The following is a 57,671-nucleotide window of genomic DNA, read 5'->3' on the forward strand; positions in this document are numbered from 1 at the left end:
TCGTAGTAATAAAATGGCAGAAATCCTGGAAGACACCAACGGAAGAAACGATTTTTTACTAGCCCCCTGCAGTCCTGAAACTTTTAAAGTTATGTATAATTATGATGCTTACCATCCAAGCTGTTTTGAAAATCTCTATACCAGCCTGGAAAAATTTGAAATTGAGCCAGATGATATTCCCACAGCCTTTAATATTTTTATGAACGTACAATTTGATAAAAATGGCAAAATTAGTGTTGAACCCCCATTAAGTAAAGCCGGCGACCACGTACTATTTGAAGCTAAAATAGATCTCATTGTAGGCTTAACCGCTTGCTCGGCAGAAGACAGCAATAATGGTAGTTTTAAACCTATTCACTACGAAATTTTAGATTAATTATTTCTAAAAAAAGCTGTCTGAAAAAAGATTATAAAATTCTTTTTTCAGACAGCTTTTTAATCAAATTACACTTAAAGGTTTTTTATGAAACGGCTTTAAGCTTATTTATAGTAGATTTATTTAATTTTTCTTCAGCATAATCCCGAGACACCTTAAGCTTGCTCTTTCCACTTTCGGGCATTTCAAACATGGCATCGGTAAGAATTGCCTCACACAAAGACCTTAGTCCTCTTGCCCCCAGCTTATATTCAACCGCTTTTTCAACGATATAATCTAAAGCATCGTCAGTTATTTCAAACTCGATATCGTCCATTTCAAACAACTTCTTATACTGCTTGATAATAGCGTTTTTAGGCTCGGTTAAAATAGAACGAAGCGTAGTTTCATCTAACGGGTTCATATAAGTAAGTGCCGGCAACCTTCCAATTATTTCAGGGATAAGTCCGAAATCTTTTAGGTCTTTTGGAATGATATACTTAAGCAGATTGGTTCTTTCTATACTGTCTTCACTTTTTGAAGCACTAAAACCAACCGCCTGCATATTTAAACGCTTACTAATATTACGTTCAATACCATCGAAAGCTCCTCCTGCAATAAACAGGATATTTTCGGTTTTTACCTCAACAAACTTCTGATCTGGGTGCTTACGCCCTCCTTTTGGAGGCACGTTCACAGTAGTTCCTTCCAGTAATTTCAGCAAGGCCTGCTGCACTCCTTCACCCGAGACATCCCTTGTAATAGACGGGTTGTCACTTTTACGCGCAATTTTATCTATTTCATCTATAAAAACGATTCCACGCTGCGCTTTTTCAACATTATAATCGGCTGCCTGAAGCAATCTTGTTAAAATTCCTTCTACATCTTCCCCAACATAACCTGCTTCGGTTAGCACCGTAGCATCTACAATAGCCAGGGGAACATTAAGCATTTTCGCTATGGTTTTAGCAATTAGGGTTTTTCCTGTCCCGGTTTCCCCAACCATTACGATATTGGATTTTTGAATTTCAACATCATCACCTGTGGCGGGTTGCAAAAGCCTTTTGTAATGGTTATAAACCGCTACAGACATTACTTTCTTGGTTGTTTCCTGCCCAATTACGTATTGGTCTAAAAACTCTTTGATCACCTTTGGTTTGCTCAACATTAAATCTGAGGACAACTCTTTGGTCTCCCCTTGCTTGAGTTCTTCCAAAACAATACCATGTGCCTGCTCTATACATTTATCACATATATGGGCATCAAGGCCTGCTATAAGCAAATTGGTTTCAGGTTTTTTTCTACCGCAAAACGAGCATTCTAATTCTTCTTTCGCCATTTCTTCAAATTTCAATTTTCAATCTATAAAATAATTAGATGAAAATTAATTCTTATCCTTCTCTCGTTAAAATTTCATCTATCATACCGTACTCTTTGGCTTTATCGGCCTTCATCCAGTAATCACGATCACTATCTTCCTCTATCTTTTCATAAGTTTGCCCGGAATGTTTAGCAATAATTTCGTACAGTTCTTTTTTAAGTGTTAAGATTTCCCTTGCGGTGATTTCTATATCACTGGCCTGTCCCTGGGCACCACCCAAAGGCTGGTGAATCATTACCCTTGAATGTGGCAAACCACTTCTTTTGCCCTTCTCCCCGGCACAAAGAAGCACTGCACCCATAGAAGCTGCCATTCCTGTACAAATTGTTGCTACATCTGGCTTTATAAACTGCATAGTATCATAAATTCCAAGACCGGCATAAACGCTACCCCCGGGGGAGTTGATGTATATTTGGATATCTTTAGAAGCATCTGTACTTTCCAAAAACAACATTTGCGCCTGAATAATATTCGCAACCTGGTCGTTAATTGCGGTACCCATAAAGATAATCCTATCCATCATTAACCTGGAGAAAACATCCATTGCCACCGCATTCATTTGGCGCTCTTCAATAATATTAGGGGTCATCCCTGTAGGAGTCATACTGCTCACTATTTTTTGGTAATAATTGCTATTTATACCGTGATGTTGAGTGGCGTATTTTTCAAATTCTTTTCCGTAATCCATCAATCTTCTTTTTTAAGCTTTTTTCTTAGCTGTCTTTTAAGTGAAAAGGCGTTAACCCAACTGGTTTAACGCCTTAAATATAAGTATAAATTTATAGAAAAAGCTTACTCGTAAATCTCTTTCACAAATTCATCATAAGTAACTTCTTTTTCCTCAAAAGACATTTTCTCTTTATAAAAACCAAGCAACTTCTCATTCATTAACTGCTCTGACATTCTCTTAACCTCATCCTGGTTAGAAAGAATTCTTGCTGCAATATCGTCAAGTTCTTTATCTTCAGGATTCATTTGGCCAAATTGCGCCATTTGTTCTTTAATCTTTTCTTTTGCAAAAGTTTTAAGATCTTCAAACTCTACTGTAAGCTTGTTTTCGTTTACAATTTTACCTTCAATTAATTGGTAGCGTAAACCTTCTTCGCTCTTTTCGTATTCTTCTTTGGCCTCCTCTTCTGTCATTGGTTTTTCACCAACTGTTTGAATCCACTTTTGAAGAAACTCTTTAGGAAGTTCAAATTTAGTTTGCTCAATAAGCTGCTTGGTCACATCGTTCATTAACTGTTGGTCACTTTGCTGCTTAAATTGCTTTGCTGCATCTTCCTTTATCTTTTCTTTAAGCTCGTCTTCGCTGGTAACCTTACCTTCTCCAAAAAGCTTATCGAATAACTCCTGGTTAAGTTCAGCCAATTCCCTATGATTGATTTCACTTACCGTAAATTCTACTTCTATATCCAGCTCCTGGGCTTTATCGTGATCAACTCCTAAATGCTGAATTAACTCGTGATCGTCTTCAAAAAGGTTTTTGGTTTTTACACTAAAGGTATCGCCAACTTTAGCACCAACAAACTTATTAAGGTTTCTTTTTCCTTTAAGTTTCTCTAACTCTACTGAAGTTTCCTTCTCTATTCCTTCTTCCTCATTTTTAAAAGTACCGGCAACAATATCACCTTCTTCAGCTTCGTCTTTAGAAATCAGTTTCCCATATTGTTTTCTAATAGACTCGATTTGGTTATTCACCATTTTCTCATCTGCCACAATATTATAATGGGTTACCGACTTTTCAAGTTCAAGGTTTACGTCAAATTCTGGAGCTAAACCAAGTTCGAACTCAAAAGTATATGCATCTTCATTCCAATCGAAGTTTTCCTGTTCTTTAGGAAGTGGATTTCCAAGAACATCCAGTTTTTCTTCGGTAAGATATTTATTTAGTGAATCTTGTAAAAGTTTATTTACCTCATCTACCAAAACAGCCTGACCGTATTGTTTCTTTACCATTCCCATAGGCACGTGCCCTTTTCTAAAGCCGGGAATATTGGCATTTTTACGGTAATCTTTTAAGATTTTTTCAACTTTACCGGCATAGTCTTCTTTGGCGATATCTACTTTTACCACCGCATTCAATTCATCAATATTCTCTCTGGTAATATTCATCTTGACTTTTTATAAAAATTGGAGTGCAAAATTACACTTTTTTCCTAAGCCAACAAAGTTTCAAATTATTGAATTCCAGTATAGTTCCTAATCTTTTCCCAATATCGAAAATAAAAGAGATTGAAACAGGGATAAAAGCAAACTAAAAATGAGTGCAATAAAAAAACCGCTCACTCCAAAACCTGTCACAAAAGCATCGGCCAGCAGTATAATTACAGCATTAATAACCAGCAAGAACAAGCCCAATGTTAAAATAGTTACCGGTAAGGTAAAAATCACCAAAATAGGCTTCACCAAAAGGTTTAGTATAGCAAGAACAAATGCTACAATAACAGCCGTTAAATAATCTTCTACAACAACACCCGGCAGAAGTTTAGCCAGGATCACTACTGCTAATGCAGTAAGTAAAATTCGTAATATAAAATTCATACTATTATAATTAGATAGTTTCTGAAAAATACAAAAACGCCGGAAATTTTCCGGCGTTTTTATTTTTGTATTTGTAAAAAGCTAATTTTATTGCACTTCGTTACTTGCTGTAACGGTAGCATAAGAACCTGGATTTACTTTAGGGACATCAGCATTATACAAATCATTAATAACGTTAATAATTTCATTCGCCATAACAGCATTACCACGAGGAGTTAAATGAATCCCATCAAGAGAAAAAGCACCTCCTGTTACAAAATCAGAAGTTATGGTTCCACCGTCAAAAGAAATCCCTCCTTCTGCCAATTGATTAAGCAAGCTTTGGGCATCTACATAACCTAATCCATTAGCTTTTGCAACTTGCGAAATTATTACATTATACGAATCTACTGTATTTTCAATTATAGTCTGCTCTTCTGGAATCAAGACAAATTCATCTTGCAACGGATAAGTTATGCCATTTATTGACAACCTTCCTGCGGTCCCTTGATCTAAACCAGCCTCCATCAGCTCCTGCATTCTTTCTTCATTTACCCCCCCTATTCTACTTGAAGCAGTAAGCAAAATTCTATCTGAGGTATTAGCCGGTCTCATTTGACCGAATTGCATACCATAAAGAGTGGCAGTTGCCTGATCTAAACCACCTCCCATTAAAACCTGAGTCAATTCTGCTGATAAATCTGGAAGACTCTCGTCGTGTACTAAAACCGCACTTTTTGCAGTTTCTGAAAATTCAACACTCCTATCTTCTGCTGAAAGAAAAGTAAAAGCCTGATTTAGTGGAGCAAAAGTAGAATTAAGCAAATCTATTTGTGCAGCATAATCTGCTTGATCAGGATCTTCAGGGTCTAACGGGTTAAATGGAACCGTATTAAAAAATGGCACTGAAGTTACATCTGGGATATTAATTAAAACACCTCCACTGGAAGAAGCCGACAAAGCCTGAACCATTTGCTGATAAATAGTATTAAATACTATTGGATTTGTAATATCGTCCGGCCCATACTCAGCAGGATTCATCCCGGTTTGAGTCTCCCCGGTTCCACCCGAAGTCGCATAGCCTAACACATCATTATTCCCTATCCATAAAGAGAAAAAAGTTGGGTTTTGAGCAAGTGCATCTTCTAACACTGTAGCTTCGGGAGAAGAAGCAAAACGCACAAAATATGGGTTAGCAGATTGTGTCGCTAAATTTTGAACATTACCATAGCCTGAAAATCCAAGATGATAAGATTTAGCTCCCGGCACTCCCATATTACTAAATGGACCCTGCAACACATTACCTACCTCGGTAGTAGGTTGCATTCCTGTATAAACACGAGGGAGTGTATCGCCATCTACTAAAGATAAAACTAATCTGTTGTTGAAACCTGGAATTTGGTTTCCTCCTAATAAAAGTCCGCCGGCATTATCATTCATAAAAGGAATGGTAAAATCCTCAACATCCTGAGTTTTTTCGAATTGTTGTGAGAGAATGTTCGGATAAGCGTTTTCCTGCCCGGTAATATAAAGGGCATTGTCTGCGTAACCGGCCGTAAGTGAATTCCCTAATGCAACATATCTTGAAAAATCGGCTTCTCCATTAGTATACGCATCTTTTTCATCTACCGGATTGTCAAATTCTGGCTCGCAGGAAACAATTCCCAGCGCCAATATTGCTATATATTTAAAATAATGTTTCATCTTCTAATTTTATAATTTGTAGGTTACACCAAGTCCAGGAATAAATGCTGAAGTCTTATACGTTCCTTCAAAAGGAGCTCCCTCATAGCCTGGAAAATCATTAGTATCTGGAGCGTAAGATTCGTTGACTTCTTCATACCTGTTGTAAAGGAAAGCCGCATCTATAGAGAATTTGTCACTTACATTTACAGAAAGACCACCAGTGAATCCGTGAGCATCATTTCTTGGCGTTTCTGGAGCAAAATAACCAGACTGTACCGGAGACTCATCAAAGTAGTAACCCACTCTTAAAGTAATAGTTTCATTTGCCAAATACTGCATACCAAATCTATAGGTAGATGAGTTCTTGTAATTACGTGGGTTTTTAGAATCAGGAATTTGTGGATTTGCAAAATCAAGATCTAATGATTTATAGGCGTCCCAGTAAGTCATATTATAGTCGAAAGCAAGAAGCCATTTATCTAAAAGCTTATATGAAACCCCTACAGACAGCTCAGCCGGCATTGGCAGGGAGGCATCAAAATTAGTATCCTGAAACGGTGTTAATGGCGAATTTGGGATATTTTTAAAAGCCGCATCTCCACCTTCGGCTTCAACAATAGTTTCACTTCGGTAATTAACACCAAAACGCAAGTCTTCAGTCGCATTGTACATAGCACTGGCAGACCATCCAAAAGCACTTACACCACTGGCATCTACAGTTACGTTAGAGCGATTTCCGTCAATATCGGTCAAAGTACGATCCAGGTTTCGGTTAAAATTCACCGATCCATTTACATAAATTGGTCCACCCCCCACACTTATTTTATCTGAAATTTTCACCGAAGCTAAAGCCTGTATATATATAGCCTGAAGATCTATATTATTAACCAAGTGGGATCCTGCCCAATCTGTTGGCCATTCTACACTACTTCCGTAAGGAGTATAAGCCGCCAAACCTAAGCTTAGCCAATCGTTTACTCGATAAGAACCATATACATAAAAAGGGGTACCCACAGGGCTATCGGTTTCAGAACTGAGCCCAAATTCTGAGTTTTGGTATTTTACATTAGAAAATACTGCACTGACACCTGCAGCTACATTTATCTTATTTTCAAGATACACAAGCCCTGCAGGGTTAAAAAAAGCAAGTTCAGCGTTGTTAACCACTGCAACTCCTGTGTGCCCCATAGCAAGCGATCTTTGCCCCTGAAGGCTTACCCTATACCCACCGGCATAAGTTACCGCCGCCATTAGGCCAAAAAGACCCAGGAAAAGTAATTTTTTCATAATTGATTTGGATTTTATAAAATTCTAATAATTTCTAGCCTCAAATTTAGCATAAATTACATATTACTAAAGAAAATTGCGATATTTATTATGCACACATAATAAATTCAGAAAGATTTTAAAGAAAGTCTACCAAAACCTTATAGAAGTCGTTCATTTTCTCAGCGTGAACCCAATGACCTGCCCCTTTAATCTCTTTAATTTCTGCTGCCGGAAATTGACTCTTTATTTTTTCTTCGTCTTCTTCTTTAATATAATTTGATTCCCCACCTTTTATAAAAAGGCTGGGATTCTTAAAAGCTTTATCCTGCGGAAACGCCCTGCCAATCTCTTCAATATTGTTTTTTAGGGTCTCTAAATTAACTTTAAGGCAATAGGAACCCTCAGATTTACGCTTTAAATTTTTTAGCAGGAAAAGTCGTACCGGTTTTTCTGAAATATATTCTGAAAGTTTTTTATCGGCTTCCTGCCTGGATTGCAAATTAGCCTCTTCCAAAGCTGTTAAACCAGCCAATATTTGCTGATGATGCGGCTCGTAGTATTTTGGGGCAATATCTACCACTACGAGCTTTTTCACTAGCTCAGGATAATTTGCTGCAGCAAGCATTGCTGTTTTACCTCCCATAGAATGTCCTAAAAGTATAACATTAGACAGGGCATGTTGTTCGCAATACATCGATACATCTTCGGCCATCAACTCATAACTATGAGCATCTGTATGCGGGCTTTTACCATGGTTACGTTGATCTATAAGATGAACCTGGATTTTCTTTTTCTCAGCAAGTTTATTGCCAATGGTTTTCCAGTTATCACTCATGCCCAAGAATCCGTGAAGAATTAAGAGCGGTTGCCCCTCTCCTATTATTATAGAGTTTAATTTCATGTTTATGTCTATTTCTAAAACAAATTATTTAAGCAGCTCCAGATACTTCTTCACTGTAGTTTCAAGCCCCATATAAAGTGCTTCAGCAATTAATGCGTGCCCAATTGAAACTTCATCCAGGTGCGGCACATTATCATTAAAGAATTTTATATTTTCTAAAGACAGGTCGTGGCCAGCGTTTATTCCCAAACCTAATTTATGCGCTAATTCAGCACAGTTTTTATAAGGTGCTACGGCAGTTTTATCCCCTTTCGCAAATTTAACCGCAAAATCTTCGGTATACAATTCAATGCGGTCTGTACCTGTTTCCACAGCTCCTTCAATCATTTTCTCGTCGGGATCTACAAAAATGGAAGTTCTAATCCCATTATTCTTGAATTCCTGAATCACTTCCTGAAGAAACCCTTTGTTTTTTAGGGTATCCCAACCCGCATTTGAAGTAATTGCATCTTCAGCATCTGGAACTAAAGTTACCTGCGCCGGTTTTGCCTGCATTACCAGGTTAATAAATTTAGCCACCGGGTTTCCTTCAATATTAAATTCAGTTTTTACAAGCGGCGAAAGATCTCTAACGTCTTTATAAGTAATATGCCTTTCATCTGGCCTTGGATGCACCGTAATACCTTGTGCTCCATAAGATTCTATATTTTTAGCAGCTTCAACCACATTGGGAATATTTCCTCCACGGGCATTCCTTAAAGTCGCTATTTTGTTGATGTTTACACTTAATTTCGTCATTTTATAAGCTTTTGTTTAACAAAAATACAAACTTGGGAATGCTCTAATGAATTTTATTTTAATTAATTTGCATCATAAAGGAAACGACATCATGAAGATGGATAATTTTATAATAAACGATGTCTCCATAAGGCATTTTTCTGATAAGATTGGGGAAGTTCAAGACTTGTTCAACCAGCTAACCTATTCGCATTTGCCGGTAGAAAACCACGGTATTTATATGGGTTGTATCTCAGAAAATGATATTCGCTGTTTTGAAGCAGAAAAATCTTTAGAAGATTACCAGTATGCCTTAGAAGGCTTTTTTGTTAGAAACACCGATTTTTGGTTGGATATTTTAGAACGTTTTGCGCAAAATAACACGAATATTTTACCCGTTTTGGACGAAGAAAATCACTATTTAGGTTATGTAGAGCTTAACGAGATTATCGCATTATTTAACGAAACACCATTTTTAAGCGAAGCCGGAAATATTATTGTAATTCAAAAAGGGAGCAAGGATTATTCTTTTAGTGAAATTGCTCAAATAATAGAATCGAACAGCGCCAATATTTTGGGGTCTTTTATTTCAAAAATTGAAAATGATGTGGTTCAAATCACCATCAAATTAAGTCCGTCGGGAATAAATGAAATCATCCAGTCTTTCCGTAGGTATGGTTATAAAATAATTTCAGAGCACAGGGAAGATAATTTCAACAAAAATCTTAGAGACCGCTCTAAATATCTGGATAAATACCTGAATATATGAAAGTAGGTATCTACGGTCAGTTTTACCATACTAATGCCGGAACTTATATTGGAGAGCTTCTGGAATTACTAAAGCGCAAAAACATCAATGTAATTATTGAAAAGAATTTCCTGGAACTTATTCATTTAAACAAAACAATTACTGAAGACTATTCGCATTTTAGTACATTCGAAGAACTAAATAACAGCTTCGACCTATTCTTTTGCATTGGTGGAGACGGCACTATTTTAAAATCTATCAACTACATTAGAAACTTAGATATTCCTATTGTAGGCATCAATACGGGAAGATTAGGCTTTTTGGCTACCATGCAAAAAGAGGAAATTAAAAGTAGCTTAGAGACCATACTGCAAAAGAATTTTAGTATTTCCTCACGTACGGTATTAAATATAAGCACAAATCCTCCCAACAATGATCCTGTTTTTAAGAATATCTCTTTAAATGAAATAGCCGTAAGCCGAAAGAACACCACATCTATGATTACAGTAGATACCTGGTTAAACGACCAGTATTTAAACTCTTACTGGGCAGATGGGTTAATTGTATCTACCCCAACTGGCTCTACTGGCTACTCACTTAGTTGCGGAGGGCCTGTAATTACGCCAGATGCAGGTTCTATAATTATCACCCCAATTGCACCACACAATTTAAATGCGCGACCCCTGGTTGTAAAAGACGATACCAAAATAACCCTTAGGGTAACTGGCCGCGAAGAATCTCATTTAGTCTCTATGGATTCCAGAATTGCCACTCTGGAAAATGATACTGAAATTATTATAGAAAAAGCACCCTACACCATAAACCTTGTTGAACTTAAAGGCGATAGTTTTCTCCAAACCCTGCGAAAAAAGCTTATGTGGGGAGAAGATAAGCGTAATTAAGCAATAAATGATTTTAAAAACTGTTTAAGAACATATACAAATTTGCTCAAATTATTGTAGAGCAAACATTATTGTTATATTTGCAAACTTTTGAAAACCTATGAGGTACCTATTAGTTGTAGTAATCTTGCTTATTTTTACTCCAAAAACGCAATCGCAAACATTTGAAGCGGGACCATATATTGGTGGCGCTAATTATATTGGCGATGTAGGCCGAACCAATTTTGTACTTCCCAACAATCTGGTTGGCGGTGCACTTATTAAATGGAATCGTAGCGCACGCCATGCGTTTAGATTTTCCCTTCTATATGCTGAAATAAGTGCCGATGATGCTAATTCTAATGACCCCAGAAGAGCAAAAAGAGGATATTCCTTTACCAATACAATCGCTGAAGCCTCTCTAGGCTTAGAATATAATTTCTGGAGTTTCGACCTTCACGAAGGCCACCCACAAAGCTCGCCTTATCTTTATACCGGTATCACTTATTTTAGAGCTGACCATTTATTATTAAATGCGAATTTCCCTAATGGCGAACTCGAAAATCAAGGTGCCAACTGGGATTTCTCAATTCCTGTAATTTTTGGTTACAAAGAAAGTATTACACAAGGCATAGTAGGCGCTTTGGAAATAGGAGTGCGTTACACCTTTACCGACAACCTGGATGGAAGCTGGCCCGAAGAAATTTTTGGGAATAGAATGCCTGAAAAAGAATTTGGAAATAGAAACACCAACGACTGGTATGTATTTACCGGTGTAAACTTCACCTTTTCGTGGGGAAGGAAACCTTGCTATAGCCGATTTTAATATGAATTACAAAGAGAATATAGACCTTAAAAAATTACCGAAACACATTGCTATTATTATGGATGGCAATGGTAGGTGGGCAAGGCAAAAAGGCTTTCTAAGAGCAGCAGGGCACGAAGAAGGCACCACAGCTGTACGTGACGTGGTAGAAGCTTCTGCCGAAATTGGGATTGAGTATTTAAGTCTGTATGCTTTTTCAACAGAAAACTGGAATCGACCAAAATTAGAAGTAGATACCCTAATGCGCCTTTTAGTTTCCTCATTAAAAAAGGAAATTAAAACACTTCAAAAGAATAATATCAGGTTAAATGCCATAGGTAACTTAAAAACATTGCCTAAAAAGGTATACAAAGAACTTCATGAGGTGATAGAGAAAACCAAAGCCAATAATCGCATGGTCCTTAACCTTGCGCTTAGTTATGGTTCTCGTGAAGAATTAAGCTCTGCTATAAGAGAAATTAGCCTGAAAGTTAAAAATAATGAAATAACTGCCGATGCTATTGATGAATCGGTTATAAATCAGCATCTTTACACCCGAAATTTTCCAGAGGTAGATTTATTGATCAGAACCAGCGGAGAACAACGTATAAGCAATTTCCTTTTATGGCAAATTGCTTATGCCGAATTATATTTTACAAAAATATTATGGCCAGATTTTAGGAAAGAAAATCTTTTTGAGGCCATTTACAATTATCAAAATAGAGAACGACGATTTGGAAAAACCAGTGAGCAACTTAGTTAGCGCATCCATGACGAAAAAAATAGTAAGCCTTCTGGCCGTAGCCTTTAGTTTAATTTTTAGTATTTCTTCCCAAGCCCAGGGCTTACCACTAGCAGATGGGAAGAAGTATGTAATTGGAGATATAAAAGTTACCGGTACCGTTAGTTTTAACGAGCAAACTGTAATTGCTTATACCGGCTTAAAAAAAGGTGAAGAAATCTATATTCCCGGTGATAAAATAAGTAGCGTTATCAATAAATTATGGGATATTGATCAATTTAGCGATATCAATTTCTATATCACCAACGTAAGCGATGGCAATGTAGCCGATTTGGAAATTGAAATCCAGGAAGTTCCTAAGCTTAATAAAGTAAAGGTTACCGGACTTAAGAAAAGGGAACAGGAAGAAATAATTAAGGAGAATAAGCTAAGAGCGGGCACTAAAGTTTCAGAAAACCTTATTACTACCACTAAAAACTATATTGAAAGCAAGTATCGAAAAGAAGGATATTTTAACGCTAAAGCCAAAATTAGCACTAGTGAGGTAAACGATACTACGGCCAACGTGAACCTGGTTAATATGCTAATAGATATAGACCAGGGAGATCGTATAAAGATTTCTGAAATTAGCTTTAGCGGAAATGAAAAGTTTTCTGACGCAAAGCTTAGAAGGTCTATGAAAAACACAAAACAGAAGAATATTATTCGCTTCTGGAAAAGATCTAAATTTGTAAGGGCAGACTATCAGGAAGATAAAGAAAGCCTTATAGATAAATACAAAGAAAGTGGTTACCGTGATGCCCGAATCGTAAAAGACTCTTTGGTTGAAATAGATGACGAAACCATTGCTTTAAATCTTAAAATTGAAGAGGGGGATCAATATTATATTGGAAACATCGATTTTCTAGGAAATTCGGTTTATTCAGATGTCCAGTTAGCTAGTGTTTTGGGTATAAAAAAAGGAGATGTTTACAACGGGGTACTTCTAGACAAAAGAATTGCCGATGAAACCAAACCAGATGGGGAAGATCTTTCTAACCTATATAAAAATAATGGTTATTTATTCTCTAATATAAACCTTGTTGAAACCAATGTTTATAACGACACCATAGACTTTGAAATTAGAATTGTTGAAGGAAAAGAGGCTTATTTCAACAATATTAAAGTAACTGGTAACGACAAAACCAAAGATCACGTAATTTACCGTGAATTAAGAACCAAGCCCGGGCAAAAATATAGTCAGGAAGATGTAGTAAATACTGTAAGGGAACTTGGGCAACTAGGTTTCTTTGACGCAGAACAATTAGAACCAAAATTTGTAGACCCCGATCCACAATCTGGTACTTTAGATCTTGAATATTCTGTAGTAGAAGCCGGTGCCAGCCAAATAGAACTACAAGGTGGTTATGGTGGCGGTGGCTTTATTGGTACTTTAGGGCTTTCTTTCAACAACTTCTCTTTATCTGGAATTTTTGATAAAGAAGCCTATAAACCTGTACCTATGGGAGATGGGCAAACACTTTCACTTAGGGCACAGGCAAGTACTTTTTATCAAACCTACAGCTTATCCTTTATGGAGCCGTGGCTTGGCGGTAAAAAACCGGTAAGCCTTCAAACGTCTTTCTCTTATACAAGACAGTTCTTATTTGACTACATAAACAGAGAGGCAGACAGGAGTAGAAGTTTTGATATACTTGGTGTAAATATTGGCCTTGCGAAACGTTTAACAGTGCCAGATCCTTATATTACTGTATCACACTCACTAGGTTTTCAGCGTTATAATTTAAACAATTATAACACCGGCCTATTTACATTTGGTGACGGGCACTCTAATAACTTCACCTACACATTTGGCCTAACTAGAGATAATACTTATGTAAACCCAATTTTCCCAATGGGAGGTTCTAAATTTAAGCTTACAGCTAAATTCACTCCTCCATACTCGCTTTGGAATGGTGTAGACTATGCCAATTTAGCCGAAAAAAGGGAATACCAATTAGAAGATGAAAACGGAAATCTAATAAACCAACAAGGTGACAGGGTTACTCCTGAAAACGCAGTTGGTGACCAACGAAAAATAGATCAGAAGAAATTTAACTGGTTGGAATTTTACAAGGTTAAGTTTAGTGGAGAGTGGTATACTCAAATCTACGATAAACTTGTATTGAGAACCAACGCTGAATACGGTTTCCTTGGAGCATATAACAACGATCGCGGTGTACCTCCTTTCGAGAGATTCTTTCTTGGGGGTGATGGCCTTGGCGCTTTTAGTTTAGATGGTAGAGAAACCATTCAATTAAGAGGTTACCCTAATCAATCTGTAGTACCTTTAGACCGCCCGGCTGGGGTTAACGATGATGGTGCCACTATCTATAACAAATACTCTTTAGAATTAAGATACCCAATCACCCTAAAACCTTCGGCATCTATTTACGCCCTTACATTCTTAGAAGCAGGTGCTTCCTACGATAATTTTAGGGACTTTAATCCTTTTCAATTAAATAGATCTGCCGGCGCAGGGTTGAGAATTTTTATGCCTGCCTTTGGCTTACTAGGTATAGATTTTGGATATGGTTTTGATTCTATTGGGGGACAACCCGGAGCCAATGGATGGGAAACACATTTCATAATTGGACAGCAATTTTAATTTGGCACGATATTTTCTATATTCGTTTTAAGTATGCTTAGAAGAACATTTTTATTGATAGTTTTTATTTCACTTGGGTTTGGGACTTATGCCCAAAAACCAATGAATATAGGCTATGTAGATATGGAGTATATTCTTGAAAATGTTCCCGAATATCAGCAAGCTTCAACTCAACTAGATCAAAGAGTTGAAGATTGGCAAATTGAAATTGAGCAAAAACGCAACGAAATTGCCGAAATGAAAAGTAGTCTTGAAAACGAAAGAGCGCTACTCACTCCCGAATTAATTGAAGAGCGGGAAGAAGAAATCGCTTATCAGCAAGAACAAGCTACAGAATATGAACAAAAACGTTTTGGCCCAAAAGGTGATTATATGATCCAAAAAAGGCAATTGATAAAGCCTATTCAAGATCAGGTTTTCGCTGCAGTTCAGGAAATAGCCGAGACCAGGAATTTTGACTTTATATTTGACAGAAATGCTGAATCGGGTATGCTTTTTGCAAAAAACCGTTTTGATTTAAGTGACCAGGTGCTAAGGAGCATAAATAGAGCTGCTAACAGAAGGCAAATTGAAACAAAACAAGAAGAACTGGAACTAGAAAGAGCTGAAGCTCGCACAGCAGAAGAAGATGAAGAATTAAGTGCACGAGAACAAGCTATCCAAAACAGAAAGAACGAACGCGAAGCTTTAATAGAAGAAAGAAGAAGAAAACAGGACTCTATTAAAGAAGCTAGACAGAAAAAATTTGAGGAACGCAGAGAAAGAATTTTAAGAGAAAGACAAGAAAAAAGAGATTCAATTCAAGCGGCACGAACCAAAAAAGATACAATAAACTAAATAATTTTTAACCTTAATACTTAAACAATTAATAGCAATTAAAATGAAACAATTCAAAACACTTTTTATAGCCCTTGCATTAACCATAGGAGCTACTGCATTTACAAGTGCACAAACCAAAGTTGCCCATATCGCAACCCAGGAGTTAGTAGAAACTATGCCTGCTTATAAAGATGCAATGTCACAGCTTCAAAAGTTAGAGAAAACTTATGATGCAGAGATTAAAGATATGCTTACCGAAGCTCAAAATACTATGCAGCGTTACCAATCTGAAGCCGAAACAGTAACAGAAGAAGAAAACGCTAAGAGAGCCAGTGAATTGCAGGCTACCGAAAGAAGAATACAGGAACATAGCCAAAGAGCCAGACAGGAACTTCAAAAGAAAGAAAACGATCTAATTAGACCGGTAATTGAAAAAGCTCGTGAAGCTATCCAAAAAGTAGCCAGAGAACAAGGTTTTGATTATGTATTGGATTCTACCACAGGAACCGGAGTAATCCTTGCCGATGGTAAAGACCTTATGGCCGATGTAAAAGCTGAATTGGGAATGTAATTTTCATTCAACATATAAATAAAGATTAAAAACTGCGCCCCTTTTAGGCGCAGTTTTTATTTTTGTAGTAATGAGTACTACACAACCTATAGGAATATTTGATTCAGGCGTTGGAGGAACTTCCATTTGGCGGGAAGTTCACGAATTACTCCCTTTTGAAAAAACCATCTACCTGGCTGATAGTAAAAACGCACCCTACGGAGAAAAACCCATTGAAGAAATTAAAGATCTTAGCCGGAAAAACACGGAGAAATTACTGGATATGGGCGCCAAAATTATTATTGTTGCCTGTAATACTGCCACTACAAACGCCATAAAGGAATTAAGAAATGAGTACTCCATTCCCTTTATTGGTATTGAACCGGCAATTAAGCCGGCGGCATTAAAATCAAAATCAAAAACCATAGGCATACTAGCCACCAGGGGGACTTTAACAAGTACACTATTCTCACAGACTTCAGATTTTTACGCAAAGAATATTAACATAGTAGAAGTAGAAGGTCGCGGCCTTGTAGAACTCATTGAAGCAGGGGAACTAGATTCTCCCCAGATGAGGAGCCTTTTACTTAAACTACTGGAACCTTTTTTTGTAAATAAAATAGATTACCTGGTATTGGGCTGCAGCCATTACCCCTACCTTATCCCCTTACTAAAGGAATTACTCCCAGAAGATGTAATTGTTATAGATTCTGGCGAGGCCGTTGCAAGACAAACCAAATCTATTCTAAGTTCAAATAACTTATTAGCGAATGAGCAAACAGTAGAAAAGCCAGTTCCGGAGTTTTTTAGCAACACCAATCCCAAAGTATTGGAACAATTAACTGAGGCCTTAAAATATGCTTATAAAGTTTCCTATCTGGATTTTTAATTAACCGCCGGGCATTTACAATTCCACCGTCCCCTACTCTTCCCAAAATCATATCCAATGCTAATTTGATGAAAGCCGTTATTGCTTAAAACCACAGAGTTAAATTGGTATGTAAAAGTATAACCAAACATAAAATTCTTATAATCCAAACCTACAAAAGGAGTAATATACCGCAACTGCTGATTTTTCATTTTATTACCCGTAGCCGTATATTCTGCACCTTCAAAACTATTTCTATAAGAAAGACCGCCCCAAACCTGCCCAATATTTACATTGCGATAAACTTTCATATTTAAATCAATATTCATTTCATTAGTTGCTTCGCGCAATTGGTATAAAATAGAGGGTTCGTAGCTCCAATCGGTAGTGTTTTCAAATACATAACCTGTAGAAAATAGATATTTTCGCTGATTGCTGGGTACTGCATCAGAATAAAAAAGCTCCCTTCTAACTGAAATCATATTCTTAGCGGCCACATGAGCATAGAAATTTCTGTAATAATAAGACATTCCAAGATCCATATTCCCAAAAACATCAGAAAGCTTATTACTGCTTACAATAGGATCGAATATATTAAAACTACTTTGATCTAACCTATGCTGAATAATCCCAGCACTTAAGCCAAAAGACAACTGGTTTAGATCTAATTCACTTCTGGAGAAGAGTAAATGATAAGCTACTGCGGCATAAGCTCCAATTTTAGAAAAATTTCCATTTTTATCATTAAACACAATCCCCCCAACTCCCAGTTTGTCCCCAACCCGACCATTTATAGCTAGTGTTTGTAAGCTGGGGGCATTAGCTACGTCAAACCATTGCTGCCTGGCAGTAAGCCTTATTTGATTTCTATTGGCAGCACCCGCCATAGATGGATGAATAAGAAAAAGATTGTCGGTTAAGTAATCTGAATAAACAGGAATCACTTCCTGGGCTTTGGCCGAGAAACACAGGAAATAGCAAAATAGGATTAAAAAACTTTTTTGGGAAACTATTGTAAGTTGATTAGCTTTAAAACACCTGATAAATAAATATTTAATCTCCATAAGAAAGGTAAAGATATAGATTAACTAAGTTTTCTTTAGTACTTTCGCAAAAAATTTGATATGAGCAATTTTACCGTAAATATACAAGGCACCAACAAACCCGGAATTATAAAATTTGAAACCAATAAGTTTTTGACACGCCACGAAAATTATGAATTTCATAATATAGATGAAGCCGCAATATCCCCATTAGCACAACAATTATTTTATCTACCGTTTGTAAAGACCGTTTACATTGCGCAAAATTTTATTGCGATAGAAAAATATGACATTGTAGAATGGCAGGATGTTCAGGAGGAAGTTGCCGTACAAATAGAAGATTTTCTAAACAAGGACGGTGTAGTAATTAAAAAAGAAACCGACAAAACCAAAAATGTTCCGGTTACTGTATATGCAGAAAGCACTCCAAACCCAGGAGTAATGAAGTTTGTTGCGAATAAAAAATTGGTTTTAAAAACCGTAGAATTTAAGAATATTGATGAAGCTAAAGATGCTCCACTCGCACAACAACTTTTTCATTTTCCTTTCGTAAAAGCGGTTTTTATAGATTCTAATTACGTTTCTATACACAAATACGATGTAGCCGAATGGGAAGAAATAACCCTTGAACTACGCGAATTCATCACCAATTATCTGCAGGATGGAAAAGAGGTTTTAAAGGCCGAAACTTCGGCTCCGCAACAAACTGAAGCAGCTACCCACCCGGCCAATCCGGAGGTTAGCCAGGAAATCAAGGATCTTGATGATACTTCAAAGCAAGTGATCGCCATTTTAGATGAATACATTAAACCTGCTGTAGCAAGTGATGGCGGAAATATTCTTTTTGACTCCTACAACCCCGATAACAAAACTGTAAAAGTTATACTGCAGGGAGCTTGTAGCGGCTGCCCTTCCTCCACAATGACTCTTAAAAGCGGTATTGAAACCATGCTAAGAGATATGCTTCGCGGAAAAGTAGATTATGTTGAAGCGGTAAACGGGTAACTGCTAAAGCGTAGATTTTGCTTCAACATAAAATTCACGAAACAGTTGAATTAAATTAAGCGTAGATGAAATAAGGTCTTTAGATTCCAGCAAAAGCCCAAAATACAGTTTGGTATTTTTAGGGCTGCTTTCTGAAGTCCTTATTCGTTTAATTTGTTTCTCTATCAATTCAGAAATCGTATCGAGCAATGCTTGCTTTTCAGCAAGGATAGAGTCTAAACGCTCAAAATCGTGTTCATTAAACGTATATTTTATTTCTGAAAATAACTGTTCCAGCTTTTTATCTATCTTTTTTAAATCCCGAATCTGATTAAACTTTAGGTTTTTATGATTGTTATTTACGTGCTCAAAAGAATTCCGGGTAATATAACGGGTAGAGTTAACCATTTCCTGTAAATAATTCAATAGATGAATATAAAAACGGCTGGCTTCTACCGAGTCTTCATCTAATGATTTAATAAAATAATAAACATTCCCTTTAAGCTCGTCTACCTCCCGCTCTAATTCACTTACTTTTTTATTATTTTTCTTAAGCTTGCCCAGATCGTGATACCCCAGGTTATCTACAGTTTTGGTATATCTTTTTTGAATCCCGGAAATCACTTGAGAAATATTTACTGAGCTTTCAGAGGTGATTTCATTGATGGTAATAATATCTGTACGTTTATACTTTTTTTGCTGCTTCTTGGCCTTTGTTTTCCTGGCATGTGCAAGGGTATTTTTGATAACAAAAAAAGCAGTTATGCACATCAAGATAGCAATAGCTACAAGCCCACCAAAATAGATAAGCAAAGCAAATAGCGCGGCACCCAGAAAAGCCACCAGGGCAGTTACAAACCAACCACCAATAACGTTAAGAACACCTGCAACCCTGTAGACAGCACTCTCCTGATTCCAGGCCCTATCTGCCAACGAAGTACCCATAGCAACCATAAAAGTTACATAAGTTGTAGAGAGCGGAAGCTGTAAGTTGGTTCCCATAGAAATTAAGACACTAGCTACCACTAAATTTACAGAAGCCCTAACCAAATCGAATGCGGGTGGGGCAATCTCCCTTCCTGGGGTTTTCGTTTTAGGGGTTTCAAACTGTACATCTATTTTTTTTCTAATTTTATCAGGAATTACGTCTGATACCGCACTTCCAAACATCATGGAGTACCTTACTATAGTTCGAGATAAATAATTGGCTCCAAAACGTTCTGAACCCTCATTTTGCCTGGATAATTTTACACCGGTATCTACCACTGCTTTAGCTTTTCCGGAGAACCAAATGGTAAGTACCATAACGCCTCCTGCAAAAATCAAAATAATTTCAGGAGTGGGAACACTCCCAGCCAGGTCGCTCATTAATAATTCGGAAGCCGCTACACCAGAAGCACTCCATATTTCATAAGACTGCCAGGCGGCAATGGGCACACCTATAAAATTAACAAGATCGTTTCCTGCAAAGGCAAGAGCCAGGGCAAAAGTTCCAACAACCACAATAACTTTAAGAATATTAACCTTAAAAAAACTGATTAAGACTTTTGAAAGGATTGTAAAACCTATTAAACTAAAAATGATAATCTCTATACGATTATTATGAACATCCTCTACAAAATGATCAGACACAAAAGCCAAACTATTTAGGCCTTTAATTAGGATAAAATAGAAAATGGCGGCCAGGGAAACTCCACCAAAAATAGCTCCGGTATATTTCAGTCTCTTTTCATATTTAAAAGAAAGTACCAGGCGTGAAAAATATTGCACCAATGCACCGGTTACAAAGGCTATAATAATGGCCAGCAAAATCCCAACAATAACTTCAGACGCCTTTTCTACATTTATAAAATCTACTAAACTGGAGAGGTCTTTATTGGTAGTAAAGATTTTTAGAAGAGCAATACTAACAGCCGCTCCCAGTAATTCAAACATAATTGAGACCGTAGTAGATGTTGGCAAGCCAAGGGAGTTAAAGAAATCCAGCAGCAAGACATCGGTAAGCATTACAGCCATAAAAATGATCATGATTTCCTCAAAAAAGAATTCCTGCGGAAGAAAAATTCCCTTTCTGGCTACTTCCATCAATCCGCTAGAAAATATCGCACCTACCGCTACACCAAGACTTGCAATAATTAAAATAGAGCGAAGGGAAACCGCTTTGGAGCCCACAGCAGAATTCAGGAAATTAATAGCATCGTTACTCACCCCAACCACTAAATCTGTAATAGCTAGAATAAATAAGAGTCCAAGAATTATTAAGTAAACATCCTGCATGTAAACAAAAATCATTTCAACTTGCAAAATTCAGCGATTTTTTCATATTATCAGCCTTTTGAAGGTTATTAAAACTTTAATTAAATCGTAGATGAATAATCCAGCTTTTGTGATCCTAAAAATTCAACCTAAAAGCTAGTATGGTTTAACAAGTTTCATTTTTAATTGCTTTCAAAGTTTTAAAACTTCTAAAGAGTTTCCAGGCTTAAATTTCAGCAACTGATATTAGTACAGACAACTAGTAAAATCCCCCGCTTTTTAAAAAACCGGCATCTCATACAAAAATCTATTTATTTTTAATAGTAAACTGATTTATAACTCTCTAAAACTAAAAGTCATGTCTATTATAAAAGTAATTGAGATCTTGGCCAATTCAACCGAAAGTTGGGAAGACGCTACCAAGAAAGCTGTAAAACACGCATCTAAGACAGTTAAAAATATAAAATCTGTTTATGTTAAAGAGCAAAGTGCACTTGTAAATGGAGAAAACATTACCGAATTTCGGGTTAATGTGAAAATCTCTTTTGTAGTCAATTAATTTTTACTCAAAAATATTATAGACGCTCCCTGGGATTCCGGGGAGCGTTTTTGATTTTAAAAACAGTATATGGCCAAACCTAAATTTACCAATAAACTAATTAACGAAACAAGTCCTTACCTCCTACAACACGCCCACAATCCAGTAAACTGGGAAGGCTGGAATACACAAAGCCTGGAAAAAGCGCGCAGGGAAAATAAGCTCCTACTCATAAGCGTGGGCTATTCTGCCTGTCACTGGTGCCACGTAATGGAACACGAAAGCTTTGAAGATGAATCTGTTGCCGAAATTATGAATCGGCATTTTGTAAATATAAAAGTTGATAGAGAAGAACGCCCCGATATAGACCAGGTTTATATGAATGCTATTCAAATAATGACAGGCACAGGCGGTTGGCCAATGAATATTGTAGCATTACCAGACGGCAGACCTGTTTGGGGTGGCACCTATTTTAGAAAAGACCAATGGAAAGATGCTTTAAAACAACTCTCTACACTTTACCATACTAAACCCAACGAAATGAAAGACTATGCCGCTAAACTGGAAGCAGGTTTAAAACGGCTACAACTCATTGAAACTCCCAAAGAAGAAACCCCCTTTGCTCCTCAATTTTTGAAAAATATGCTGCAAAAATGGAGAAAAACATTTGACCTTAAAAATGGCGGTTCGCAGGGCGCCCCTAAGTTTATGCTTCCGGTAAGCTTGTCTTTTCTATTCAGATATGCCGTGCAACACGATAGCAAGGATGTCTTTGAACATTGTATACATAGCTTAAACAAGATTTCATATGGCGGGATCTTTGACCATATTGGCGGTGGTTTCTCAAGATACTCGGTAGATGAGCGCTGGCATGTACCCCATTTTGAAAAAATGCTTTACGACAATGCTCAACTGGTAAGTCTCTACAGCAAAGCTTTTGCTTTCAAGAAAAACCAATGGTACAAAGAAGTGGTTTACAAAACCCTTAATTTTATAAAAGAGGAATTAACAGCTAATAACGGAGCCTTTTATTCTGCTTTAGATGCAGACAGTAAAGATAAAAGCGACAACAAAAAAGAAGGTGCCTATTATGTTTGGGAGAAAGATGATTTACAAAAGTTACTTCAAGAAGACTTCTACATATTTGAAGCCTACTATAATATAAATTCGTTCGGGAAATGGGAAGAGAACAATTATGTGCTTATTCGATCTAAAAGCGATAAAGAGATTGCCGAGACATTTAAACTCAAACCATCAAAACTAGAAGAAAAGAAAAAACACTGGACTAAAATTTTAAAAAAAGAACGTGACAAAAGACTAAAACCCGAACTGGACGATAAAAGCTTAACTTCCTGGAACGCCCTTATGCTAAACGGATATGTAGATGCCTATAAAGCTTTTGGGGAACCAAAATTCCTTGAAAATGCATTAAAAAACGCAGCATTTCTTCAAGAACAGCAGTTAAAAACAGATTATAGGCTTTGGCATAGTTTTAAAGATGGTAAAAGCTCTATAAATGCTTACCTGGAAGACTATGCCCTTTGTACCGAAGCCTTTCTTAATTTATATGAAGCCACTTTCGAAGAAAAATGGCTTGAAATAGCAAAACATTTAATCCTGGTTTGCCTTGAAGACTTTCAGGATAAAAAATCGGGAATGTTCTATTTCACCTCTTGTAGAGATGAAGCTTTAATTACCAGAAACTATGAATTGAATGATAATGTGATACCAGCTTCAAATTCAGTCATGGCCAAAAATCTATTTAAACTTTCCTGTATAACAGGAAATAGGGAGTATTACGATTTATCGGAGAAAATGCTGAGAATAGTTCAACCTCAAATAGAAACCCATCCGCAGTCTTATGCAAACTGGCTGGATTTGATGCTAAATTTTACCGAGTCTTTTAATGAAATAGCGATTATGGGCAAAAATGCACTTTCTATAAAAAAGCAACTCCAACAAGAGTTCCTTCCAAACTGTGTTTTTGCAGGCTCTACAAGGACATCAGAAATTTCGATTCTAAAAAACCGATTTAGTGATAATAAAGACTTAATTTATATCTGTAGCGGCGGAAAGTGCGATCTTCCTTTAAACTCTGTTGAAAAAGCCATTGAAAAACTAAAATGATTTTAACAAAAATTAAACAAGAAAAGTTCTTTTAAATGAAAAAATATTGGTCAATTTGCCTTAAAAATATTTTACCTTATGGAACAACTTGACGATTGGGGCGATATCGCAAAAGAATACGCAGACAAATTTATTGACTATCTACCTACTTTAATAGGCGCTTTAGCGCTCCTAATAATTGGCCTTTGGGTAATAGGTTTAATTGTAAAGTATGTAGAAAAGTTATTCAAAAAGAAAGATTACGATAAAACCTTAGAAATTTTCACTTTAAATGCGCTAAGGTGGGGACTTAAAATATTATTATTTGTTCTCTTTATCACACAACTTGGTGTACAGAGCGCCTCTTTGGTAGCCGCGCTTGGTGCTGCTGGTTTAGCCATTGGTCTAGCTATGCAGGGATCACTCTCTAATTTGGCCGGTGGTGTTATCTTAATAATTTTAAAACCTTTTAAAGTTGGAGATTGGATAGAAGTACAGGGGGTTTCTGGAACCGTAGTTGAGATATCGTTGTTTTACACCAAACTAGATACTTTCGGAAATCAGCGGGCGGTAATTCCAAATGGTGAATTAAGTAATGATAATATTATTAATTACAGCTATAATGGTACAAGAAAAGAAAATCTAAGTTTTGGAATTTCTTATGATGATGATTTAAAGAAAGCCAAGGAAGTTTTAAGAAACCTTGTAGAGGAGCAGGAAGATGTACTTAAAGATCCGGCACCGCAAGTTATTGTTTCTGAACTGGGCGCCGATTCAGTTAATTTTTCAGTAAGGTATTTTGCTGAAAACAGTAAATTCTGGGATCTACACTGGTATATGATTGAAGAAGGAAAAATAAGACTGGAAGAAGCCGGTATGACAATTCCTTATCCCCAAAGAGATGTTTATCTTTACGATCAAACTAAAATGAACGGTACGGTAGAAAAGAGGTCCAAAAACAAGGCCGATTAACCGGCAATAAAATCTTTTAAATAATAAGGTTCAAAATAAGCGACATCTTCGGTGTCGCTTATTTTGTATTTAGCTTCTGCTAATGAACACATTTCTTTTGCCGATGGTAATTTATCTAAAATAAACCTGGCATTTGAATGGGTGCAAATTGCTTTAAATTTCTCTACCCCATTTCCTACAAATATCGTTGTATTCTTTTCAAGAAAATGACTAAAAGAATTTTCATCCAGGACTTCAGCTTTAGTTTCTCTTAGTTCATCCAGATTTTCATCAAAAACACTGGCATAAACTTCCATTCGGCGTGCATCTAACATGGGAACAATAAAGCCTTTCTCAAGTTCAACTTGCGCAGCCAGCGAATTTAAGGTAGGAATGGCTATTAAAGGAATATCCAAAGAAAAACATAGTCCTTTGGCTGCAGAAACCCCTATTCTCAAGCCTGTGTAAGAACCAGGACCTTTACTAACGGCCACTGCATCCAGATTCTGAACGCCTAAATTGTTTTCATTTAAAATTTCATCTATAAAAACGTGCAACTTCTCGGCGTGCGAATAATTATTGCTTTTATCTTCTTTTAAAGCTAATAACTGCCCATCCTTTGAAAGTGCAACAGAGCAATTGGTGGTAGCGGTTTCCAGGCAAAGTATTAAAGCCATGTTTTATGTTTTCTTATTTCTTAATTACCTCAACATCATCGCCTTCTTTAAGGCTTTTAGTTACGGTATTATAGGGTCCTGTAATTACGGTTTCTCCTTCGGTTAAACCTTCGGTAATTTCTATATTACTATCATCCTGAATTCCGGTAGAAACCTTTCTTAGTTGAGCTTTTTCTCCATCCTTTAGAAAAACGGCCTCGTATTTTTGTTCTTCGCTTTTGGTCTTTGTAGTATCACTTTTTATTACAATTGCACTAATAGGAACCCCTATAATAGCATCTTTTCTATTGGTAATAATATCTACTGTAGCGGTCATACCGGGTCTAAAAGGAGAATAATTATCAGGTTTTTCTTTTAAAAGCTCTTTATAAGATTCCTCTAAAATACGAACTTTCACTTTAAAATTAGTCACCTGGTCGGTGGTAAGTGCAGCATCGGCCGAATTTGAAATTTCGGTAACAATCCCTTTAAACTCTTCTCCTAAATAAGCATCTACCTCTACAATAGTAGAATCGCCTACCTCAACCTTTACAATATCATTTTCATTTACGTCTACTTCTACCTCCATGTTGGTAAGGTTGGCTACCCTAAGAATTTCGGTACCCGCCATTTGTTGGGTTCCAACAACCCTTTCACCCAATTCTGCATCTAATTTTGAAATGGTACCGCTCATAGGTGCGTAAATATTTGTACGCCCAAGGTTATCCTGAGCTTCCTTTACAGTAGCCGATGTACTTTGCATATTGTAATAGGCCGATTCTTTATTGGCTTTCGCTACTTCATATTCTGAAACAACCCTATCCCACTCGGCTTTCGAAATCACTCCCTTTTCAAAAAGGCTTTTGTTCCGGTTATAATTTGCTTCCGCTTGTTTTAAACTTGCCTGAGCCTGGGCATAATTTGCACGGGAAGTTTCAAGGCCTGCCTGTGCCCTATTCACGTTAGATTGATAAATATCTGGGTTTACCCTAACCAACAAATCTCCTTTTTCTACAGCCTGACCTTCTACCACAGGAAGTTCTATTATTTCACCAGAAACTTCAGAAGATAATTTAACTTCAATCTCAGGTTGAATTTTTCCCGTAGCCGATACAGTTTCTACAATATCTATAGGCTCTATTTTGGTGATCTCTACTTCTTTAAAATTACCGGTTTTTCCAAACCAGCCTGCTTTTTTTCCCACTATTAGCAATAGAATAAGTGCTACAGCAATTCCAATAATTATAAAAAGCGTCTTTTTCTTCATGATTTAAAATTTAAGATCGGTCACCGGTACTCCAAAATATAGTTCAAGTACTTTTAGTTTAAAAATATAATCGTATTTGGTTCTAAGCACTTCACTTTGTGCATTTTCATACCTTAATTTTGCCTGGCTAAACTCAAAGGCATTAGAAATCCCTACATCAAAACGCTGTGTAGAGTATTCAAAAGCCTGTTCTTGTGCATTAGCTGCAACCAAAGAAGCTTCATAAGCTTCAAAAGCTCCTTCGGCATCTACATACGCCTGATACACATTCGCTTCAAGATCTAATTCGGCCTGCTCCAACTGATACTCGGCCCGCTTTGCATTTACCTGGCTTCTTCTAACCTGGTTTCTTGTAGCTAATCCATTAAAAATTGGCACACTAACCTGAACACCATAACTTATACCATCGTTGCGCTGTAATTGCTCAAAAAACGGCAAAGGACTTCCAATAGTTGTTAAAACATTGGGAGCAACTACAATATCCCCGGTGCTTTCAACTACCCCTATTTCACGAGTAGGATCGTTGGGATCTACTTCTGCCCCTACAACTCTTCCCTGACCAGATTCACGGGTATTATAATTAAAGAAGGCGCCCACGCTTGGGTAGTAAGCTCCTTTAGCTATTTCTACATCTTTTTGGGCTATTTCCTTATTAGCTTCTGCAATCTTAATTTCAGATCTTTCTTCTTTGGCCCGCTCTACTATATCTTCTACCGGATTGTCCAAAATTTCGGTTCCAAAAATATCGTAACCCGATTCTACGATATCAAAATTCTCGTAATCTTTTATTAGCAGCGTTTGTGCTAAACTAATAAGTGAAATTCTAATATTGTTTTGAGCCACAATTATACGCTGTTTCTCATCGGCAAAAGTAGCTTCAATTTCCAGAAGATCTCCTTTAGGCAAAGAACCGGCTTCTACCAGTTCTTCTGTGCGCTCCATTTGCTCACGGGTAACCTCGTTTTGCATTTTAAGAATCTCCAGGTTCTGTTTATTAAAAAGCACTTGCAAATAGGCATCTGCAACAAAAAGAGTGATATCGTCCTTCATTTTATCAAGCGCATACTGGCTGGCCAGTTTAGAAATTTTTGCCCGTTGCAATTCCTTAAAGTTTCTTAGTCCGTCAAAAAGGTTTAGACTGGCGGTAACCCCTGCAGAAAAATTTCTGGTAGTCTGGGTTTGCAATACCCCGGTGGTTACATTTTGTGTAAGCCCTGTATTCCAGGAATTGGTGGCCGAAGCATTTACATTGGGCAGGAAGTTACCAAAGGCATCTTTTTTTCCTAATTCGGCAAGTTCTACATCCAGCTCGCTTTGTTTTACTGAAATATTATTCTCTAATGCGTAGTTTACGCATTCCTGAAGTGTCCATTTGTTATTTTCCTGAGCTTTTACAAATAAACCAGAAAATAACAGTATGACTAATAAGTTATATTTTTTCATAATCGGGATTGTGGTTGATGAGTCTGCGAAATTCTTAACTTGTTACATTTTGAAGTAAAAATCTATTTTCCGGCGAATTCAGGTCCGGGTTGCACCTTGTTCCAAACCTTAATCTTATCGTCTTCAGAAATTCCTTCTTTCACCTCTACCTGAATCCCATCACTAATTCCCAACGTCAAATCCCTTCTTTCAAATTGCTGATCTCCGGTCTGTACTTCCACGAAAGGATCCTGAGTTTTAGGATCGAATTGAACAAGTGCTTCTTTAATGGCCAAAACCTCATCTGCCCTATCTAAAATAATGGAAGCATTGGCACTTAAACCGGCTCTAATAAAAGTCGTATCGGCTTTATTTAGGGTTCCTTTTATCTCAAACTGAATGGCTCCATTTTCATCTACACCTTTTGGGGCTATATAATCCAAAACAGCATTAAAAGTTTTATTCTCTATAGCACCTACTGTTACTTCTAAAGGCAAACCTTCTTTAATTTTACCTACTTCGCTTTCATCAACTTTCCCCTCAAAAATCATTTCGTTCACATCGGCCAGAGTAGCCAGGGTAGTACCGTCATTAAAATTATTACTTTCAATTACCTGGTTCCCTACTTTTACAGGAACGTCAAGTACCATTCCGTCTACCGTGGAGCGTATAAGTGTATTAGCCGCACTCCCTATACCACTGGTAGTTCCTGTTTGTACAATTTCAAAGTTTTGTTGAGCAGAACGGTAATTTTGCTGCATTCTTTTATAGTTGGCTTCGGCATTATCGAAATCGTTTTGAGAAATCACACCTTTTTCAAATAAGGATTTCTGCCTCTCAAATGACTTTTTCTCATTATCTAAATTGATTTTAGCTGTAGCTACCGCATCTTTTGCACTTTGCAATGAATTTACATTTGGAATAACCCTTATTTTTGCGATAAGGTCTCCAGCTTTCACCTTCTCTCCGGCCTCAATGTATATTTCATCTATAATCCCGGAAATATTAGGTTTTATAAGCACTTCTTCCTTGGGTACGATATTACCGGTAGCTACGGTTTTTTTAACAATGGTCTCTACATAAGCCTGTTCGGTTTCATAAACCCTGGGATCTTCCTGGTTTTTCTGAAACAAATAGTATAATGCCCCGACAAAAACCACGGCGATCAATACTAAAATTGAAATGGTAACTGTTTTTTTCATTTTTTGATTGTATTTATCTTCTTTTCTTTACTCAGTTCTTAACGCATCTACAGGCTTTATTTTAATTGCATTTTGAGCCGGAATAAGCCCCGCTAACAAACCTGAACATACCAAAATAGCAAGGGCAGTAAGTACAACTCCTAAATCCACACTTGGGTTTGCAAACATCATTTCGGAAGTATCCATTCCACTTAAAGCATAATTTACTGTCGCAATTATTCCGGTAGCGAAAATAATACCGGCCATTCCCGAAATAATAGTCAGAAAAATAGACTCCATTAAGATTTGCCCCCTTATTGACCATGGAGTGGCACCAAGAGCACGTCTCACTCCAATTTCATTCGTTCTCTCTTTCACTACAATTAGCATAATATTGCTAATTCCTATTATACCGGAGAGCAACACCAAAATACCTACAAAGTAGGCCACTGCCTTAAGTGCTACAAACAAACCGTTTACCCTATTAAACTCTTCATATAAATCGAAGTTCCCTACCGCCCTGTCATCTTCAGGGTGAATTGAATGCCTGGTTTTTATAAGATCTAAAATGCTGGATTTTAAACTGGTAATAGAGTTTTCATCATTTGCGGTAATCGCCATCCAGCCCACGGTATCTCCCATATTAAAAGCCTGGGAAAAAGCTGTAAATGGAACATAGATTTGTTTTTGAGCTTCTTCTACGTTTCCGCCTCCACCACCTTTTTTCTTGTAGGTTCCAATTACCATAAAATTTACTCCATTAATTTTAAGATAAGTCCCTAAAACTTCTTCATCTTTCTCATAAAGTTCCCGTTTTACGCCTTCTCCAATAATGGCTACTTTACGCTTCTCCTGAATATCTAAATAGTTTATAAACCTTCCGGAAGTAATATCCATGGGCTCCTGTTGAATAATCTCAGGATAATCGCCATAGACATTAAAAGCACCGGTTTGAAGGCCTCTAACTACATTGTTATTTCCCCCAAAACCACCTAATTGATTCCTTGGAGAAATAAATCTAAGACCGGGAACATTCTCTCTAAGCGCTTCTACATCTGCTGTTTTAAAATTGTACCTTCTTCCTTTAGGCAAACCTTTATAAGGTTTAGAGGCTGTTTGCGTCCACATAAACATGGTATTTGTAGCTATGCCCCCAAAACCTTTTTTTACACCATTTTCAAGTCCCTTTCCTGCCGCCAATAAAATAACAAGAATAAAGATACCCCACATTACGCCAAACGCAGTAAGGATAGTCCTAAACCAGTTAGAGCTTAATGCTTCAATTATTTCACTCCATTTATCCCTGCTAAACATACTATTCGTCTCTTAGTGCTACAATGGGTTTAATTCTCGCAGCCCTCCAGGCAGGAAAAAACCCTGCTATGGCACCGGCAAGTATCAAGATAAAAACGGTGGTAAGTGCTACATTAAAATTAACGGCAGGATTAGCAATGTAGGGAGTTTCTATAAGCGGACCAACAAACTCCAGCAATAGCAAACTGGCTATCAGACCCACAAAACCGGCTATTGCAGTTACAAAAATAGACTCGTGCAAAACCATTCCCACAATAGAGAGCGGCTCTGCCCCCAGGGCTTTTCTGATCCCTATTTCCCGGGTTCTTTCTTTTACTATAATTAGCATGATGTTACTTACGCCCACCACCCCGGCAATAATGGTACAGATCCCCACCCCCCAAAAGAAAAATTTTATCATATCCATTAAATCGTAAAAACGCTTGGCATTTTCCAGGGAATTATTGATACTAACGGCACTTTCATCATCTGGGGCTATGGTATGAGTTTCTTTTAATTGATTTTCTATATCTGCCGAAAAACTACTGGAAGCAGCAAGTGCCTTTTCAAAACTCTCTTCCGGCTCTAAAGTAAAAGCCATATTGGCGATATTATTCGCACCTCCAAATACACGTTGTGCGGTAGAAAGGGGCATAAACACACGACTCTCTTCCCTTTCTCCACCAGGATCGGTATACACTCCAATAACCTTAAAATTTACACCTGAAATCTGAATATACTCCCCTATTGGTTGCTTATTGTCTTTAAAAAGATCGTTCCTAACCTTATTGCCTACCACTAAAACTTTCTCATAATTATGATAATCTTTATAGTTGAGAAAACGGCCTTCTACCATCCCACTATTTTCAAGAAATTGATAATCTGGATAAACCCCTTCTACCCGATAAGAGCCCGACTCCTTCCCATAGTTAACTATACCGTTCCAAATTCTAAAAATAGAAGATTTATACTCTAAATCATCCTGATGTTTTAAGGAGGCATAGTTGAAGTCTTCATTCTTCATTTGAATTCTCCTACCGGGATTTAGCCCCTTGTATTCTTTCGAGGTAACACCTGTGTAGACATAAATAATGTTAGCAGCATCTCTTTTGAATTCCTGGGAAATACCGTTTCGCATCCCCTCCCCAATTCCCAAAAGAATTACTAGAATAAAAATCCCTGAAGCTACCGAAAGGCCAGTTAAAAAGGTTCGTAATTTATTTTTACGAATGGTATCAAAAATCTCTTCCCAACGTTCTAAATCAAACATTTTCCAGTGCTCTTATTTGTTTAACCCTGGTGTCCTGGATTATCTTACCATCTTTTAAATTAACGATCCTCTTGGTCATGGCAGCAATATCGGGCTCGTGGGTAACCACAAGTATGGTTCGACCCTCATCGTTAATTTCCTGGATTAGGTTCATTACTTCATAAGATGTTTTTGAATCTAATGCCCCGGTAGGTTCATCGGCTAAAAGCACCTTTGGATCGCTGGCCAGCGCCCTTGCAATAGCAACCCGCTGTTTTTGACCTCCAGACAATTCATTCGGTAAATGACCGCTCCAATCAGCAAGACCCACCTTTTCCAGATAAGCCATCGCCTTTTCCATGCGCTCGCCCCGATTAATCCCCTGATAATACAAGGGCAGAGCCACATTATCTAAAGCACTTTTATAAGAAATAAGATTAAATGACTGGAAAATAAAACCCAGAAATTTATTACGGTAACGAGCAGCTATCTTTTCATTAAGATTTTTAATAGGTACGCCATCCAGGGTATAAGAGCCTTCATCTAATTCATCTAACATCCCTAAAATATTTAGAAAAGTAGATTTGCCAGATCCGGACGACCCCATAATAGAAACGAGTTCTCCTTCGGCAACGCTAAAATTAATCCCTTTTAAAACGTGTAGCGAACTGCTACCCATCTTATAAGACTTATGAAGATCTCTAATCTCTATCATTGAAATAAAATTACGGGTTACTAACTTTTAGAAAAAGCGTTACCAATAAGACTCTATCACAATGAAAAAGTTACAATATTTTTAAGAAAAAAAATTAGGCTTTCTTAAACTTTCTGAATTTTCTTAGCCTTTTTTCTAGATCGGTAGATAAAAAAACCTAAAGCACCAACCAATAAATATGGAAATGCCATAAGGTAAAGGATACCATTATTAATACCTTTAGCTGCGCTTTGGTCGGTATCACTTTCAAGAACCGCACGACACATAGAACATTGTGCATTGGCCAGCTCGGGCACTAGAATTAGCAGGAAGATAAAAATTAAAAACTTAAGTTTCATAATGGTAATTTCAGACTACAAATTTAAGAATTTTCCCAAACAACTGTTTAGTATAGCTGTTAAGTCTTAATTTCTTCAAGAAGAAGATAGACTACTAATAATAGGGAAACATAAAAATATATACCAACACCCCTGTAATTGCTACATACAGCCATATAGGGAAGGTCCATCGGGCAATTTTTGCGTGCTTTTCATATTCTCCCGTTAAACCTCTGTACATTGTAAAAAGTACTAATGGTACAATAATAGCCGAAAGTACAATATGCGTAATAAGAATAAAGAAATACACAGGTCGCAAAATACCCTCGCCGCCATATGAGACAGGATCATTACTTATTTTTGAGATCACATAGCTCACCAAAAATATAGCTGAAAGCACAAAAGCAGTAATCATAACATTACGATGTAGCTTATACTCTTTAATATTCATAAAGAAATACCCCAGCATTAAAAGAATGGCGGTAGACCCATTTAATACCGCATGGAAAAATGGGAAAGTGCCTGCCTGGGTGCCAAATATATTATAGCGTTCAGGTAAATACATTAAAACAAGTACCAGAGCTGGGACCAATATAGATAAACCAATTATTACCGGTACTGCGATTTTATCTACTTTTGTTAGTGTTCTTTTCACAATAGCTTTTTAATATCTTCGATTAAAATATCAATTTGAGGCTCTTCCTCCCCCTCTATTACAGATTTCTTTCTTTCTACAGATCCACGATAATAAATTATAGGATTTCCAAACCTATCCAGTCGCGATCTAATATAACCCTCCTTATCTACCAAGGCAAACAAGCCCTGATGGGCAAAACCACCGGGAACTTCACTATTTTCTCCTGCATAAATATTAAAACCACCATTGGCAAGCCCATAAATAGCTTCTCTTTCGCCGGTCAATAAATTCCAATTAGGATGATTTATCCCATAGTTTTCTGCATAAGATTTTAAAACCTCAGGGGTATCATGTTTGGGATCTATAGAAAAGGAAGCAATTCCGAAATCATTTTTATTTTTAAATTCTTCCTGAATTTCAACCAAATTTTGGTTCATTATTGGGCAAATTGTAGGGCAGGTAGTAAAAAAGAACTCCGCCACATATACCTTCCCCAGGTAATCTTTATTGGTTATGGTATCTCCGTCTTGATTTATCAATTGAAAATCTGGTGCTTTTTTCTTTTTACCGTTAACCTCTATATAAGTTAAGGGTTTACTGTTATTAGATGTCTTGTCTGCGCCCTTCACATTTAACCTATCGGCCTTCACCACTTCATCCCCGGCAATGGTACTTACAATTTTAGGAATAAAAATAATCCCAAAGATCAAAATAGTTAGGGAAAGGCCTATGTAAGAATATTTTCTCTTCATTTTTAATTATTTTCTCTATCGGCGTTATTCTTTTTTAAAGCTAACCTATATTCAGCAAGAATCACTTTAACATCATCATTCATTTTATCGCTTAACTCTGCAACAGACCTTGAATCGTATCCATAAACTTTTCCAAAATCTTCATCGTCATCCCTACCTCTTAAATTAAATTCTTTATCCACAATAAAAACATAGGGAGTATAAGTGCCTTGTAGGGTATGCGGAGTCTTAAAGCTATTAAAGGTTTCTTTTATAGCCTTAGGTGTACCAAAAACAAACCTCCATTTTTGAGTTTCTGAAATACCGCTGAATTCTTCTTTAAATTTCCTGGCCTCTTCACGCGCTACCTCGGGAAGCACTACAATAAATTGAAAATCGTCGAATTCGTAGTATTTCTCGAGTATTTTTTGATCAAGATTAAAGGTATTCCCTTTTAAGTCATCGAGCTTTTCACCAAAAAAAGCAACGATACTAATTTTATCTTTGAAAGTAACTGTGTTTCCTTCCAGGTCCTGAAATTCAGAAACGTCATTAACCTCTTCGGTTAAAACAGGCAATTTCGCAAAGTTATTTTGCCCTGAAGCAAAAAACATATAAGCAATAATAGGTAATGCAAAGAGTACCAAAAGCACAAAAAACTTTTTCATATCCTATATTTAAAAGTGGCACAAAAATAAAAAGACGGTTTAACAAAACCGCCTTTCTGTACTTTTTTAACTTTTAAGTTCTTTGTCCTAGAAATCCCAGGATACATAACCATTATTAAAGACCTCATAAATATAATCCCCTTCGGTTAAAAGGATAAATATAAGGTAGCTAATAAGAAAAACTGCCGTCCATACTATAGCTCTTCGCAAACCTTTAGTTTCTCCTTCTAAATGCATAAAAGACCAGGCAATATAATAGGCTTTATATATAGTTAGGATAATAAAAATCCAGTTTAGGAGCGACATGCTCAAAAAAGAAGTATCTGTTAGAAATTCGGGTTTAAAAATCCCCAGAACAACTTCAACAATTGTAACTATGGAAAGTATTACAAATACCGTCCAAATCCTTTTTGTATTAGATTCGTGTTGATGTGCTGTATCGTGTGCCATTTTTATTTATTTCTAAAATTAAACCAGGTAAAAGAATGTAAAAACAAATACCCAAACTAAATCCACAAAGTGCCAGTAAAGACCAACCTTTTCTACCATCTCGTAATTCTTTCTACGCTCGTAAGTACCCAAAATAACATTAAAGAAAATTATAATGTTAATAAGCACTCCTGTAAATACGTGAAAACCATGGAAACCGGTAATAAAGAAAAAGAAGTCTGCAAACAACGGCGGGCCGTATTCATTACGGGTAAGGTTAGCTCCCTCTATTACACCTACAGCTTCACTGTTTAACTTAGCAATAGATTCTTCACGAGAGAGAATGGTTTTCTCCCCCTCTTCGTTCATTATTTGTGTTCTTATAAGAAGATCTGAATTTTCTCCAAAGCCTGCTTTCACTTCTTCTATAGAGTAAGATGGCAAAGATTTTTCGCTCTCAAACCAAACCCCGTTTCTCGCCTCATGCTCTACTCTGGGTGAAGCCTGAGAAGCAGCTACATCAGAAAGTGCTACACGATGGCCCTCACTATCTACAAACTGCAGTATATTACCACCTTCTGTATAAACAGCCCCATAAGTACCATTGATAAAGTTTTTCCATTCCCAGGCTTGAGAACCAAGGAAAATAACACCACCAATAATAGTAAGAAACATATAAAATGTAACTTTTCCTTTCTTAAGTTGATGACCAGCATCTACTGCCAAAACCATAGTTACTGACGAGAAGATAAGAATAAAGGTCATTAACGCCACATAATACATTGGAGCGTCTACACCATGTAAAAAAGGAAAGTGATTAAAAACTTCATCGGCAATTGGCCAAGAGTCCATAAATTTAAATCGGGAAAATCCATAAGCTGCAAGAAAACCAGAGAAGGTAAGTGCATCAGAAACGATGAAAAACCACATCATCATTTTGCCATAGCTAGCTTTTAAAGGCTCATTTCCACCACCCCAGGTTTTACCTTCGGTGCCTGTTCTAACAACAGTAGCTTCCATAGAAGAGTTTTTAATTTTTAAGTATTGCGCAAAAATACGCAATTTTATTATTTAAAGAAATATAAAAATACAAACAGGTATATCCACATAAGATCAAGAAAATGCCAAAAAGTGCCACCTAGCTCAATACCAAGCATTTGACCTTTTTTATATCTTTGTTTAAAATGGTTATAAATTACCACCAAAAGCGTGATCACACCTACAGCCAAATGCACCAAATGCACTAAAACAAGCACATAAATAAAAGAAGTGGTAATACTACTTTCGCTTCCGGTAAAGTAATAGCCTTTAGCTATAATCTCAGAAAACCCATTAAATTGCAGCACCATAAACAGCACAGCCAGGACCAGGGTGCCAATCAACATCGCCGAGGCATTTCTTCGGTTTCCAGACAAAATGCTTTGTTTTGCCAGAATAAAAGTAATACTACTCAAAACTATTACAAGGGTACTCCAAAAAAAAGCAGACGGCAATTCGAATTCTGTTAGCCAATCTGGCCTTGTTTTACTCACAACATAAGCACTTGTTAATCCACCAAAGGTCATGATCATGCTTATTATCCCAAACCAGAGCATCATTTTCTTAGCCCTGTCATATTTATGTTTTTCTTCACCTTGAGTTAAATCCATTGTCTTATAAATTTATCTAAAACATATACAATTTGTAGCAGCGTAATATAAGATACACTCGCAAACATTAATTTTTTTGCGGCCTGGGCAGTTTTTTCTTTATACAACCTTATCGCATAATACAGCATTCCCAAACCAAGTAAAAGAATAACGACACCTGCGACGGGAGTTAGAAAAAGTTTATCTGTAACCCCAAATACCGGAACTAATGACACTAAAACGGTCCATATTGAATAAAGAATAATCTGTATAGCCGTTCCCTTATCCCGCTTTCCGGTAGGCAACATAAAAAAGCCACCTTTTTTATAGTCGTCGTACAACCACCAACCAATTGCCCAAAAATGCGGAAACTGCCAAAAAAATTGAATCATAAACAAAGTACCCGGCTCTATACTAAAATCTCCGGTAGCAGCAACCCAACCCAACATAAAAGGAATGGCCCCGGGAATAGCTCCTACAAATACAGATAATGGGGTTTTAGTCTTAAGAGGCGTATAAACACTTACATATATAAAAATACTTATTGCCCCAAACATCGCAGTCTTTGGGTTAATAATATATAAGACTACAAGTCCGCAAATAGTAAAAACACTGGCAATTAAAAAAGCAGTACTTACCGACATTCTTCCACCCGGAATAGGACGATTTTTAGTACGATCCATAAGGGCGTCTAAATTACGCTCTATAATCTGGTTATAGGCATTTGACGCTCCAACCATAAAGTAACCACCAACAGCCAAAAGGAAAACGGTCACAAAATCTATATTATCGGCTCCTAAAAAATATCCTGCTACCGATGAAAAAACAACGCTTACAGCAAGCCTTACTTTGGTAATCTCTTTAAAGTCTGTTACGATAGAAGCCGAGGAAGTATGTACGCCGGTGCTGCTCAAAAATAGTTTTTTAAATTGGCGCAAAGATACTCCTTAATTAGGTTTTGGCAAGGGGGCAAAAATGTTAATTTTAAGCACTTAAGGATTTGCTGAAATATTGAAAGATAATTACCACTCACGACTTCCGGTAGTGGTTATAGATTTACAACAGAAATCAGATTTTAATAATCGTAGTACCAGTTAAAAATATCGGTTCTTATACCAAAGTTTAACCAACTTGTGGTATTGTCAAAATAAGAAGCTGTATCTAAACGAGGATTAAAAGAACGATATATAAAGCTCCCGTATAATTTTAAATTCGTTGCCGGGTTCACAATATAACCGGCTTCAATACTACCAAACAAAGATTTAGTGGTATTTCCCTGGCCAACTTTCACTCCAACATCAAACGGACGTTGCCGTTCACTACTATAAATATCACCACCATAAGCCTGCGCATCGGTATTGTCGAAACCGCGTTTACCATAAATTACTTTAACATTTCCATACCACCTGTTTTTCTTATAACGAGCAATAGCAAGTATTTCCCTAAAATTAGCACCCCATAAATGAGCCATAGATTGGTTATTATGGCCGTAATTTAAAACTCCGGTATTATGCGAATATGTATAAGGACGCACCTGGTTATATTCAAGCTGAAGATAAAGCCCCGGCACCTTAAACGCATCAAAATATTTGACCCCCAGTTGGTAACCAAGTTTATTCTTCCAGCTTTGCTGCCCTCCGAATACATCGGAAGTAGAAAATTCGTCTATTACAAATTGGCCATACGCGTTTATAGTGTTTGAAAACTTATATTTTGAAGAAAGCCCAATAATAGCATTTCCACCCCTGGCACCGGTAGAAAACTCAATAGCCCTATAAAAAATTACCGGGTTCAAATAATTTAAATCGAAGCCCCGGTTGTTATCATTTTCCCAAACCACAGATTCAAACAAACCAATATTAAGCCTTTTGGTAACATTATAGCTTAAATAATGACTTGCCATATATTTTGTCCTAAAAGAACCACTGGCCGTAACTTCTGGCCGCACATCCCGCAAAGACATCCAGGTATTGGTATATTTCAGCTTCCAAAATGTAGTATTCAGTTTAAAATATGGATAAGGCGAAGCATTATCGCTCATTAAAAGCGACCTATAGCCATCCCCTATAAAATTCTTGCCGTGTCCAAACTGCAAATTAAAAAATTTATTGGGCGTGTAAGACAAGTATCCTTCGGCTACAGGATAATCATAACCTTCATCCATAAAAGGTTTAGCAATACCTCTACCGGGAATTATAGCAGGATCTCCCCCATCTGGCCTTAAAGATTCTGCAAAACGATTATAATAGTCGGCAAACCTACCTTGATTCTCGTAAGCAACGGTGTAAAAATTAAGCTTCTTACCTAACCCACCCTGAAAAACTAGCGCCCGGGTATTATTATAGGTAAAATCGAAGTCTTTTTGCTGAAAATCTTTACCTAACTGAAGATCTAAAGCAAAATCTAAAGTAAACCAATAATCTTCGGTTTGAAATTGCGCCAGATGCTCATTAAGCAATTTGCGACCTAACCATGAATTTACCTTCTTAAGCTGAGTATCTTCTTCCTTTTTGAAATTATAATACTTAGAAACCTCAGAAAAAAGTAACGGTTTTGAAGCAGCATGTGTATTGACGCCAATCCTATTAAATTCAGCATCAAACCGACTATAATATTCATGAGAAAGCGGGATATTTATCTGGCTCTCATACCTAGGCCGTGTAAATTTGCCGGGTTGAATTTCATCATATTCATTATCAATGTCATTATCAGTCTGAAATAATACCGATTCGCTTTTATGATTCCCTTTATAAGCCTGTTGAAATTGTTCCAGGTTTAAAGATAGTGGAATTTTAACCGGCATTCTAAACTGAGCAAAAACAGGCCTGGCGTTGTAAGTAGCCGGCTGTATTGTAGGAAGCATATTAAAAACACGCTGCATCTCTTCTTTCAACTCAACGTAGGCTGCATCTAAATAAAGTACCTGAAAAGCACCAAATTTATCAACTTCAAAAACCACCTTCACCTCTCCCCTATAATCCTCATCAATCACTTTAGAAGGAACGATATAATTAGCAAGGATAAACTCGCGTAAAGTATTCTTAAAACAAGCTTCTTTATTTTCAAAATCTACCGTGGAGCATTGCGGAAATTCAGGAAAGCGCTGAACATTGCTTTGAGCCTGGAATTTAAAATTATTTATAATTAATAAAACCAGAAGAAACAAATAGCTCTTCATACTCAAATTGAAGAAAGGTTGGTTACACTCTGGAAATATACATTTTTTTGAATAGAGTAAACCGGTATAAACAAAAAAATCCCGGGAACAAGCCCGGGATTCAATATCAAAAAAAACTTTATTTAGTCCTGTACCTGGAATACAATAGGTAGCGAGTACATAACTCCAACCGCTTTTCCTCTTTGTTTCCCTGGTTGCATTTTCGGTAATTTATTAATTACTCTTGCAGCCTCACGTTCTAATCTTGGGTGCGGTGCACGAGACATTACGTTAGTAATATTTCCCTTTTCATCAATTTTAAACTGAACAATCACTCTATTTACACCCGAAAGACCTAGCTCTGCACCAAGATCTGTATCAAAGTTACGGTTTACAAACTGACTGATTTTTTTACTCATACATTGTTTGCGCTCTTCATTATTTTTCAGGTTTTCACAACCTGGGAAAATTGGCACATCTTCAATAACAGCAAAAGGTACATCTGCCACTTCTTCTTCTACAGGAGCCTCAACAACTTCCTCTACTTCAACAATCTCTTCAAGATTTGTTTCTGTAGATTCAATCTCATCTTCCTCAACCTCTTCTTCATCCTCTACAACCTCAATAATCTCTGGCGCTGGAGGCGGCGGAGGTGGTGGCGGAGGTGTATTCTGCATCTCGGTAATTGGGATTTCTTCATCGTCTAAATCGTCCATACTTAACTGGCCGGTATCAATGGCTTCCTTGTCATAAGTCTTCCATTCAATAGCACGCCAGGTAATTAATAGGACCAGGACAAGCCCCAATTGGAGAAACAGCACGCTCTTTCTCTTTAAATCGGCTTTTGGATTTTTCTTTGGTTCCATAATTGGTTATTGATTAATAAGGATTGCTAAAATAAATATTTTTTCTAAAAAACTAAATTAATCTTGCTATTTAACCTTTTTAGACTTCTTTCAAAGAAAAGAAAGATAATAACAGCAAGCAAAACACCAGTGGTATTAGCCAAAATATCAAACCAATCTGGTTGACGATAACTGGTGAGCACTCCTTGTAAAAGCTCAATTAACATACCAAACAGCACTGCAAGGCCTGCAATTTTAAAAAGGTTACTCTTATAAGTATTCTTAGGTTTATTTTTCAACATAAAATATACCTTCCACAATACCAATAACCCAAAATAAGCTACAAGGTGTAAAAGTTTATCTGTAGGATTAAAACTTCCAACACTAATTTTACCAAGTTTCACCAAAGACGAAACCGTTAGTAAAACTGTGTAGGAACAAGCTACAAATAAAGCAATTCTAGTTACCAAGAATTTCTTTATAAGCATCTGCGCTTAAAAGTTCTTCCAACTGAGATTCATCAGAAAATTTCACTTTAATCATCCAACCTTCTCCGTAAGGGTCTGAATTCACTTTTTCAGGCTCGTCTTCAAGACTTTCATTAAATTCAATAATCTCTCCAGAAATTGGCAAATACAGGTCTGAAACGGTCTTTACCGCTTCTACAGTACCAAACACCTCTTCTTTATCAAGGGTCTCATCCAGGGTTTCTACTTCTACATAAACGATGTCTCCCAATTCGCTTTGAGCGAAATCTGTAATACCTATTGTAACAGTATCACCTTCTACCCTGATCCATTCGTGATCTTTGGTATACTTTAAATCTTGTGGAATATTCATTGGTTCTATTTTATATTGGAGCAAAGTTAATTTTTTAAAGCAATACTTCAAACAAGGCTCAATTAATTTCCAAAATTATATCTAAGTGTAATTCCCGATCTTATAGTTGTTTGCGGGAAAGCGGTAGAAACAGCGTATTCAGAGAAATTATGCTCATAATAAAATATAGCTGTTAAGTTGCTGGAAATGGCATAATCTGTAGTAAAATTAAGGCGCCAAATATCCTGCCCGGCAATCACCTGGCTGGTTTCCAAGTCAAGGTACCTAATAATACTTTTATTCCTTCTAAAAGAAACATCAGCTTTAAAGTTAAGGTCGCTGCTTAAAATTCTATTTCGCCCACCAAGACCAGTTGCGATTTTTAGATCCTTTATTCTGTAGCCTGCGCCAAAAATATATTCATTTCCGGTAGTTTCAGTAAGCAGGTTATTATCAAAGCTTAAAGAAAGCATTCGGTCTTTCCTAACTTCGGCCAACAATTGAATGGCATTTTTAGTTTCCAGGTCTAACCGAAATAATGGTGTAAACAATTCAGTTAAAACAATATTTGAATACAACATAGGGCTTTTAAAATCCCCTGCCTGGTTAGTATCAAATTCGTTATCCGGGTCATAATCTAAATTGGTTTGAAACTGGTTAATAGTATGATTGGATTGGTAACCGTGATTTATTGAAAACCTTCTAAATTTATCCCTAAACCAACCAATACGCATTAACCCGGTATACTTTAGATTCCAATTTGGCAAAGGCATATCCCTAAATGCACCTAATTTAACATCTTCAGGATCTTTACCCGCGTAAGCTGAAACAAAAGCAGGAAGCAAAACAGCCTGGCTTGTTTTTCCTATTCCCTTTGGAAAACCATCTTCATCTACATCGTTAGGATCTAAACCACGTTCCCTGGCTATTCTTCTTGCAATGGTCAAACGATTTTCCCTAAAGTTTTCAAATGTTGCTGAAGATTGCTCGTTAGATTGATTGAATGCAGTTTTTATAAGAATTGTAGAAATATTAAAGTTCCCATAATTATATGGTGTTAAGGGAATATATTCAAGCGTAGTTGGATTTACCCTATAATTTTCTGAATAATTTTCTGAATAATTCCTACTCGCACTAACATCTACAGTAAGGTCTGGGATAATATCAAGGGAAGCCTGCACATCTAATTGCTCGTTCTTTAAAGTAGAATACTGCTGATTAAAATTTTGGAATAAGGTTAACCAACCTCTTCTAGCAGCATTGTACCTAATTTCGTCCTGCCAACCAAAAGCAAAACCGGCACTGGGTCGTAAAGTTCCCATAAAGCCAACACTAGGGGTATAGCCGGGAAGAAAAGTACCTTCATTTTGCCTATAGTTTATTTGCAACCTACTTAACACCGTTACAAAATCTACAAAAGTATTAAAGCCTTTACTTGTTTTTTTAACCACCTCAGCATTCTGCCCGGCCTGTCTATCTTGAGGCGCCCCATCTAAAGTAGGCACACCTGCACTACGCTGCTTTATGGTCTTGTTACCCCTGCCTTCTTTCTTTTCAAGCCCTAAATAAGAATACAAAGACTCCATATCAAGATTGGCATTTATTTGATGGGAACTCGAGTTTTGCACACTATTCCCTATATCAGGAATATTTTCCAGGTTTTCGTAAATACGGGAGCCACGTTGCCATTGAAAATCACCCGTATAGGAGTATGTTGCATTTATAAAATCCAGTACCGGAATTTTATCAAAAGGAAGGTCATAATTTACCTGTAAATTTTGGTAATGTAAATCTGGAGTACCTATGCTGAAAAAATTATCCCAAACCCCAATAGTGTTATCGGCAAAACCTTCTTCGTCTATGTAATTTCTAACAATTCTATTATTTGAGGCATTAAAAGCAAAATTTAATGAATTTGTAAGGTTGTAGTTTATACCATATTCCCAGTTAAACAAATAATTTCGCTGGTAAAGGGTAGGAATTCCTAAATCTTCATCTGAAAGCTCCAGCGATCTAAATTTCTGCTCGTTGTACTGTCTTAAAATGGTAGAACTTGCATTTATGTTAGACGGCAATAAATTCACATTAAAATCTCTTACCAAAGAATAATAATCGCTACTATCTAATGCCGAAATATTTTTAAAAGGCTCTACTTGTTTAGGCTCGAAGTTAAACTCGTAAGTAGCCCCTGCACGTACATTCTGACTTAAAGATTCTTCTATTTCAAAATCCCTGTGATCTACCTGATTGTAAGAAGTTGTAAAAGCAAAGTTTTCAATATCATAGGGCATAGGCTTTGCTTCGCCTGTACGTTCTTTTCGCAAGCCAATAACATTTATACTTTGGCGTTTTGTATAGGTTTGAGATTGTTTTTTTACGCGCTCTCTTTCTGCTGGATCTACAATATCGGCCAAGCGGGTTTCCAATTCTAAATCCAGAAATTCCTGGTCAAATTTTGGTGTAACCAGCTCCTCTCCCCTACTGTAATTAAAAGGAATTTTAACTCCCCATTTTTCCGGAAGCAATTGGCCAACATTAATATTGGTAACAACATCGTATTGCTGCGAATTTTCCCTGCTTCGCTGGTTTGGCCCCTGCTCTATGGTTCCAAAGCCTACGGTGCTTTTTCTACCCGTAGCGGCCAGCGTTGCAAAATCGGCCAGGTTTGTATCCATATTAATTATGGTTGCCCAGCCTCCTTCATTATCAAGATCTGAAAGCCTTAACTCATTAAACCAAACTTCTCCACACAAATCCTGCACCCCGCTGGTTGGCGTTCCATTTTTTAGTCCTAACATTAGCACCCTAACATTTCCAAAGCTGGGATTCCCTTTTATCCCAAGACGAAGCTTATCCATTTCATACGGATCTTCTTCATCTACCAACTCCAGGCTTTCTGAAAAGAAGTTTAATTTACCGGCATTTAAAGCAGGGTCGCCAAGCACACTGGTTTTTACACGTTGCAATAAATTTAAAGGCAATTCCATTCTATTACCTTCAGGCCAAATTTCTTCGGCTGTCGTGGCTCCAAAAACAGTAGGGCTTAAAGGCACTTCAATCTGATAGTAATTATCGGTAAAATCGGTTCCCATTCTAATAAAAGCAACCAATTGACCGTCTTTTAAAGGCGTCTTGTTCGGTAAAGATTCGGCGTGCAAAAACATTTCCAGTTTTTTATATTGCCGCATATCTAGCTGAAAATTCTTATAAACCGCCCTGGAATCTTGTGGCTCGAGATCACAAACCCTAAGGGAAAGAGATTGTTCATTTTGCCTAATATTAGTATTATTCTCAAAAAGTTCTTCTCTAATCACCCCCGGAGGCAACACATAAGGTATGGGTTCCCGGTTTTCATTTTCTTCAATATTTACCGCTGAAACTTCAAAAAGGGTATTCTGATTTTCAGGAAGTACACTTCTATCCCTCAAACCACGATTATACCGTCTATAGTCTCCACGCACCAGCTCCATGGTTCCAAAACGCAATAGGGTCTTCTCTTCAAACCCACTAAGGAACATTCTCATAAACCGTATAGACCTATAATCTGCAATTCCCCCTTTAGCATCTGTTGGCTCGTATATTGGTATTTTAAACTGAAGCCAGCGCACGGGTAGTTCGTTTCCATTTCTAAGGGTAGTAGTAAGTTCTTTTTCGTCGGTTATATATTGATTATTTTCAATACCCATACCCGGAAAAAATGGTATTTCATACTCAAAATAACTATCTATGGTATTCATCGTGTTATCACGATTTACATCTTCTGTAGTAGGCAAAGTGGTGTTTCCCCTATTGGTATTCCCAACTTCCGGTGGTGAATTTCCGTCGGGGCCATTATACCTTTTGTAACGGCTAACAATATCTCCAGTGGTATTTAAAAAATACTCGTAGTTATCGGCTGCAGGATCAGGAAAATTACTAAACTCGGGAAATTTCGCGGCTTCCTGTTCATCTGAAAGCCCATCGTAACCCACATCCTGATTTCGACGCTCTTCGCCTTCAGTATTAAACGCATAGATTAAAGATTGGTCTGCAGGAACTTTGGCCACCTGTGTTTCTATGGTATTCTCTGATCCACCACTGGCCGGCAAGCCATTTTCAAATTGCTTTCTACCATCTTTTAAAACATCTTCAGAAATATTCCCTAAATTAAAATTGATAGTTCCGCCAGAGTTGCCATTATTTTCAGCATAAATATAAGGGTCCATCACCCAAAACTCTATAAACTCAACATTGCTCTGCTCAAAATTTGTGGTGTTTATTCCACGCATTATTCCTCCAAAATTTTGAGAAGGATTTGGCAAGGCTCCCTGTGCTGCCAGGGGGTTAAAGTTGTAAGGGCCACGTTCGGTTGGAAAATAAGCCAGATCCATAGTATATACCACCTGGGGTTGCCCCTGCACTACATCGGTATTTGGGAATATCTCACTGAGTGCTACCCTTCTTGTGGCGTAATTTGAAATATCGTTATCTGTAATTCCGTCTGGCCGTCTACTGCTATAAAATATAGGATCTATGGTATACCAGGCCAAACTTGCACGTCTATACCCCACCTTAGCATCGCCATTAGCTAGTTCGCCACCAAAACCAAGGGGCACACTACTTAACTCCCAGCTAAGGGGAGAACTAATATCTATAGTAGTTTGTGAAGCTTCAAAATCGTCTATATAAGTTGTCGCCTCTCCCTGAAAGTCGTTAACTGCGGGTGCTCCGGGTTGTAAGTATGCAAACTCCCCGGTAACAGAAAAATTAGAGGGGACATCGGTATCTACATTTGGCAATTTATTCACCAGCCTGGTAAACAAAGGAACTTCAGTAGAATAATTTATATTGAAACCAAAAATAGAATTGTTTATAGGCTCATAACTATAATTCGCTTTTTGGGTAAGTGGCCGTTCTTTTAGATTTAAAAAGGTTGCTCCTACCAAAAAATTTTCATTAAACTGATGTTCTACATTTATACCTGTAAAACGTTTGGTTTGTTGCCCAAACAAAGCATTATTTTCGGTATTTACCTGAATAGGAATATCTGAAGCCAATAGAGCTTCATCCAGAATTTGCACTCTTCCCAACTCGTAATTCACCACATAATCTACTCCTTCCTGCAAGACCCTTCCACCTGCAGTTACGGTAACCGATCCGGGAGGGAGATTAAAACCAATTGGTATTCCTTCAACTTCCCCCGATTTATACCTTCCTTTTAACTGAAATTTATTTTTATCGGCATCTTCCTGCTCAGCCTGAGTCTTTGTGGTTCGGTATAAAGACCTAAAAACATATTTTTGCTGGTTAGCATTCCAGGTTTCGAGAATATTATAATCTTCGGTTCCGGAGTTTGGCGAATTATCTAATTTATCAAACAAATGTTTCCCAAAAGGTTCTACCGTAGTAAAAATAATATTCCCACTTTGTGGATCTATTGTTAAACCGGGCACATAATCAAAGAAACCATCGCCACCGTTTATGGGGTCGTTGTTATTATTAAGTTTATCTAATTTAAACACACGAAGCAAAGGCGTTTCGGTGACATCTTCCGGGAGGGCCACTGCTCCATCTCCTGCAGGCTTTATATAATTTAAAGGCTGCGGATCTGTATACAGAATATTCAACCTAAAATCGTCCCGCTCTAACTGATACGCACCAAGACTATAAATATTCTTCATCATTAAATCCCACACTGGCTCATCTACATTGGTAATGGTGCTTTTAAGCATTTTTACCACAAGGTTTTGGTTTACCCGTTGGTTTGCACCGGGCTCGCCACCCGGGTTTTGTGCAGGATTATTATCTCCCGTGGCATTTACCCCGTCGTTAGCAAACTCCCCTACCTGATAAACTTCACCATTTACAGTATATTGGAATGCAACCGCTAGAATTTCGTCGTTGCTTAATCTCTGATTTAAAGATATGTATCCTAATTGAGTATTTAAGTTATATTCATTAGGTTGTAATTGCCGTGCATTTTCCAGTTTTACGTAATCCAAACCTTCTGAAACCTGCACCCCTCCAAAGCCATTATCTACCGTAGCCACATCGCGAATAGCCGGAGTTAAAACCGATTGAGCCGAACCATCTATCCCAAAAGGATTAAAATCGTTATTGGCATTATCTGGAAAGCCTCCAGCCGGTTGGTTAAAAAATCCGGCAGGCACGTTGTCAAGTCCGATGTTTCCGGGGATATTCGTTTCTCCAAGATCTTGAATCCCTACAATATTTCGGGTATCGGTAAGGTTTTGAACATTATTGGTTCGATTAGTTACCCAAACCTGAACTCTTTTAATTTGAATATTTGCGTTGATAAACGGATAATCTTTGAGGGCTTCATCATAATGATCCCTAAAATAATGAGCGAGGAAGAAGTGCCTATCCTGATCGTAATCCAGGGCAAATTTTTCAAATTCTTCAACGGCAGCACCACCTTCAACATTTACAGTACGACGCTCTGATTTTTGTTCAGAAAACACCCCCGTAATCCTGGTTTTCCCAAACTGCAATTCGGTTTTAAACCCAAATAAACTTTGTGCACCCTGCATTAAAGCATTGTTGAGCGGCATATTCACATTACCTACTTCTATCTTTCGCACTATATCATCTTCAGTAGGAGTATATTCAAGTTTTAATTGATTTTGAAAATCGAAGGTAGACTGAGTATCATAATTAGCAGTAATTTGCAAACGCTCCCCAACCTGCCCTAAAAGACTAAGGCTTATTCGCTGATCAAAATCAAAAGTGAGATTACTTCTATTTCTTGGGGAAAAAGCCGGGTTATCCTGTTTGGTATAAAGCAACCCGAGATCCATTTCTACGGTTCCCTGCGGAACAATATTAATTTCTGAACCCCCAAAAATACTTTCAAAGAAGTTATTATTAACATAAAAATCGGGCAATAAATCTCGTTGTATTTCTTCGGAACCTTCTTTTCGGCCTGCTTGCGCATCTATCTTCTGCTTAAAATAATTGCGCATTTCTTCATCCAACACAAGATTTTCATACTCCTGAGGAGTTAAAATAAGCGGAATTGAAAGATCTATATCCCCTAATTTTTCCCGGTAAATATAACGGTCCAGAATAGGATCGTATTCATAAAAAGATGAAATAAGCTGTGAATCTGGCAGGGAAATTTCACTAAGAGTGTACCACGTATCAGTTGTATCCTGAGGGGTTTCCTGTGCATTGGAACTCAATGAAATTATCAATGACAACAACAAGCTGAGTCTAACCGAAGTTGACAATTTCAAGTAATTGTACCTCAATTCTTTATAGATTTTTTAAAGCCATTTTTATAATAGATTCTACGGTAGGGGCTTGAGAATCTTTCATGATTTTATCTACTACCCTGGTAGCCTGCTTTCTTGCAAAGCCCAGAGTCTCTAATGCAGATAACGCTTCTTCTTTTATTGTATTGTCCTGAGGAACAAAAACTTCGTCTTCCCCATAGACTTTTAATATTTTGTCTTTTAAATCTAAAATCACCCTTTGGGCAGTTTTAGCACCAATCCCCTTAACACTTTGTATAGTAGGCACATTGGCGTTAGCAATCGCTTCTTTTACCTGATTAGGCTCTAAAGAAGACAACATTGTTCTTGCTGTACTGGTACCTACTCCCGAAACCGATATTAATAACCTAAAAATATCGCGCTCTGATTTTTGATAAAAACCATATAACGTGTGGGAATCTTCCTTTACATGCAAATGGGTATAAATACTTATATTTTCGGAATCTGGAATTAGCGAAAAGGTATGTAAGGATATATGCACCATATACCCAACACCATTGCATTCAATAACTAAGTAGGTAGGATTCTTCTCTATTAATTGCCCCTTAAGATGATGAATCATATAATTTTAACTTAAGGATTCAAATGTAGTAAATAAAAGTTAAGCCCGAAACCTTTGTCCCGGGCTTAAATGCTATATTTCCACCTTATTTTACTCGATAATCGAGATTTATCCCTATAATTAAATTATCGGGACTCCGTGACTTGTCACGAAACACAAAAATTCTTCCTATTTATTGCTTCGTTGACTGCCCACGAGGTTATTTACTTTTTTTGTTTCTTTTCCTTTTCCTGAGCATCTACAACCGTAATGGCAGTCATATTTACAATTTCTTCTACACTCGCCCCAAGTTGAAGAATATGTACGGGCCTGCGCATTCCCATCATAATTGGGCCAATAGAATCTACGTTATTCAACTCTTTTATAAGCTTATAAGTACTATTGGCAGAATCCAGGTTTGGATATATTAAAGTGTTTACCTTTTTTCCGGCCAATTTTGAAAATGGGAATTTATTCTGAAGCATTTCACGATTAAGTGCAAAATCTGCCTGTAATTCTCCATCTACATTTAAGTCTGGTTGATAACGATGTAGGTAAGCAACAGCATCTTTTACTTTAACAGCATGAGGGTCTTTGGATGAACCAAAGTTTGCATAAGACATCATGGCTACAACCGGCTCTATCCCAAACAATTTTACTGTTCTGGCCGTCATTTGTGCAATTTTAGCAAGGTCTTTTGCAGGAGGATCTATGTTAATAGAAGTATCACTAATAAAAAGTGGACCTCGAGAGGTGTTCATAATATTGGTAGCCGCCACTCGAGTTACACCGGGAGCCATTCCAATAAGTTCAAGCATAGGTTTTACAACTGTTGGATAAGCTCTTGAATAACCAGAAAGCAAGCCATCGGCATCCCCTTCGTTAACCATCATGGCTGCAAAGTAGTTGCGCTCACGCATTAATTTTTCAGCATCATACAAGGTAACCCCACTTCTACTCCTTGATTTCCAATATACCTTTGCGTATGCTTTTCGCTGATTTTCCTGATCATCAGCCTTAGGGTCTATAATAAGAACATCTTCATTGAAGTCTATTTCTTGCATCAATTCTTTAATCACCTCACGTCGGCCCAGTAAAATAGGAATAGCGATTCCTTCATCCTGAACTATTTGCGCTGCCTTTAGTACATCTAAATGATCGGCTTCCGCAAAAACAATTCGTTTAGGGTTCATTTTTGCCCGGTTAAGCAATAACCTGGTAATTTTATTATCACTGCCCATTCTTTCAAGTAGCTCTTCTTCATAGCGCTCCCAGTCCTGAATGGGTTCTTTTGCCACCCCACTTTCCATTGCTGCTTTCGCAACGGCCGGCGGTACTTTAGCAATTAATCGTGGATCAAAAGGTTTGGGAATAATATAATCTGAACCAAAATTAAGTCTGGTTTCACCGTAAGCAATATTCACCTGTTCCGGCACAGCTTCTTTGGCCAGCTCGGCCAGAGCTTTTACCGCAGCCATCTTCATCTCCTCATTTATTTTAGTAGCCCTAACATCTAAAGCTCCACGGAAGATAAAAGGAAAGCCAAGTACGTTGTTCACCTGGTTTGGATGGTCACTTCTTCCTGTGGCCATAATAATGTCCTTACGCGTATCCATAGCCAATTGATAATCTATCTCCGGATTCGGATTTGCCATGGCAAAAACAATAGGACGTTTTGCCATGCTTTTTAACATTTCGGGAGAAACAATATTGGCAATAGAAAGACCTACAAAAACATCGGCACCCTTCATGGCCTCTTCGAGTGTGTCTATTTTTCTGGAAGTTGCAAATTCCATTTTTTCTTCAGAAAGTCCCGGACGGCCTTTTCTAATTACGCCTTTGCTGTCTGTCATTACAATATTCTCTGCTTTCGCTCCAAAGGCTTTATAGAGTTTTGTACAGGAAACCGCTGCTGCACCGGCACCACTTATCACGATTTTTGCTTTTTCTATCTTTTTCTTAGACAGCTCTAGTGCATTAAGCAAGGCTGCAGCCGAAATAATGGCTGTTCCATGCTGATCGTCGTGCATTACGGGAATATCAAGTTCTGCCTTTAATCTTTGTTCAATTTCAAAAGCTTCAGGAGCTTTGATATCTTCAAGGTTAATACCACCAAATGTAGGTGCAATGTTTTTTACGGTTTCTATAAACTTATCTACATCTTTGGTATCTACTTCAATATCAAAAACATCTATATCTGCAAAGATTTTAAAGAGCAAACCTTTTCCTTCCATAACCGGCTTAGATGCCTCAGGGCCAATATCACCAAGACCTAAAACCGCAGTCCCGTTAGAAATTACTGCAACAAGGTTGCCTTTTGTGGTATATTTATAAGCATTTTCTTTATCCTTTTCTATCTCGAGACAGGGCTCTGCAACTCCGGGTGAATAAGCCAGGGACAAATCTCTTTGGGTGGCGTACTTCTTGGTTGGTTTAACTTCTATTTTTCCTGGTTTTGGCTTGGCGTGATACACCAAAGCCTCTCTTCTTTTTCTAGGATTATTACTCATAATTTATTTTTTCTGCTAATTACAAAGGTAGTAAGCTTAGCTTCAATATTGTGTTTCTTAAGACAAAAGAAAAATAAATTTAGAAGAAAAGCCCCCAACTTAATTTTTTATGAAAAATCAATAATTGAAAACTGGTTTCTGTAAAATTATATGCGAAAAATAAAAGTTTTTAAATACCAGGTTAAATTCCAAAAACTAAGAATTAGCCTTTTAAGTACTGAATATTTCTCTTTAGACCTTCAAATTTTGTTCGTTTAACAGCTGATTTCCTAAAAATCTCATTAAAGGTTTCTTTGGTTAGTTCTTCCCAGCCCTTTTTATCTTTTTCCAGCAATTGGGGGTGTGGGTTAAACAAAGGTTCGTTATGAGGTTTTGAGAATCTATTCCAGGGGCAAACATCCTGGCAAATATCGCAGCCAAACATCCAATCTTCAAAATGGTTTTTATAAGAATTGGGCAATTCGTCTTTAAGCTCTATGGTAAAATAAGAAATACATTTGCTGCCATCTACCTTATAAGGGGCTACAATAGCATCAGTAGGGCAGGCATCTATACAGGCGGTGCAACTTCCGCAATGATCGGTAACCGGGGTGTCGTATTCCAACTCAAGATCTACAATAAGTTCTGCGATAAAATAAAAAGAACCTGTTTGTTTAGAGAGTAAGTTAGAGTGCTTTCCTATCCAGCCCAATCCGCTTTTGGCCGCCCATACCTTATCCATAACCGGGGCAGAATCTACAAAAGCCCTCCCGTCTACCTCTCCTATTTCATCCCGCATAAACTGTAAAAGTTGCTTAAGCTTATCTTTAATCACAAAATGATAATCTCTACCGTAAGCATATTTACTTATTTTATAAGAGCCTTCTTTTTGTTTTTCTTCAGGATAATAATTAAGCAGTAATGAAATAACACTCTTAGACCCCTCCACAAGTTTGGTGGGATCCAGGCGCTTATCAAAGTTATTCTCCATCCAGCGCATTTCACCATGCCGATTTTCATTAAGGAATTCTTCTAAGCGCGGTGCTTCTTTTTCTAAAAATTCTGCTTTAGAAATCCCGCAAGATAAAAACCCGAGGCGTTTGGCCTCCTCTTTAATTAAACTCGTGTATTTAGAGCTATTTTGAATCAAATTTATCGGGATAAAAACTTTAAGAATGCATTTTTAGGCTTAAGTGTAATTAATGGTTGTATTTCAATTTCAGAAGTTTTGGGCTCAATCTTATAGCGAGAGATCAGTTCTGCAATTGCAATAATCATCTCGAACATAGCAAAATTATTTCCGATACATTTCCGGGGTCCGGCACCGAAAGGAAAGTATTGGGAGGAATATTTTCTCCCTCCTTCAGCAAAGCGTTCCGGTTTAAATTCATCTGGATGTTCCCATAGGTCTGGATGGCGATGAACCTCGTAAAGGGAGAACAATAAATTTGAACCGGGTTCGAAATATTTTCCTTCGAATTTATCTTCTTCCAGGTTAACACGATCTATAAAATATGCCGGCGGATATAGTCTCATAGACTCTTCAATTACCTGCTGAATAATCTCGCATTTGCCTACATAGCTCATTAAATCCAGATCCTGTTTCTTTAAGGCAGATATTTCCTCGTAGATTTTCTCCTGCCATTTTGGATTAAATGCAAGCAATTGGGTGGTAAAGCTTAGGGCATTGGAGGTAGTCTCGTGACCGGCCGTAAAAAGAATCAGTATCTCATCGATAAGCTGTTCTTCGTCCATGTAATTACCATCATCATATTTTGCGTCCAACAGCATGTCTAAAAGATCGTCATATCCTTCTTTTGAATTCCTTCTTTCCTGAACAATTTTACTTAGAATGCTCCGGGCTTCAGCGGTAAGCTTAAGATAACTATCTATCTTCCCGCTTGCTTTAAACCACCATCCCAAATAGGGTTGTCGTAGTTCTTTTACAAGCATTTTTTGAGTTTCCTCGGTAATGTATTGAAGCCTATTGATTTCATTCTGATTGGCAGCACTACTAAACAAAGATTTGACCACAGTTTGAAAAGCAAGGTCATTAAAAACAGGAAAAATATCCAGTTCTTTATTTACTGTTATCTTTTCATATTCCAGTAATATTGCCTGTTTTATAGAATCAAGCAGATTGGCAAGTTGCTTTTTATGAAAAGCAGGTTGAATTAATTTTCGCTGTTTTTTCCAATGCTCCCCTTCTGAGGTAAGCAATCCTTTCCCAACATATTTAACCAGATCCTTAGTTTGGATCTCAGATTTTACGAAATTCTTCTGATTCTTTTGAAGTACATATTCCACCAGTCCGGCATCTCTGGAAAATATTACCGATTTTCTGAATCCTATGTTCAATCGAAAAGTATCTCCTTTCTCTTTAAAATTATTATGATGAAAAGGCAAAGGATTCTTTAAAATATTCGTAGAATGTTTCAGGAATTTCAGAAGAGAAACTTCAGGTATTTTGGCAGAATCTTTCATAAGTTTTATTTAAAAAAGTCCGCCCTGAATATCTCCTTTTGTCCTTCCCAAATGTTTATATGCTGCCTGGGTAACTTCCCGCCCTCTTGGAGTTCTATATATAAACCCCTGTTGAATTAGAAAAGGTTCATAAACTTCTTCAATGGTTTCTGCACTTTCACTTACAGCGGTAGCCAAAGTGGTTAAACCTACAGGACCTCCTTTAAATTTATCGATAATAGTTTCCAGGATTTTGTTGTCCATTTCGTCTAAGCCGTGTGCATCTACATTTAAAGCCTTAAGCCCATATTTTGCAATCTCCATATCTATTTTGCCATTACCTTTAATTTGCGCAAAATCCCTAACCCTTCTAAGTAAAGCATTAGCAATTCTAGGAGTACCCCTACTTCTTCCGGCAATTTCTATTGCCGCGTCAAGATTAATAGGCACCCGAAGAATTTCTGCACTACGTTGTACAATATCTGAAAGTAACTCGGTTGAATAATATTGTAAGCGGCTGGAAATACCAAAACGCGCTCGCATAGGTGCGGTAAGCAAGCCAGAACGGGTAGTAGCACCAATAAGGGTAAATGGGTTTAAATTAATTTGTACGGTTCTGGCATTAGGCCCGGATTCTATCATAATATCTATACGATAATCTTCCATTGCCGAATAGAGGTATTCTTCTACCACCGGACTTAACCTATGAATCTCATCTATAAATAAAATATCCCTATCCTCCAGATTGGTAAGCAAACCGGCCAGATCTCCGGGTTTATCCAAAACAGGACCCGAAGTTACTTTTATCCCCACACCAAGTTCACTGGAAAGAATATGAGCTAAGGTGGTTTTACCAAGACCGGGTGGCCCATGAAAAAGGGTATGATCTAAAGCTTCTTCTCTTTGATTTGCCGCCTGTACAAATACTTTAAGATTCTCCAAAACCTGATCCTGGCCTGCAAAATCATCAAAGCTAAGGGGGCGCAAGGCTCTCTCTATATCAAACTCTTCGGGCGTGAAATTCTCTCCGGAAGGATCAAGGTTTTCATTCATAAATCATTAAAGTTATATCGCTATTTATTCAGCAAATATAATTAAAATACCTTGGAGGAGTTTCAATAGAGGTCGTTCTATAAGCAAGCCTACAAACAGGCCTAAAAACGAAAAACCTCTCCTGAAGCAGAGAGGTTTTTTATTGATATTCTATTAAGTTCAGTGGTTCAATTCTTCCTCATGATCCTGAAGCGGAACCGTTTGAGGAACAAAATCCTGACCAGGAATCACATAATCTGTACCGTCAAGATTCATCTTACTATAGTCATAAGACCAACGATAAACCGAAGGAATTGCACCAGGCCAGTTTCCGTGAATATGCTCTACCGGAGTAGTCCATTCCAAAGTAGTGGCATTCCACGGGTTTTGTGTAGCCTTCTTACCAAAGAAAATAGAGCTAAAGAAGTTATATAAAAATACAACCTGTATCCCTGCAGTTATAATTGCGAAAATGGTAATAATAACATTTACATCTGCAAGGTCATCGAAGTATGGAAATGCCGTGTTTGTATAATAACGTCTTGGTAAACCTGCAAGGCCTATAAAATGCATCGGGAAAAACACACCATAAGCACCTACAGCAGTAATCCAAAAGTGAACATAGCCCAGATTTTTATTCATCATTCTACCAAACATTTTTGGGAACCAATGATAAACACCCGCTAAAAGCCCATAGATCGCAGATATACCCATTACCAGGTGGAAGTGAGCAATTACAAAGTAAGTATCGTGAACGTTAATATCTAATGTTGAATCTCCTAAAATGATACCTGTTAAACCACCGGTAATAAATGTTGATACAAAACCAATTGAGAACAACATAGCGGGATTCATTTGCAAGTTACCCTTCCAGAGAGTGGTAATCCAGTTAAATGCTTTTACTGCAGAAGGAATAGCAATTAATAGGGTTGTAAATGTAAATACAGAACCTAAGAACGGGTTCATTCCTGAAACGAACATATGGTGCCCCCATACAATTGTTGAAAGGAATGCAATTGCCAAAATAGAAGCAACCATGGCACGGTAACCAAAAATTGGTTTACGTGCATTTGTAGCCATAACTTCAGAGACAATACCCATTGCAGGTAAAATTACAATATACACTTCGGGGTGACCAAGGAACCAGAATAAATGTTCAAACAAAACTGGCGAACCTCCCTGGTGACTCAATACTTCACCCTGAATATAAATATCACTAAGAAAGAAAGAAGTACCAAAACTTCTATCCATAATAAGTAAAAGTGCTGCAGAAAGTAAAACCGGGAATGAAACTACTCCAATAATAGCAGTAATAAAAAACGCCCAAATAGTAAGCGGCAGCCTCATCATAGACATCCCTTTGGTTCTAAGATTCAATACAGTAACAATATAGTTAAGCGAACCTAAAAGCGATGAAGCGATAAAAATAGCCATTGAAATCAACCAAAGGGTCATACCCATTCCGGAACCTCCAATAGCCTGTGGCAAGGCACTTAGTGGCGGATATATTGTCCAACCGGCAGAAGCAGGACCAGACTCTATAAACAATGAGCTAATCATAATTACACAAGAAATAAAGAACAACCAATAAGAAAGCATGTTCATAAATCCTGAAGCCATATCCCTTGCACCAATTTGAAGCGGAATAAGCAAGTTACTAAAGGTACCACTCAAACCAGCAGTTAACACGAAGAAAACCATAATGGTTCCGTGTATAGTAACCAATGCAAGGTAAATTGAAGGAGTCATAACCCCTTCAGGAGCCCATTTATCGCCTAAAAGCCACTCAAAAATCATAAACGACTGCTCTGGCCAGGCTATTTGCAAACGGAAAAGTACGGACATCATAATCCCTACAATACCCATTAAAATACCTGTTATAAGATATTGCTTGGCAATCATCTTATGGTCTGTACTAAATATGTATTTAGTAATAAAAGTTTCTTTATGATGATGTCCGTGATCTTCGTGGTGATCGTGAGCCGGTGCTGTTGCTATTGCTGACATATCTAAATTATATTCTTTTTAGTTCTGTTATTCTTGTGATTCCATAACGGTAGCAAACTCATCCTGTTCGCTTAACCATTG

50 protein-coding genes (2 of these 50 cut by a window edge) are annotated in these 57,671 nt (G+C 37.4%); 13 read left to right on the forward strand and 37 right to left on the reverse strand.

Features of this window, described 5'->3' with window-relative positions; translation table 11 throughout:
• Positions 1-376, forward strand: partial view of a DUF1989 domain-containing protein gene (locus tag GUB10_RS10160; protein WP_193711342.1) — the 3' portion only. It extends 203 nt beyond the left edge of the window; the window shows 376 of its 579 coding nt (coding positions 204-579); its start codon lies beyond the left edge, outside the window; it ends in the stop codon at positions 374-376.
• An 85-nt stretch (positions 377-461) separates the two neighbouring features.
• Here GUB10_RS10160 and clpX read toward each other — a convergent pair whose 3' ends face one another.
• The 8 genes from clpX to GUB10_RS10200 form a co-directional block, all read right to left on the reverse strand.
• Positions 462-1,694 carry an ATP-dependent Clp protease ATP-binding subunit ClpX gene (clpX, locus tag GUB10_RS10165; protein WP_193711343.1) on the reverse strand — a complete coding sequence of 411 codons (1,233 nt, stop codon included), beginning with the start codon at positions 1,692-1,694 and terminating at the stop codon, positions 462-464.
• Positions 1,695-1,746: 52 nt separating this feature from the next.
• On the reverse strand, positions 1,747-2,424 hold the full coding sequence (gene clpP, locus GUB10_RS10170; RefSeq protein WP_193711344.1) for an ATP-dependent Clp endopeptidase proteolytic subunit ClpP: 678 nt from the start codon (positions 2,422-2,424) through the stop codon (positions 1,747-1,749).
• Positions 2,425-2,528: 104 nt separating this feature from the next.
• Entirely contained in the window at positions 2,529-3,851 is a 1,323-nt protein-coding gene (tig, locus tag GUB10_RS10175) for a trigger factor (protein ID WP_193711345.1), read from the reverse strand.
• A gap of 87 nt (positions 3,852-3,938) precedes the next feature.
• Positions 3,939-4,280 (reverse strand): phage holin family protein, encoded by a 342-nt coding sequence (locus GUB10_RS10180; protein WP_193711346.1) that lies wholly within the window; start codon positions 4,278-4,280, stop codon positions 3,939-3,941.
• Positions 4,281-4,367: 87 nt separating this feature from the next.
• A complete protein-coding gene (locus GUB10_RS10185) occupies positions 4,368-5,963 on the reverse strand; it encodes a G-D-S-L family lipolytic protein (RefSeq protein ID WP_193711347.1) in 1,596 nt (531 codons plus the stop codon).
• A gap of 9 nt (positions 5,964-5,972) precedes the next feature.
• The gene (locus GUB10_RS10190; RefSeq protein ID WP_193711348.1) at positions 5,973-7,232 is read right to left on the reverse strand and encodes an OmpP1/FadL family transporter; all 1,260 of its coding nucleotides are present in this window, start codon (positions 7,230-7,232) and stop codon (positions 5,973-5,975) included.
• Positions 7,233-7,350: 118 nt separating this feature from the next.
• Complete coding sequence (locus GUB10_RS10195) at positions 7,351-8,115, reverse strand: alpha/beta fold hydrolase (protein WP_193711349.1); 765 nt, start codon at positions 8,113-8,115, stop codon at positions 7,351-7,353.
• A gap of 24 nt (positions 8,116-8,139) precedes the next feature.
• The gene (locus GUB10_RS10200; RefSeq protein ID WP_193711350.1) at positions 8,140-8,853 is read right to left on the reverse strand and encodes a pyridoxine 5'-phosphate synthase; all 714 of its coding nucleotides are present in this window, start codon (positions 8,851-8,853) and stop codon (positions 8,140-8,142) included.
• A gap of 91 nt (positions 8,854-8,944) precedes the next feature.
• Between GUB10_RS10200 and GUB10_RS10205 the strand changes: the two genes are divergently transcribed.
• The 8 genes from GUB10_RS10205 to murI all read left to right on the forward strand — a co-directional run bounded on the left by GUB10_RS10205 (position 8,945) and on the right by murI (position 16,913).
• On the forward strand, positions 8,945-9,601 hold the full coding sequence (locus GUB10_RS10205; protein ID WP_193711506.1) for a CBS domain-containing protein: 657 nt from the start codon (positions 8,945-8,947) through the stop codon (positions 9,599-9,601).
• The gene (locus GUB10_RS10210) at positions 9,598-10,482 is read left to right on the forward strand and encodes an NAD kinase (RefSeq protein WP_193711351.1); all 885 of its coding nucleotides are present in this window, start codon (positions 9,598-9,600) and stop codon (positions 10,480-10,482) included. The genes GUB10_RS10205 and GUB10_RS10210 overlap by 4 nt, the downstream gene beginning before the upstream one ends.
• Before the next feature lie 100 nt (positions 10,483-10,582).
• Positions 10,583-11,287, forward strand: a complete 705-nt coding sequence (locus GUB10_RS10215; RefSeq protein ID WP_193711352.1) for a DUF6089 family protein — start codon at positions 10,583-10,585, stop codon at positions 11,285-11,287.
• 1 nt (position 11,288) lies between these two features.
• Complete coding sequence (locus tag GUB10_RS10220; protein ID WP_193711353.1) at positions 11,289-12,029, forward strand: isoprenyl transferase; 741 nt, start codon at positions 11,289-11,291, stop codon at positions 12,027-12,029.
• A 7-nt stretch (positions 12,030-12,036) separates the two neighbouring features.
• Positions 12,037-14,655, forward strand: a complete 2,619-nt coding sequence (gene bamA, locus GUB10_RS10225) for an outer membrane protein assembly factor BamA (RefSeq protein ID WP_193711354.1) — start codon at positions 12,037-12,039, stop codon at positions 14,653-14,655.
• 33 nt (positions 14,656-14,688) lie between these two features.
• The gene (locus GUB10_RS10230; RefSeq protein ID WP_193711355.1) at positions 14,689-15,492 is read left to right on the forward strand and encodes an OmpH family outer membrane protein; all 804 of its coding nucleotides are present in this window, start codon (positions 14,689-14,691) and stop codon (positions 15,490-15,492) included.
• A 43-nt stretch (positions 15,493-15,535) separates the two neighbouring features.
• Entirely contained in the window at positions 15,536-16,045 is a 510-nt protein-coding gene (locus GUB10_RS10235) for an OmpH family outer membrane protein (RefSeq protein ID WP_193711356.1), read from the forward strand.
• A 70-nt stretch (positions 16,046-16,115) separates the two neighbouring features.
• A complete protein-coding gene (gene murI / locus GUB10_RS10240; RefSeq protein ID WP_193711357.1) occupies positions 16,116-16,913 on the forward strand; it encodes a glutamate racemase in 798 nt (265 codons plus the stop codon).
• Here murI and GUB10_RS10245 read toward each other — a convergent pair.
• A complete protein-coding gene (locus tag GUB10_RS10245; RefSeq protein ID WP_193711358.1) occupies positions 16,910-17,956 on the reverse strand; it encodes a type IX secretion system membrane protein PorP/SprF in 1,047 nt (348 codons plus the stop codon). The two genes, murI and GUB10_RS10245, sit on opposite strands and share 4 nt — an antisense overlap.
• 60 nt (positions 17,957-18,016) lie before the next feature.
• Here GUB10_RS10245 and GUB10_RS10250 point away from each other — a divergent pair, with 60 nt between their 5' ends.
• Positions 18,017-18,940, forward strand: a complete 924-nt coding sequence (locus GUB10_RS10250; RefSeq protein WP_193711359.1) for a NifU family protein — start codon at positions 18,017-18,019, stop codon at positions 18,938-18,940.
• Positions 18,941-18,943: 3 nt separating this feature from the next.
• On the opposite strand, the gene GUB10_RS10255 is transcribed toward GUB10_RS10250, so the two are convergent.
• Positions 18,944-21,196 carry an inorganic phosphate transporter gene (locus tag GUB10_RS10255; RefSeq protein WP_193711507.1) on the reverse strand — a complete coding sequence of 751 codons (2,253 nt, stop codon included), beginning with the start codon at positions 21,194-21,196 and terminating at the stop codon, positions 18,944-18,946.
• A gap of 337 nt (positions 21,197-21,533) precedes the next feature.
• Between GUB10_RS10255 and GUB10_RS10260 the strand changes: the two genes are divergently transcribed.
• From GUB10_RS10260 to GUB10_RS10270, 3 genes are all read left to right on the forward strand, one after another.
• Positions 21,534-21,734, forward strand: coding sequence for a dodecin family protein (locus GUB10_RS10260; protein WP_193711360.1), 201 nt, complete (start codon positions 21,534-21,536; stop codon positions 21,732-21,734).
• 69 nt (positions 21,735-21,803) lie between these two features.
• Entirely contained in the window at positions 21,804-23,840 is a 2,037-nt protein-coding gene (locus tag GUB10_RS10265) for a thioredoxin domain-containing protein (protein ID WP_193711361.1), read from the forward strand.
• Between the two features lie 78 nt (positions 23,841-23,918).
• A complete protein-coding gene (locus GUB10_RS10270; protein ID WP_193711362.1) occupies positions 23,919-24,791 on the forward strand; it encodes a mechanosensitive ion channel family protein in 873 nt (290 codons plus the stop codon).
• Here GUB10_RS10270 and tsaB read toward each other — a convergent pair.
• The 27 genes from tsaB to GUB10_RS10405 form a co-directional block, all read right to left on the reverse strand.
• Positions 24,788-25,447, reverse strand: a complete 660-nt coding sequence (gene tsaB / locus GUB10_RS10275; RefSeq protein WP_193711363.1) for a tRNA (adenosine(37)-N6)-threonylcarbamoyltransferase complex dimerization subunit type 1 TsaB — start codon at positions 25,445-25,447, stop codon at positions 24,788-24,790. The two genes, GUB10_RS10270 and tsaB, sit on opposite strands and share 4 nt — an antisense overlap.
• A 13-nt stretch (positions 25,448-25,460) precedes the next feature.
• Entirely contained in the window at positions 25,461-26,693 is a 1,233-nt protein-coding gene (locus tag GUB10_RS10280; protein ID WP_193711364.1) for an efflux RND transporter periplasmic adaptor subunit, read from the reverse strand.
• Positions 26,694-26,696: 3 nt separating this feature from the next.
• Entirely contained in the window at positions 26,697-28,136 is a 1,440-nt protein-coding gene (locus GUB10_RS10285) for a TolC family protein (protein WP_193711365.1), read from the reverse strand.
• A 62-nt stretch (positions 28,137-28,198) separates the two neighbouring features.
• Entirely contained in the window at positions 28,199-29,317 is a 1,119-nt protein-coding gene (locus GUB10_RS10290; RefSeq protein WP_193711366.1) for an efflux RND transporter periplasmic adaptor subunit, read from the reverse strand.
• Positions 29,318-29,344: 27 nt separating this feature from the next.
• Positions 29,345-30,610: an ABC transporter permease gene (locus GUB10_RS10295; protein ID WP_193711367.1), complete on the reverse strand. Its 1,266-nt coding sequence runs from the start codon at positions 30,608-30,610 to the stop codon at positions 29,345-29,347.
• 1 nt (position 30,611) lies between these two features.
• Positions 30,612-31,859: an ABC transporter permease gene (locus GUB10_RS10300; protein WP_193711368.1), complete on the reverse strand. Its 1,248-nt coding sequence runs from the start codon at positions 31,857-31,859 to the stop codon at positions 30,612-30,614.
• A complete protein-coding gene (locus tag GUB10_RS10305) occupies positions 31,852-32,553 on the reverse strand; it encodes an ABC transporter ATP-binding protein (protein ID WP_193711369.1) in 702 nt (233 codons plus the stop codon). Before GUB10_RS10305 ends, GUB10_RS10300 begins: the two co-directional genes overlap by 8 nt.
• Before the next feature lie 104 nt (positions 32,554-32,657).
• Positions 32,658-32,891, reverse strand: a complete 234-nt coding sequence (locus GUB10_RS10310) for a hypothetical protein (protein ID WP_193711370.1) — start codon at positions 32,889-32,891, stop codon at positions 32,658-32,660.
• Between the two features lie 94 nt (positions 32,892-32,985).
• Positions 32,986-33,525: a DUF420 domain-containing protein gene (locus GUB10_RS10315; protein WP_193711371.1), complete on the reverse strand. Its 540-nt coding sequence runs from the start codon at positions 33,523-33,525 to the stop codon at positions 32,986-32,988.
• Entirely contained in the window at positions 33,522-34,259 is a 738-nt protein-coding gene (locus tag GUB10_RS10320) for an SCO family protein (RefSeq protein ID WP_193711372.1), read from the reverse strand. Before GUB10_RS10320 ends, GUB10_RS10315 begins: the two co-directional genes overlap by 4 nt.
• A 2-nt stretch (positions 34,260-34,261) precedes the next feature.
• Positions 34,262-34,906, reverse strand: a complete 645-nt coding sequence (locus GUB10_RS10325; protein ID WP_193711373.1) for a hypothetical protein — start codon at positions 34,904-34,906, stop codon at positions 34,262-34,264.
• An 87-nt stretch (positions 34,907-34,993) separates the two neighbouring features.
• Complete coding sequence (locus GUB10_RS10330; RefSeq protein WP_193711374.1) at positions 34,994-35,356, reverse strand: cytochrome C oxidase subunit IV family protein; 363 nt, start codon at positions 35,354-35,356, stop codon at positions 34,994-34,996.
• 18 nt (positions 35,357-35,374) lie between these two features.
• On the reverse strand, positions 35,375-36,355 hold the full coding sequence (locus GUB10_RS10335; RefSeq protein WP_193711375.1) for a cytochrome c oxidase subunit 3: 981 nt from the start codon (positions 36,353-36,355) through the stop codon (positions 35,375-35,377).
• Between the two features lie 47 nt (positions 36,356-36,402).
• Positions 36,403-36,984, reverse strand: coding sequence for a cytochrome c oxidase subunit 3 (locus GUB10_RS10340; RefSeq protein ID WP_193711376.1), 582 nt, complete (start codon positions 36,982-36,984; stop codon positions 36,403-36,405).
• Positions 36,975-37,877, reverse strand: coding sequence for a heme o synthase (gene cyoE / locus GUB10_RS10345; RefSeq protein WP_193711377.1), 903 nt, complete (start codon positions 37,875-37,877; stop codon positions 36,975-36,977). The genes GUB10_RS10340 and cyoE overlap by 10 nt, the downstream gene beginning before the upstream one ends.
• A 161-nt stretch (positions 37,878-38,038) precedes the next feature.
• Positions 38,039-40,141 (reverse strand): gliding motility protein RemB, encoded by a 2,103-nt coding sequence (locus tag GUB10_RS10350; protein WP_193711378.1) that lies wholly within the window; start codon positions 40,139-40,141, stop codon positions 38,039-38,041.
• A 122-nt stretch (positions 40,142-40,263) separates the two neighbouring features.
• Positions 40,264-40,986 (reverse strand): energy transducer TonB, encoded by a 723-nt coding sequence (locus GUB10_RS10355; RefSeq protein WP_193711379.1) that lies wholly within the window; start codon positions 40,984-40,986, stop codon positions 40,264-40,266.
• A 44-nt stretch (positions 40,987-41,030) separates the two neighbouring features.
• Positions 41,031-41,453: a VanZ family protein gene (locus GUB10_RS10360; RefSeq protein WP_193711380.1), complete on the reverse strand. Its 423-nt coding sequence runs from the start codon at positions 41,451-41,453 to the stop codon at positions 41,031-41,033.
• On the reverse strand, positions 41,425-41,805 hold the full coding sequence (gene gcvH, locus GUB10_RS10365; RefSeq protein ID WP_193711381.1) for a glycine cleavage system protein GcvH: 381 nt from the start codon (positions 41,803-41,805) through the stop codon (positions 41,425-41,427). Before gcvH ends, GUB10_RS10360 begins: the two co-directional genes overlap by 29 nt.
• 62 nt (positions 41,806-41,867) lie before the next feature.
• Positions 41,868-48,974, reverse strand: a complete 7,107-nt coding sequence (gene sprA, locus GUB10_RS10370; protein ID WP_370591092.1) for a cell surface protein SprA — start codon at positions 48,972-48,974, stop codon at positions 41,868-41,870.
• Positions 48,975-49,038: 64 nt separating this feature from the next.
• A complete protein-coding gene (gene ruvA, locus GUB10_RS10375; protein WP_193711383.1) occupies positions 49,039-49,620 on the reverse strand; it encodes a Holliday junction branch migration protein RuvA in 582 nt (193 codons plus the stop codon).
• A 203-nt stretch (positions 49,621-49,823) separates the two neighbouring features.
• Positions 49,824-52,109, reverse strand: coding sequence for an NADP-dependent malic enzyme (locus GUB10_RS10380; protein ID WP_193711384.1), 2,286 nt, complete (start codon positions 52,107-52,109; stop codon positions 49,824-49,826).
• A gap of 202 nt (positions 52,110-52,311) precedes the next feature.
• On the reverse strand, positions 52,312-53,238 hold the full coding sequence (gene queG / locus GUB10_RS10385) for a tRNA epoxyqueuosine(34) reductase QueG (protein WP_227740367.1): 927 nt from the start codon (positions 53,236-53,238) through the stop codon (positions 52,312-52,314).
• A gap of 2 nt (positions 53,239-53,240) precedes the next feature.
• Positions 53,241-54,572, reverse strand: a complete 1,332-nt coding sequence (locus tag GUB10_RS10390) for a cytochrome P450 (protein WP_193711385.1) — start codon at positions 54,570-54,572, stop codon at positions 53,241-53,243.
• Positions 54,573-54,581: 9 nt separating this feature from the next.
• Positions 54,582-55,604 carry a Holliday junction branch migration DNA helicase RuvB gene (ruvB, locus tag GUB10_RS10395; RefSeq protein ID WP_193711386.1) on the reverse strand — a complete coding sequence of 341 codons (1,023 nt, stop codon included), beginning with the start codon at positions 55,602-55,604 and terminating at the stop codon, positions 54,582-54,584.
• A 159-nt stretch (positions 55,605-55,763) separates the two neighbouring features.
• The gene (locus GUB10_RS10400) at positions 55,764-57,590 is read right to left on the reverse strand and encodes a cbb3-type cytochrome c oxidase subunit I (RefSeq protein ID WP_193711387.1); all 1,827 of its coding nucleotides are present in this window, start codon (positions 57,588-57,590) and stop codon (positions 55,764-55,766) included.
• A 27-nt stretch (positions 57,591-57,617) separates the two neighbouring features.
• Positions 57,618-57,671: the 3' portion of a cytochrome c oxidase subunit II gene (locus GUB10_RS10405; RefSeq protein WP_193711388.1), read on the reverse strand. The gene runs 1,014 nt beyond the window's last position; only the last 54 of its 1,068 coding nucleotides appear in the window; its start codon lies beyond the right edge, outside the window; the stop codon is at positions 57,618-57,620.

It is taken from the genome of Salegentibacter sp. BLCTC (assembly GCF_015143665.1).
Classification (GTDB): Bacteria; Bacteroidota; Bacteroidia; order Flavobacteriales; family Flavobacteriaceae; genus Salegentibacter; species Salegentibacter maritimus.

Coding starts and splice junctions, on each gene's coding strand:
- clpX (WP_193711343.1), bottom strand. CDS start 1,694: ATGGCGAAAGAAGAATTAGAATGCTCGTTTTGCGGTAGAAAAAAACCT.
- clpP (WP_193711344.1), bottom strand. CDS start 2,424: ATGGATTACGGAAAAGAATTTGAAAAATACGCCACTCAACATCACGGT.
- tig (WP_193711345.1), bottom strand. CDS start 3,851: ATGAATATTACCAGAGAGAATATTGATGAATTGAATGCGGTGGTAAAA.
- GUB10_RS10180 (WP_193711346.1), bottom strand. CDS start 4,280: ATGAATTTTATATTACGAATTTTACTTACTGCATTAGCAGTAGTGATC.
- GUB10_RS10185 (WP_193711347.1), bottom strand. CDS start 5,963: ATGAAACATTATTTTAAATATATAGCAATATTGGCGCTGGGAATTGTT.
- GUB10_RS10190 (WP_193711348.1), bottom strand. CDS start 7,232: ATGAAAAAATTACTTTTCCTGGGTCTTTTTGGCCTAATGGCGGCGGTA.
- GUB10_RS10195 (WP_193711349.1), bottom strand. CDS start 8,115: ATGAAATTAAACTCTATAATAATAGGAGAGGGGCAACCGCTCTTAATT.
- GUB10_RS10200 (WP_193711350.1), bottom strand. CDS start 8,853: ATGACGAAATTAAGTGTAAACATCAACAAAATAGCGACTTTAAGGAAT.
- GUB10_RS10205 (WP_193711506.1), top strand. CDS start 8,945: ATGAAGATGGATAATTTTATAATAAACGATGTCTCCATAAGGCATTTT.
- GUB10_RS10210 (WP_193711351.1), top strand. CDS start 9,598: ATGAAAGTAGGTATCTACGGTCAGTTTTACCATACTAATGCCGGAACT.
- GUB10_RS10215 (WP_193711352.1), top strand. CDS start 10,583: ATGAGGTACCTATTAGTTGTAGTAATCTTGCTTATTTTTACTCCAAAA.
- GUB10_RS10220 (WP_193711353.1), top strand. CDS start 11,289: ATGAATTACAAAGAGAATATAGACCTTAAAAAATTACCGAAACACATT.
- bamA (WP_193711354.1), top strand. CDS start 12,037: ATGACGAAAAAAATAGTAAGCCTTCTGGCCGTAGCCTTTAGTTTAATT.
- GUB10_RS10230 (WP_193711355.1), top strand. CDS start 14,689: ATGCTTAGAAGAACATTTTTATTGATAGTTTTTATTTCACTTGGGTTT.
- GUB10_RS10235 (WP_193711356.1), top strand. CDS start 15,536: ATGAAACAATTCAAAACACTTTTTATAGCCCTTGCATTAACCATAGGA.
- murI (WP_193711357.1), top strand. CDS start 16,116: ATGAGTACTACACAACCTATAGGAATATTTGATTCAGGCGTTGGAGGA.
- GUB10_RS10245 (WP_193711358.1), bottom strand. CDS start 17,956: ATGGAGATTAAATATTTATTTATCAGGTGTTTTAAAGCTAATCAACTT.
- GUB10_RS10250 (WP_193711359.1), top strand. CDS start 18,017: ATGAGCAATTTTACCGTAAATATACAAGGCACCAACAAACCCGGAATT.
- GUB10_RS10255 (WP_193711507.1), bottom strand. CDS start 21,196: ATGCAGGATGTTTACTTAATAATTCTTGGACTCTTATTTATTCTAGCT.
- GUB10_RS10260 (WP_193711360.1), top strand. CDS start 21,534: ATGTCTATTATAAAAGTAATTGAGATCTTGGCCAATTCAACCGAAAGT.
- GUB10_RS10265 (WP_193711361.1), top strand. CDS start 21,804: ATGGCCAAACCTAAATTTACCAATAAACTAATTAACGAAACAAGTCCT.
- GUB10_RS10270 (WP_193711362.1), top strand. CDS start 23,919: ATGGAACAACTTGACGATTGGGGCGATATCGCAAAAGAATACGCAGAC.
- tsaB (WP_193711363.1), bottom strand. CDS start 25,447: ATGGCTTTAATACTTTGCCTGGAAACCGCTACCACCAATTGCTCTGTT.
- GUB10_RS10280 (WP_193711364.1), bottom strand. CDS start 26,693: ATGAAGAAAAAGACGCTTTTTATAATTATTGGAATTGCTGTAGCACTT.
- GUB10_RS10285 (WP_193711365.1), bottom strand. CDS start 28,136: ATGAAAAAATATAACTTATTAGTCATACTGTTATTTTCTGGTTTATTT.
- GUB10_RS10290 (WP_193711366.1), bottom strand. CDS start 29,317: ATGAAAAAAACAGTTACCATTTCAATTTTAGTATTGATCGCCGTGGTT.
- GUB10_RS10295 (WP_193711367.1), bottom strand. CDS start 30,610: ATGTTTAGCAGGGATAAATGGAGTGAAATAATTGAAGCATTAAGCTCT.
- GUB10_RS10300 (WP_193711368.1), bottom strand. CDS start 31,859: ATGTTTGATTTAGAACGTTGGGAAGAGATTTTTGATACCATTCGTAAA.
- GUB10_RS10305 (WP_193711369.1), bottom strand. CDS start 32,553: ATGATAGAGATTAGAGATCTTCATAAGTCTTATAAGATGGGTAGCAGT.
- GUB10_RS10310 (WP_193711370.1), bottom strand. CDS start 32,891: ATGAAACTTAAGTTTTTAATTTTTATCTTCCTGCTAATTCTAGTGCCC.
- GUB10_RS10320 (WP_193711372.1), bottom strand. CDS start 34,259: ATGAAGAGAAAATATTCTTACATAGGCCTTTCCCTAACTATTTTGATC.
- GUB10_RS10325 (WP_193711373.1), bottom strand. CDS start 34,906: ATGAAAAAGTTTTTTGTGCTTTTGGTACTCTTTGCATTACCTATTATT.
- GUB10_RS10330 (WP_193711374.1), bottom strand. CDS start 35,356: ATGGCACACGATACAGCACATCAACACGAATCTAATACAAAAAGGATT.
- GUB10_RS10335 (WP_193711375.1), bottom strand. CDS start 36,355: ATGGAAGCTACTGTTGTTAGAACAGGCACCGAAGGTAAAACCTGGGGT.
- GUB10_RS10340 (WP_193711376.1), bottom strand. CDS start 36,984: ATGGATTTAACTCAAGGTGAAGAAAAACATAAATATGACAGGGCTAAG.
- GUB10_RS10350 (WP_193711378.1), bottom strand. CDS start 40,141: ATGAAGAGCTATTTGTTTCTTCTGGTTTTATTAATTATAAATAATTTT.
- GUB10_RS10355 (WP_193711379.1), bottom strand. CDS start 40,986: ATGGAACCAAAGAAAAATCCAAAAGCCGATTTAAAGAGAAAGAGCGTG.
- GUB10_RS10360 (WP_193711380.1), bottom strand. CDS start 41,453: ATGCTTATAAAGAAATTCTTGGTAACTAGAATTGCTTTATTTGTAGCT.
- gcvH (WP_193711381.1), bottom strand. CDS start 41,805: ATGAATATTCCACAAGATTTAAAGTATACCAAAGATCACGAATGGATC.
- ruvA (WP_193711383.1), bottom strand. CDS start 49,620: ATGATTCATCATCTTAAGGGGCAATTAATAGAGAAGAATCCTACCTAC.
- GUB10_RS10380 (WP_193711384.1), bottom strand. CDS start 52,109: ATGAGTAATAATCCTAGAAAAAGAAGAGAGGCTTTGGTGTATCACGCC.
- GUB10_RS10390 (WP_193711385.1), bottom strand. CDS start 54,572: ATGAAAGATTCTGCCAAAATACCTGAAGTTTCTCTTCTGAAATTCCTG.
- ruvB (WP_193711386.1), bottom strand. CDS start 55,604: ATGAATGAAAACCTTGATCCTTCCGGAGAGAATTTCACGCCCGAAGAG.
- GUB10_RS10400 (WP_193711387.1), bottom strand. CDS start 57,590: ATGTCAGCAATAGCAACAGCACCGGCTCACGATCACCACGAAGATCAC.